Source organism: Acinetobacter sp. ANC_7553 (assembly GCF_056779895.1).
This window is the reverse complement of the sequence record NZ_JBWYIV010000001.1, coordinates 1-57,265: the sequence shown is the minus strand read 5'-3', so window position 1 is coordinate 57,265 and position 57,265 is coordinate 1. Positions and strand designations below refer to the sequence as shown.

61 protein-coding genes, 1 tRNA gene and 1 pseudogene (1 of these 63 cut by a window edge) are annotated in these 57,265 nt (G+C 39.2%); 24 read left to right on the top strand and 39 right to left on the bottom strand.

The features are described 5' to 3' along the window. Positions 1–507, top strand: the end of a protein-coding gene (locus AC1M9I_RS00315) for an AAA family ATPase (protein WP_481610519.1). It extends 1,326 nt beyond the left edge of the window; the window shows 507 of its 1,833 coding nt (coding positions 1,327–1,833); its start codon lies beyond the left edge, outside the window; its stop codon occupies positions 505–507. 127 nt (positions 508–634) lie between these two features. Here the strand turns inward: AC1M9I_RS00315 and AC1M9I_RS00310 are convergent. Then, positions 635–711 (bottom strand) — tRNA-Ile (locus AC1M9I_RS00310). Between the two features lie 328 nt (positions 712–1,039). On the opposite strand from AC1M9I_RS00310, the gene AC1M9I_RS00305 reads away from it, so the two are divergent. After that, positions 1,040–1,606: a 1-acyl-sn-glycerol-3-phosphate acyltransferase gene (locus AC1M9I_RS00305; protein WP_481594339.1), complete on the top strand. Its 567-nt coding sequence runs from the start codon at positions 1,040–1,042 to the stop codon at positions 1,604–1,606. A 107-nt stretch (positions 1,607–1,713) separates the two neighbouring features. Continuing rightward, positions 1,714–2,463: a YebC/PmpR family DNA-binding transcriptional regulator gene (locus AC1M9I_RS00300; protein ID WP_035264495.1), complete on the top strand. Its 750-nt coding sequence runs from the start codon at positions 1,714–1,716 to the stop codon at positions 2,461–2,463. A 75-nt stretch (positions 2,464–2,538) separates the two neighbouring features. On the opposite strand, the gene AC1M9I_RS00295 is transcribed toward AC1M9I_RS00300, so the two are convergent. Next, the gene (locus tag AC1M9I_RS00295) at positions 2,539–3,009 is read right to left on the bottom strand and encodes an Lrp/AsnC family transcriptional regulator (RefSeq protein ID WP_035264497.1); all 471 of its coding nucleotides are present in this window, start codon (positions 3,007–3,009) and stop codon (positions 2,539–2,541) included. 112 nt (positions 3,010–3,121) lie between these two features. Next, complete coding sequence (locus AC1M9I_RS00290; RefSeq protein WP_481594338.1) at positions 3,122–3,886, bottom strand: glutathione S-transferase family protein; 765 nt, start codon at positions 3,884–3,886, stop codon at positions 3,122–3,124. A 373-nt stretch (positions 3,887–4,259) separates the two neighbouring features. Between AC1M9I_RS00290 and AC1M9I_RS00285 the strand changes: the two genes are divergently transcribed. The 8 genes from AC1M9I_RS00285 to ychF all read left to right on the top strand — a co-directional run bounded on the left by AC1M9I_RS00285 (position 4,260) and on the right by ychF (position 12,773). Continuing rightward, positions 4,260–5,462, top strand: coding sequence for an SfnB family sulfur acquisition oxidoreductase (locus AC1M9I_RS00285; RefSeq protein WP_481594337.1), 1,203 nt, complete (start codon positions 4,260–4,262; stop codon positions 5,460–5,462). Positions 5,463–5,471: 9 nt separating this feature from the next. Then, positions 5,472–6,695 (top strand): SfnB family sulfur acquisition oxidoreductase, encoded by a 1,224-nt coding sequence (locus AC1M9I_RS00280; protein ID WP_481594336.1) that lies wholly within the window; start codon positions 5,472–5,474, stop codon positions 6,693–6,695. Further along, positions 6,695–8,125 (top strand): LLM class flavin-dependent oxidoreductase, encoded by a 1,431-nt coding sequence (locus tag AC1M9I_RS00275; RefSeq protein WP_481610518.1) that lies wholly within the window; start codon positions 6,695–6,697, stop codon positions 8,123–8,125. The genes AC1M9I_RS00280 and AC1M9I_RS00275 overlap by 1 nt, the downstream gene beginning before the upstream one ends. Positions 8,126–8,150: 25 nt before the next feature. Continuing rightward, positions 8,151–8,993 (top strand): MetQ/NlpA family ABC transporter substrate-binding protein, encoded by an 843-nt coding sequence (locus AC1M9I_RS00270; protein WP_481594058.1) that lies wholly within the window; start codon positions 8,151–8,153, stop codon positions 8,991–8,993. A gap of 9 nt (positions 8,994–9,002) precedes the next feature. Next, positions 9,003–9,836, top strand: a complete 834-nt coding sequence (locus AC1M9I_RS00265; protein ID WP_481610517.1) for a MetQ/NlpA family ABC transporter substrate-binding protein — start codon at positions 9,003–9,005, stop codon at positions 9,834–9,836. Between the two features lie 11 nt (positions 9,837–9,847). Continuing rightward, positions 9,848–10,918 (top strand): methionine ABC transporter ATP-binding protein, encoded by a 1,071-nt coding sequence (locus tag AC1M9I_RS00260; protein WP_481610516.1) that lies wholly within the window; start codon positions 9,848–9,850, stop codon positions 10,916–10,918. Then, positions 10,899–11,558, top strand: a complete 660-nt coding sequence (locus AC1M9I_RS00255) for a methionine ABC transporter permease (RefSeq protein ID WP_481610515.1) — start codon at positions 10,899–10,901, stop codon at positions 11,556–11,558. The genes AC1M9I_RS00260 and AC1M9I_RS00255 overlap by 20 nt, the downstream gene beginning before the upstream one ends. A 123-nt stretch (positions 11,559–11,681) precedes the next feature. After that, positions 11,682–12,773, top strand: a complete 1,092-nt coding sequence (gene ychF, locus AC1M9I_RS00250; RefSeq protein WP_035264512.1) for a redox-regulated ATPase YchF — start codon at positions 11,682–11,684, stop codon at positions 12,771–12,773. A 60-nt stretch (positions 12,774–12,833) separates the two neighbouring features. On the opposite strand, the gene AC1M9I_RS00245 is transcribed toward ychF, so the two are convergent. After that, positions 12,834–13,388, bottom strand: coding sequence for an Mpo1 family 2-hydroxy fatty acid dioxygenase (locus AC1M9I_RS00245; protein WP_481588338.1), 555 nt, complete (start codon positions 13,386–13,388; stop codon positions 12,834–12,836). 99 nt (positions 13,389–13,487) lie between these two features. On the opposite strand from AC1M9I_RS00245, the gene AC1M9I_RS00240 reads away from it, so the two are divergent. Beyond that, positions 13,488–14,180, top strand: a complete 693-nt coding sequence (locus tag AC1M9I_RS00240; protein ID WP_481588339.1) for a Crp/Fnr family transcriptional regulator — start codon at positions 13,488–13,490, stop codon at positions 14,178–14,180. A 66-nt stretch (positions 14,181–14,246) separates the two neighbouring features. On the opposite strand, the gene AC1M9I_RS00235 is transcribed toward AC1M9I_RS00240, so the two are convergent. Continuing rightward, positions 14,247–14,729 carry a hypothetical protein gene (locus tag AC1M9I_RS00235; protein ID WP_481588340.1) on the bottom strand — a complete coding sequence of 161 codons (483 nt, stop codon included), beginning with the start codon at positions 14,727–14,729 and terminating at the stop codon, positions 14,247–14,249. Between the two features lie 125 nt (positions 14,730–14,854). Here AC1M9I_RS00235 and AC1M9I_RS00230 point away from each other — a divergent pair, with 125 nt between their 5' ends. The 5 genes from AC1M9I_RS00230 to dapC all read left to right on the top strand — a co-directional run bounded on the left by AC1M9I_RS00230 (position 14,855) and on the right by dapC (position 21,215). After that, positions 14,855–15,583 carry an AzlC family ABC transporter permease gene (locus tag AC1M9I_RS00230; protein WP_092766232.1) on the top strand — a complete coding sequence of 243 codons (729 nt, stop codon included), beginning with the start codon at positions 14,855–14,857 and terminating at the stop codon, positions 15,581–15,583. Then, positions 15,580–15,921, top strand: a complete 342-nt coding sequence (gene ygaH / locus AC1M9I_RS00225) for an L-valine transporter subunit YgaH (protein WP_179998205.1) — start codon at positions 15,580–15,582, stop codon at positions 15,919–15,921. Before AC1M9I_RS00230 ends, ygaH begins: the two co-directional genes overlap by 4 nt. Positions 15,922–16,106: 185 nt before the next feature. Further along, complete coding sequence (gene purT / locus AC1M9I_RS00220) at positions 16,107–17,324, top strand: formate-dependent phosphoribosylglycinamide formyltransferase (protein WP_481588341.1); 1,218 nt, start codon at positions 16,107–16,109, stop codon at positions 17,322–17,324. Between the two features lie 23 nt (positions 17,325–17,347). Next, positions 17,348–20,014: a [protein-PII] uridylyltransferase gene (glnD, locus tag AC1M9I_RS00215; RefSeq protein WP_481588342.1), complete on the top strand. Its 2,667-nt coding sequence runs from the start codon at positions 17,348–17,350 to the stop codon at positions 20,012–20,014. 31 nt (positions 20,015–20,045) lie between these two features. After that, the gene (gene dapC / locus AC1M9I_RS00210; protein WP_481588343.1) at positions 20,046–21,215 is read left to right on the top strand and encodes a succinyldiaminopimelate transaminase; all 1,170 of its coding nucleotides are present in this window, start codon (positions 20,046–20,048) and stop codon (positions 21,213–21,215) included. Between the two features lie 304 nt (positions 21,216–21,519). On the opposite strand, the gene AC1M9I_RS00205 is transcribed toward dapC, so the two are convergent. The 28 genes and pseudogenes from AC1M9I_RS00205 to AC1M9I_RS00070 all read right to left on the bottom strand — a co-directional run bounded on the left by AC1M9I_RS00205 (position 21,520) and on the right by AC1M9I_RS00070 (position 43,408). Then, the gene (locus tag AC1M9I_RS00205) at positions 21,520–21,990 is read right to left on the bottom strand and encodes a hypothetical protein (RefSeq protein ID WP_481593014.1); all 471 of its coding nucleotides are present in this window, start codon (positions 21,988–21,990) and stop codon (positions 21,520–21,522) included. Positions 21,991–22,034: 44 nt separating this feature from the next. Continuing rightward, positions 22,035–22,103 (bottom strand): annotated as a pseudogene (locus AC1M9I_RS00200) (recombinase family protein); the annotation flags it as partial. 231 nt (positions 22,104–22,334) lie between these two features. Next, positions 22,335–23,033: an orotidine-5'-phosphate decarboxylase gene (gene pyrF / locus AC1M9I_RS00195; RefSeq protein ID WP_171076736.1), complete on the bottom strand. Its 699-nt coding sequence runs from the start codon at positions 23,031–23,033 to the stop codon at positions 22,335–22,337. Between the two features lie 138 nt (positions 23,034–23,171). Next, entirely contained in the window at positions 23,172–23,537 is a 366-nt protein-coding gene (locus AC1M9I_RS00190) for a lipopolysaccharide assembly protein LapA domain-containing protein (protein ID WP_035264552.1), read from the bottom strand. 20 nt (positions 23,538–23,557) lie between these two features. Next, a complete protein-coding gene (locus AC1M9I_RS00185; protein ID WP_035264555.1) occupies positions 23,558–23,863 on the bottom strand; it encodes an integration host factor subunit beta in 306 nt (101 codons plus the stop codon). Positions 23,864–24,025: 162 nt separating this feature from the next. After that, positions 24,026–25,702, bottom strand: a complete 1,677-nt coding sequence (rpsA, locus tag AC1M9I_RS00180) for a 30S ribosomal protein S1 (protein WP_035264556.1) — start codon at positions 25,700–25,702, stop codon at positions 24,026–24,028. 116 nt (positions 25,703–25,818) lie between these two features. Continuing rightward, a complete protein-coding gene (gene cmk / locus AC1M9I_RS00175; protein ID WP_035264559.1) occupies positions 25,819–26,499 on the bottom strand; it encodes a (d)CMP kinase in 681 nt (226 codons plus the stop codon). An 18-nt stretch (positions 26,500–26,517) separates the two neighbouring features. Continuing rightward, entirely contained in the window at positions 26,518–26,949 is a 432-nt protein-coding gene (locus tag AC1M9I_RS00170) for an SRPBCC family protein (RefSeq protein WP_481594329.1), read from the bottom strand. A 76-nt stretch (positions 26,950–27,025) separates the two neighbouring features. Next, the gene (tadA, locus tag AC1M9I_RS00165) at positions 27,026–27,550 is read right to left on the bottom strand and encodes a tRNA adenosine(34) deaminase TadA (RefSeq protein WP_481588346.1); all 525 of its coding nucleotides are present in this window, start codon (positions 27,548–27,550) and stop codon (positions 27,026–27,028) included. A gap of 2 nt (positions 27,551–27,552) precedes the next feature. Further along, on the bottom strand, positions 27,553–28,674 hold the full coding sequence (locus tag AC1M9I_RS00160; protein WP_179998211.1) for an enoyl-CoA hydratase/isomerase family protein: 1,122 nt from the start codon (positions 28,672–28,674) through the stop codon (positions 27,553–27,555). Further along, positions 28,671–29,384 (bottom strand): uracil-DNA glycosylase, encoded by a 714-nt coding sequence (ung, locus tag AC1M9I_RS00155; RefSeq protein ID WP_179998212.1) that lies wholly within the window; start codon positions 29,382–29,384, stop codon positions 28,671–28,673. Before ung ends, AC1M9I_RS00160 begins: the two co-directional genes overlap by 4 nt. Positions 29,385–29,412: 28 nt before the next feature. After that, positions 29,413–30,009, bottom strand: coding sequence for a 6-pyruvoyl trahydropterin synthase family protein (locus AC1M9I_RS00150; protein ID WP_179998213.1), 597 nt, complete (start codon positions 30,007–30,009; stop codon positions 29,413–29,415). A 161-nt stretch (positions 30,010–30,170) separates the two neighbouring features. Then, complete coding sequence (gspK, locus tag AC1M9I_RS00145) at positions 30,171–31,127, bottom strand: type II secretion system minor pseudopilin GspK (protein WP_481610514.1); 957 nt, start codon at positions 31,125–31,127, stop codon at positions 30,171–30,173. A 15-nt stretch (positions 31,128–31,142) separates the two neighbouring features. Next, positions 31,143–31,790, bottom strand: a complete 648-nt coding sequence (gene gspJ / locus AC1M9I_RS00140; RefSeq protein WP_481593008.1) for a type II secretion system minor pseudopilin GspJ — start codon at positions 31,788–31,790, stop codon at positions 31,143–31,145. Next, the gene (gspI, locus tag AC1M9I_RS00135) at positions 31,787–32,179 is read right to left on the bottom strand and encodes a type II secretion system minor pseudopilin GspI (protein WP_481588351.1); all 393 of its coding nucleotides are present in this window, start codon (positions 32,177–32,179) and stop codon (positions 31,787–31,789) included. The genes gspJ and gspI overlap by 4 nt, the downstream gene beginning before the upstream one ends. After that, on the bottom strand, positions 32,166–32,726 hold the full coding sequence (locus tag AC1M9I_RS00130) for a pilus assembly FimT family protein (RefSeq protein WP_481594328.1): 561 nt from the start codon (positions 32,724–32,726) through the stop codon (positions 32,166–32,168). The genes gspI and AC1M9I_RS00130 overlap by 14 nt, the downstream gene beginning before the upstream one ends. Before the next feature lies 1 nt (position 32,727). Then, complete coding sequence (locus AC1M9I_RS00125) at positions 32,728–33,342, bottom strand: TetR/AcrR family transcriptional regulator (RefSeq protein WP_481594327.1); 615 nt, start codon at positions 33,340–33,342, stop codon at positions 32,728–32,730. 49 nt (positions 33,343–33,391) lie between these two features. Continuing rightward, complete coding sequence (locus AC1M9I_RS00120) at positions 33,392–34,162, bottom strand: TatD family hydrolase (RefSeq protein WP_481594326.1); 771 nt, start codon at positions 34,160–34,162, stop codon at positions 33,392–33,394. Between the two features lie 31 nt (positions 34,163–34,193). Beyond that, complete coding sequence (locus tag AC1M9I_RS00115; protein WP_481587020.1) at positions 34,194–34,535, bottom strand: PilZ domain-containing protein; 342 nt, start codon at positions 34,533–34,535, stop codon at positions 34,194–34,196. A gap of 25 nt (positions 34,536–34,560) precedes the next feature. Continuing rightward, on the bottom strand, positions 34,561–35,538 hold the full coding sequence (locus tag AC1M9I_RS00110) for a DNA polymerase III subunit delta' (protein ID WP_481610513.1): 978 nt from the start codon (positions 35,536–35,538) through the stop codon (positions 34,561–34,563). 13 nt (positions 35,539–35,551) lie between these two features. Then, complete coding sequence (gene kdsB, locus AC1M9I_RS00105) at positions 35,552–36,313, bottom strand: 3-deoxy-manno-octulosonate cytidylyltransferase (protein WP_481610512.1); 762 nt, start codon at positions 36,311–36,313, stop codon at positions 35,552–35,554. A 9-nt stretch (positions 36,314–36,322) separates the two neighbouring features. After that, positions 36,323–37,333: a tetraacyldisaccharide 4'-kinase gene (gene lpxK, locus AC1M9I_RS00100; protein ID WP_481610511.1), complete on the bottom strand. Its 1,011-nt coding sequence runs from the start codon at positions 37,331–37,333 to the stop codon at positions 36,323–36,325. 3 nt (positions 37,334–37,336) lie between these two features. Continuing rightward, positions 37,337–39,061 carry a lipid A export permease/ATP-binding protein MsbA gene (msbA, locus tag AC1M9I_RS00095; protein WP_481610510.1) on the bottom strand — a complete coding sequence of 575 codons (1,725 nt, stop codon included), beginning with the start codon at positions 39,059–39,061 and terminating at the stop codon, positions 37,337–37,339. Between the two features lie 233 nt (positions 39,062–39,294). Beyond that, positions 39,295–40,185, bottom strand: a complete 891-nt coding sequence (locus AC1M9I_RS00090) for a ParB/RepB/Spo0J family partition protein (RefSeq protein ID WP_035264597.1) — start codon at positions 40,183–40,185, stop codon at positions 39,295–39,297. Beyond that, entirely contained in the window at positions 40,182–40,964 is a 783-nt protein-coding gene (locus AC1M9I_RS00085; RefSeq protein WP_092766214.1) for a ParA family protein, read from the bottom strand. Before AC1M9I_RS00085 ends, AC1M9I_RS00090 begins: the two co-directional genes overlap by 4 nt. A 23-nt stretch (positions 40,965–40,987) precedes the next feature. Next, positions 40,988–41,620, bottom strand: coding sequence for a 16S rRNA (guanine(527)-N(7))-methyltransferase RsmG (gene rsmG / locus AC1M9I_RS00080; RefSeq protein ID WP_481610509.1), 633 nt, complete (start codon positions 41,618–41,620; stop codon positions 40,988–40,990). Between the two features lie 85 nt (positions 41,621–41,705). Next, on the bottom strand, positions 41,706–42,395 hold the full coding sequence (gene murU, locus AC1M9I_RS00075; RefSeq protein ID WP_481593001.1) for an N-acetylmuramate alpha-1-phosphate uridylyltransferase MurU: 690 nt from the start codon (positions 42,393–42,395) through the stop codon (positions 41,706–41,708). Next, the gene (locus AC1M9I_RS00070) at positions 42,392–43,408 is read right to left on the bottom strand and encodes an aminoglycoside phosphotransferase family protein (protein WP_481593000.1); all 1,017 of its coding nucleotides are present in this window, start codon (positions 43,406–43,408) and stop codon (positions 42,392–42,394) included. Before AC1M9I_RS00070 ends, murU begins: the two co-directional genes overlap by 4 nt. Before the next feature lie 119 nt (positions 43,409–43,527). Between AC1M9I_RS00070 and AC1M9I_RS00065 the strand changes: the two genes are divergently transcribed. Both AC1M9I_RS00065 and AC1M9I_RS00060 read left to right on the top strand, forming a co-directional pair. After that, complete coding sequence (locus AC1M9I_RS00065; protein WP_092766270.1) at positions 43,528–46,002, top strand: LPS-assembly protein LptD; 2,475 nt, start codon at positions 43,528–43,530, stop codon at positions 46,000–46,002. Then, a complete protein-coding gene (locus AC1M9I_RS00060; RefSeq protein ID WP_481591162.1) occupies positions 46,002–47,300 on the top strand; it encodes a peptidylprolyl isomerase in 1,299 nt (432 codons plus the stop codon). Before AC1M9I_RS00065 ends, AC1M9I_RS00060 begins: the two co-directional genes overlap by 1 nt. A 106-nt stretch (positions 47,301–47,406) precedes the next feature. Here the strand turns inward: AC1M9I_RS00060 and hfq are convergent, their stop codons facing one another. The 4 genes from hfq to tsaE all read right to left on the bottom strand — a co-directional run bounded on the left by hfq (position 47,407) and on the right by tsaE (position 51,262). After that, positions 47,407–47,793, bottom strand: a complete 387-nt coding sequence (gene hfq / locus AC1M9I_RS00055) for an RNA chaperone Hfq (protein ID WP_481610508.1) — start codon at positions 47,791–47,793, stop codon at positions 47,407–47,409. 89 nt (positions 47,794–47,882) lie between these two features. Further along, positions 47,883–48,827: a tRNA (adenosine(37)-N6)-dimethylallyltransferase MiaA gene (gene miaA / locus AC1M9I_RS00050; protein ID WP_481610507.1), complete on the bottom strand. Its 945-nt coding sequence runs from the start codon at positions 48,825–48,827 to the stop codon at positions 47,883–47,885. Positions 48,828–48,833: 6 nt separating this feature from the next. Then, complete coding sequence (mutL, locus tag AC1M9I_RS00045; RefSeq protein ID WP_481610506.1) at positions 48,834–50,786, bottom strand: DNA mismatch repair endonuclease MutL; 1,953 nt, start codon at positions 50,784–50,786, stop codon at positions 48,834–48,836. An 8-nt stretch (positions 50,787–50,794) separates the two neighbouring features. Next, positions 50,795–51,262, bottom strand: a complete 468-nt coding sequence (gene tsaE, locus AC1M9I_RS00040; protein WP_481592995.1) for a tRNA (adenosine(37)-N6)-threonylcarbamoyltransferase complex ATPase subunit type 1 TsaE — start codon at positions 51,260–51,262, stop codon at positions 50,795–50,797. 116 nt (positions 51,263–51,378) lie between these two features. Here tsaE and AC1M9I_RS00035 point away from each other — a divergent pair, with 116 nt between their 5' ends. From AC1M9I_RS00035 to AC1M9I_RS00025, 3 genes are all read left to right on the top strand, one after another. Beyond that, a complete protein-coding gene (locus tag AC1M9I_RS00035; protein WP_481592994.1) occupies positions 51,379–52,302 on the top strand; it encodes an RluA family pseudouridine synthase in 924 nt (307 codons plus the stop codon). A 106-nt stretch (positions 52,303–52,408) separates the two neighbouring features. Next, positions 52,409–52,711, top strand: coding sequence for a type II toxin-antitoxin system RelB/DinJ family antitoxin (locus AC1M9I_RS00030; protein WP_092766206.1), 303 nt, complete (start codon positions 52,409–52,411; stop codon positions 52,709–52,711). Positions 52,712–52,832: 121 nt separating this feature from the next. Further along, positions 52,833–53,276, top strand: a complete 444-nt coding sequence (locus AC1M9I_RS00025; RefSeq protein ID WP_035264628.1) for a GNAT family N-acetyltransferase — start codon at positions 52,833–52,835, stop codon at positions 53,274–53,276. 50 nt (positions 53,277–53,326) lie between these two features. On the opposite strand, the gene AC1M9I_RS00020 is transcribed toward AC1M9I_RS00025, so the two are convergent. Then, positions 53,327–54,055 (bottom strand): pseudouridine synthase, encoded by a 729-nt coding sequence (locus AC1M9I_RS00020; RefSeq protein WP_481594319.1) that lies wholly within the window; start codon positions 54,053–54,055, stop codon positions 53,327–53,329. Positions 54,056–54,178: 123 nt separating this feature from the next. Here AC1M9I_RS00020 and AC1M9I_RS00015 point away from each other — a divergent pair, with 123 nt between their 5' ends. Both AC1M9I_RS00015 and AC1M9I_RS00010 read left to right on the top strand, forming a co-directional pair. Beyond that, entirely contained in the window at positions 54,179–54,631 is a 453-nt protein-coding gene (locus AC1M9I_RS00015) for a DUF441 domain-containing protein (RefSeq protein WP_481594318.1), read from the top strand. A gap of 120 nt (positions 54,632–54,751) precedes the next feature. Then, positions 54,752–55,603 (top strand): alpha/beta hydrolase family protein, encoded by an 852-nt coding sequence (locus tag AC1M9I_RS00010; RefSeq protein WP_481610505.1) that lies wholly within the window; start codon positions 54,752–54,754, stop codon positions 55,601–55,603. A 48-nt stretch (positions 55,604–55,651) separates the two neighbouring features. On the opposite strand, the gene gltS is transcribed toward AC1M9I_RS00010, so the two are convergent. Beyond that, positions 55,652–56,875, bottom strand: coding sequence for a sodium/glutamate symporter (gene gltS, locus AC1M9I_RS00005; RefSeq protein ID WP_035264641.1), 1,224 nt, complete (start codon positions 56,873–56,875; stop codon positions 55,652–55,654). Positions 56,876–57,265 lie beyond the last annotated feature (390 nt).

The window sequence follows — 57,265 nt, the reverse complement described above, 5'->3', positions numbered from 1 at the left end:
AGTACAGTCTTAAGAAATGCTGGGCATTTTCCTTTAAGTCTAGAAGAAGCAAAGATTGTCCCGATTGTAGTAGGCGGATGTGGAACGATAAAACACTGGGTTACTCTAAATTTAGCCAAAGACTTAGGTTTACCTTGGTGTGTAGTACTCGATTCAGATATAGGTGCAGATCAGGGGCAAGTGAAATCGATTCTTAAAAGAAAAAAAGAGGTCGAGCAATCTGGTAGGCCTTGTTACCTCACACAAAAAAGAGAAATTGAAAATTATTTATGCCCAGATCTTATTAAGGCCCAAACAGGTCATGAGGTTTCTTATTCGTCTACATGTGATGCAAAAAAGATTATAGGGAAAGCAATTGGAATCAAGCCTGATGATGTAATTGAAAAATTTTGGCCATTGATGACAGAAGATAAGATCATTAAGAGTTCCCTATATCTCTGCCCGACTACTCAGGTAGAAAAATCTGAACTTAAAGAATTAATAGGAAATGTACTTACTCTAATCTAAATAATTGAAGTAAGACCATAGGATTATCAAGTTGATGGACCACATAAGGTCCATCCGAATAAGATATTATCCCTGAACTATACATGTGAAAAACTCCATAAACCAAAGGTTTACGGGGTTTAATAACTGGTGGGCCCAGACAGACTTGAACTGTCGACCAACGGATTATGAGTCCGCTGCTCTAACCAACTGAGCTATAGGCCCTATAAATACTGATTTCTCAAGTATTTTCGAATCAGAATACTAGCCAATATCAAATTCAAAAACAAGGTTTTTCATTTTTTTATCTTCAGCTTGACCAAAATTTATTCATCGCAGTTTACAAATCACGTACGATCTTGATCATCTATAGAATTTCAGTCACAAATATGTGAAAAATTATGAATTTTCGGTAAGCGTCGAGGATGTAAAGTTTGCAAATAAAATCTAAATTTAGTAGTCAATTTTTCTATAATTTATTACTAAAGGGATTGAATTTTTTAAAATGAAGTAAGAAACTCTGCCATATAAAATTCAAATATCTCTGTGAATCATGAAAAAACACATTGCCGAAATGGCATTTAAACTTGCTGGTGTCAAATATCATGTTGAACCGAATGTTCTTGGTGATAAACAAGTCATTATCGGTTTTGAACATACCACGATGATGGATGCTGTACTCTCAATCGCACTGTTTCAAATCTATGATATCCCGATTCACACACTAATTAAAAAAGAACTATTCAAAGGACCTTTTAAGCCAATTCTAGAAGGGGTTGGCGGTATTCCAGTTGACCGTCACTCAAATAAAGATATCGTGGCGCAAATGGTTGAACTCTTCAACTCCAATGACAAATTTAATCTCGTGATTGCGCCTGAAGCGACTCGTGCGAAAAATGGTGAACAACGTAAACCGATCCGCACCGGTTTTTGGCATATCGCAAAAGCGGCAAACGTCCCTATCGTTTTCTTGTTTGTGAACCAAAAAACCAAACAAGGCGGAATTTTTGGCAAAATCATGCCATCAGAGTTGGATCATGATTTGAAATTGATTCAGGAACTTTATAAGGAACATACAGGTTTAGACATTATTATTCCTGAACCGAAGAATAAAGCCTGATCTTGATCAATTGCTAAAATAAGGGTCTTTATTAAAAAAAAGCCCTTATGGTAGAATTTCGCAGATTTGATTAGGCATAAGGCCAATCTACAAGGAGCATATTTCGCATGGCGGGTCATTCCAAGTGGGCCAATATTAAGCATCGTAAAGCTAAACAAGATGCTAGTCGTGGTAAAGTTTTCACAAAATATATTCGTGAAATTGTTACAGCTGCAAAACTCGGTGGTCCTGATGCAGCAAGCAACCCACGTCTTCGTGCAGTTGTTGAAAAAGCATTGTCCGTTAACATGACTCGTGATGTCATCAACCGTGCCATTCAGCGTGGTGCTGGTGGTGAAGACAATGATGATTTAAAAGAAGTCACATACGAAGGTTATGGTGTTGGTGGTGTAGCCGTTATTGTGGAGACAATGACTGATAACTTAAACCGTACCGTACCAGATGTTCGTCACTGCTTCTCTAAAACAGATGGTAACTTAGGTACTAACGGCTCTGTTGCTTTCCTTTTCACTAAACGTGGCGAAATTACTTTTGAAGATGTTTCTTTAGAAGACCAAATTATGGACGTTGCGTTGGAAGCTGGTGCAGAAGACATTGAAGTGACAGAAGATGAAATTCTTGTGATCACCACACCAGAGTCTTTTGGTACAGTGCAAGATGCTTTAGCGGCTGCAGGTTTAAAATCTGACAATGCAGAAGTGGTGATGAACCCTTCAACTAAAGCAGAAATCACAGATATCGATCAAGCGAAAAAAATCATGAAAATGATTGATATGCTTGAAGATTTAGATGATGTACAAAACGTATATACCAACGTTGAGTTCTCTGAAGAAGTTTTAGCACAATTGGATGCTTAATCCATATTCAGAATTAGAAAACGCACCTTCTGGTGCGTTTTTTTAATTAAAAGGCGTCTTTTTTGCTAGCTTGAATTATGCTTTACTCAACAAACCATGACAGTTAAATACATCATATTCTTTAATGACAAAGCTTGAATGCAATGCCACGACATGATCAATTTTACCAATGCGCTGTAACAAAATCTGGCTATAATTTTCCATATCACGAGCAACAACTTCTATAATAAAATCAGCAGATTGCCCTGTGACTAAAAAAGCATTGATCACTTCAGGAATACTTTTAAGTTCATCTAAAAATTTTGCAAAAGTATCTGAGTCATGCTTACTCAATGATACTTGTAACAACACATGTAAATTAAACCCCAATTTTTGATAGTTAATATCACGCTTTAAATTCGTCATGATATTGGTTTCGATGAGATGTTTAATACGACGGTGCACTGAACTTACAGACAGGTTAATACGCTCCGAAAGCTCGTTCAGATTCAAATCTTCATGCGTAAGAATTTCTAAAATTTGTTTATCGTAACGATCTAATTCCATCTTCTTCACAATATTTTCATGGCACACAATAATTATGCGTTATTTTTTCGAAAATATCGATTCAAATGAAAATAAATTAACTAATCAGACAACATAACAGAAAATATGTTTGTTATATCCCGCGCCAATCTACCCGCGCATTTCGTTCATTGGCATAAATACGTTTAACATATTGTCCTATCGGCAAATCAAGCAATTGATTTTGATAATCCACAAATTCAGATGAAACTGGCTGATGATATTCTCTTTCCCAAGGTGTACCAGAGATCTCAAGTAGTGGAGCAAGCATTGAACAAACGGCGATATCTGCCAAACCTAAACGATCTCCTACCAAATATCGAGCTTGATTCTGAATCAATTGGTCGTTTAACTGCAAAATAATTTCATGCATATTTTCTTTAGCAAGCGCAACTTGTTCATCATCAAGTTGGTAGCTAGTTGAAACTAAAGTTTTGATAAGTGGCTTACTGATCTTTTGAAATTTTCTCAGATATCCTTTTTCACCAATCATGATTTCTAGCGGCTCATCGCTCTCAGATAAAGCTTGAGCAAGCCCCCACCGCCTCACTGATACACCCAATTGATTACTCAGGTCATTAATTTCAATTGCTTTTTTTCTTAACTTTAAATCTGATCTGAGCAATGAATGCTCTGGATAGACATCATCCAAATACAGGGCAATTTGGGTTGAATCTGCAATCCACTTTTCTTTATCACGTAATATCGGCAGAGAGTTTTGACCTGTTTTTAATTTTGCGAATGCACGATGTACGCCCGGAATCATATTTTGAGCAACATAATCCAATTCCTTATGATCAAGTAACCAGCGAGCTTTTTCACAAAAGTGAGATAAAGGAAACTGGTAAAGGATGCGCATAAAATCTCCGAAGTCTTGATCAATCATAGGATTTATTGTTTTGCTTACTTTATGCAACCCTATGCCAAAACACAATGTGATAATGCATCAATTGCAACTTAAATTGTTATTTTTGGAAATATGAATCCGTTAAATTATAAATGTTTAGCAAATCTTTATCTCTTTTATTGCAAAGTCTAAATGAATTTAACGTGTTTAGAGCACTGAAATTTATTAAAATTTATTATTAATCAAAATTTTAAGTTTTCTAATATTTTTCAATCGATATCTATATTTGTCTTAAGCATTTTTTTTGCATAGTTCAACGAAAACCAGCATTTAAAAAAAATATTCTATGGGCGTAGCGTATATCTCCTCAAAGAGGAATTGATCTATGTCTCGTTTAATTACTGAAAATGTTCATGTTATTGAAAATGATCAAGACGCCATTCATGCAGCCTATCATGTTGCCGACTATGCGCTCGAAGGTCGCAATCAGCGTGACCAACAACGAGCTTTACCATTTGCAGAAATTGAATTATTCAGCCAAAAAGGTTTAGGAGGCTTACGCATCCCCCACGTCTATGGCGGTGCTGAAGTCTCTCATCGTACCCTTGCCCAAGTATTTCGTATTCTAAATAAAGCGGATTCAAGTTTAGGGCAAATTCCACAAAATCAAATTGCATTGCTCAATATGATCAACATCATGGGAAGCCATGAACAAAAGCAATTTATTTTTAATGAAATTTTAAAAGGTAAGCGTCTTGCCAATGGGGGGCCAGAACGTCATACCAAAGATACCAAGACCTTAGACACACACCTTGTTGTGGAGGATGGGAAATATCGAGTTTCAGGAAAAAAATTCTATTCTACAGGCAGTTCATTTGCACATTGGTTAGCCATCAAAGCCATACACCCTGAAGGTCACGTAGTTTTAGTTTTAGTGAACCGTGAATCCACTGGTGTCGAAGTGATCAATGACTGGGATGGATTTGGTCAACGTACCACTTCAAGTGGCACAGTGATTTTAGACCATGTTGAAGTTGATCCATTACTGATTTTTGATGAAAGAAAATTATTGGACGTCCCTAATTTTAGAGGCGGCTTTTCACAGCTGATGCAAGTGGCTATCGATGTTGGTATTGCTGAAGCAGCGTTTGAGGACATGTTGTTTGCGATCCGTAAAGCACGCCCAATTGTGGATGCACAAGTTGAACGTGCCAGTGATGAGCATTTCACCTTACAAGAAGCTGGCAAAGCTAATGTTTTGTTAGATGCCGCCATTCTTTTGCTTGATGAAGCAGCTGATTATTTAGATTCACTCAGTGTAGTTGAACAACTCACTGATGAACAGATTGCTGAAGCTTCGATCAAAGTTGCTGAAGCTAAAGTCTATGCCAATGATGCCGCACTGCATATCTCAGAAAAGTTGATTGAGCTCGGAGGAAGTCGCGCCAGCCTCAATGTTCATAACTTTGATCAACACTGGCGAAATGCACGTGTACATACCCTTCATGATCCCATTCGCTGGAAACTTCACGCGCTGGGTTCGTATTACTTGAACCATACTTTTCCTGCACGTCATGCCTGGATTTAAGGAGTCATCATGTCATCTTTACAAGCTTTAGAGATCCAAGAATCAGGCAGTTATAGACCAGCTCATATTATTCGCTCTGATGAAGAAGCATTAAAAGTCGCACACGAACTCGCTGAAAAGTTTAAACACCGTGCATCTGAGCGAGATTTAAATCGTGAACTTCCTCATGAAGAAATCGAAGCTTACAGTCAATCTGGCTTATGGGCCATTACAGTACCTCAACAATATGGCGGTGCCGATGTTTCTATTCATACACTGACAAAAATCATCGCATTAATGAGTGGTGTGGATGGCTCTATCGGACAAATTCCACAAAATCATTTCTATGCACTTGAAATTTTGAGGAATACTGGGTCTGATGCTCAAAAAAGACGTTTATTTACTGAAGTTTTACAAGGTGCTCGCTTTGGAAATGCCTTGGCTGAGTTTAAAACTAAGAATGCAGCACAACGCCATACCTCTTTAAGACAAGTCGAAAATGGATATGTCCTCAATGGAGAAAAATTTTATTGCACTGGCAGTCTATTCGCTCACCGTATTCCAACCCTTGCTAGTGATGAACAAGAGCGCCAGTTTCTGGTCTTTGTTCCACGTCATAGCGAGGGCTTAAGCCTAATAGATGACTGGAGTGGATTTGGACAACGCACCACTGGCAGTGGGACTGTTAAATTTGAAAATGTACAGATTGACCCAGAGGATGTAGTCCCTTTTGATTCAGCTTATTCAACCGCCACCATTTCAGGTCCATTTGCACAAATTATTCATGCCTCAATTGAAACAGGCATTGCTCGAGCTGCTTTTGAAGAAACATTAATACGCGTTCGTCAAGCACGCCCTTGGATAGATGCAAAAGTTGAACATGCCACTCAAGACCCTTTGACACTGTACGAAATTGGTCGAATTGCAACAGACGTCAAGGCCACTGAGTTACTACTTAAACAAGCAGCGCAAGCGGTTCAAGACGCCAAGGTCGCCCCTTCAGAACATTCAGTTGCACATGCTTCTATTCAAGTGGCTAAAGCACGTGCACACAGTACCGAAACTGCACTAAAAGTCTCGTCAAAACTAATTGAACTGGCTGGTAGCCGTGGAAGTCAACGAAAAGATAATCTTGATCGATACTGGAGAAACGCACGTGTTCATACCTTACATGATCCAGCGCGTTGGAAATATTTTTTTATTGCCAATTATGTTTTAAACGGCGTATTCCCCCCAAGACGAGGTACGCTGTAATGACAAAAAATAAATCGAATCCTCAAAAACAGATCCTGCTCAATGCATTTGATATGAGTTGTGTGGGTCATATTAATCATGGGCTTTGGACACATCCACGTGATCAATCCTACCGTTTTAATCAATTAAGTTATTGGACAGAACTCGCTCAAACTTTAGAGAAAGGTCTTTTCGATGGATTATTCATTGCCGATATTACTGGCGTTTACGATGTCTATCAAAATAGCATTGATCTAACCTTAAAAGAATCGATTCAACTGCCGAGCCATGATCCAAGCACACTGGTGTCTGCAATGGCAGCCGTCACACAGCATTTGGGTTTCGGTATCACAGTGAACTTAAGTTATGAATCTCCTTATCAATTTGCTCGTCGCTTCGCGAGTCTGGATCATCTGACCCAAGGACGTTTGGGATGGAATATCGTCACAGGCTATTTGGATAGCGCAGCACGATTAGTCGGTCAGCAAGGGCTGAAAGATCACGACTTACGTTATGAACAAGCCGAAGAATTTTTAGAACTCTGCTACAAATTTTGGGAAGGCTCTTGGGAAAATGATGCTGTCATCCAAGATAAGCTCAATCGCATTTTTACCGATCCGAGTAAAGTACATGCGATCCACCATCAAGGAGAGTTCTATAACAGTCACGGCGTCTTCCAAGTCTCGCCTTCAGTGCAACGTACACCTGTGCTATATCAAGCGGGAGCATCACCTAAAGGACTACAGTTTGCCACTCGGCATGCAGAAGCCATGTTTATTGGTGGAGATACCGCTGAAAAAATTGCGTCTCAAACACAAAAGATTCGCCAATTAGCCCATTCACACGGTCGTGATGGTACAGCAATTAAATTATTTGCAGGCATCACTGTCGTCACTGCTGAAACAGATCAACAAGCGCAAGAAAAACTACAGGAATATATTCGATATGCAAGTCCTGAAGCTGGCATTGCGCATTTCTCAAGCTCAATCGGAACAGACTTAGGTCATCTAAAAGATGAGGATGCTATTCTATATAAAAAAACCAATAGCATCGTTTCTGTAAATGAGCGCTTTAAGGAAAACAAAGTCACTTTGGCAGATTTAAAAGCTCAGCATGTACTCGGTGGACGTTATCCCTTATTTGTTGGCAGTGGAGCAACAGTTGCTCAACAGCTAATCGAATTCATTGATATTTCTGGATTAGATGGTTTTAACCTTGCCCGTACAGTCGCTCCAGAGTCACATCAAGATTTTATTCGTTATGTCATTCCTGAACTGCAACAACGTGGTCGCTATAAGATCGCCTATGCTGAGGGTAGCTTAAGGCACAAGCTATTCAATGCGGGAGATCATTTACCACATTCACATCCTGCACATCATTTCCGATGTCCAAGCTCAAAACAAGATATACAACAATCAAATTTAAATCCTATACACCAACATTCAGCTTAAGTTTTTAATATTTAGGGGTCTTTCTATGGCACAAGCTCAGTCTTCTCGACTTAAATGGATCGGCGTTGCAATCGGCATTATTGTGATTGCAGCGTTTGCATGGTCCTTTTTGAAAAAAAATGATCAACAAGAAATTGTAATTGGTATTAGCCCACCTTTTGCAAAACCACTTCAAGCCGCAATTGAAGAAGCAAAGGCTCAAGGCATTCATGTACGTTTGGTAGAATTTTCAGATTGGAATACACCCAACATCACCCTAAATCACGGGGATATTGATGCAAATTATTTTCAGCATCAACCTTTCTTGAATAATGCGTTAAAAGAAACCAACTTTAAGCTCAAACCCTTGGGCATCGGCTCAGGCACACATGTCGGTTTATATTCAAAAAAATATAAAGCGATTAGTGAAATTGAAAATGGCGCTCGAGTTGTACTCCCAAATGATCCTGTGAATCAGGGTCGCGCCCTACTCCTCTTACAACACGCTGGATTAATACAACTTAAGGATTCCAACAACCACTTATCCAACTTAAAAGACATTCAAACCAATCCGAAAAAATTAAACTTTATTGAAGTCGAAGGTCCGCAAACTGCGCGTGCCGTAGATGATGCAGACCTCGTATTTAGCTATCCAATGTACCTACGCTTAGCACAAACGATTGATCCAAATGATGCCTTAATTTTGGATGAAATTAATAACACGCTTTATGCCATCTTATTTGTTGTTCGCGATGACTTTGAACAAACTCAGCCTGAAAAAGCAGCTCAACTGAAAAAATTTATCCAAATTTATCAAAGCTCAGACAAAGTTAAACAAGCATTGAATGAGGATATTGGTGAAAAACTATGGTTCAAAGGCTGGAAATAAGGAGCGTTCATGTCTACTTCAACACAATCATCTAAATTCATCAAAATTGCAGTCGTCATCGTCGCAGTACTGGCGGCCTTAGTGGGATATCGTTATGTCAGTCAAAACTCAAATGATAAAGTGATTAAAATCGGTATTAGCCCACCCTATGCTGAATTACTGCAAAGTGTCGCTGAGGATGTAAAAGCACAAGGAATCCATCTCGAATTGATTGAGTTTTCAGACTGGCAAGCACCCAATGTCGCTGTACAAAATGGTGATATTGACGCTAATTTCTTTCAACAAAGTGTTTTTCTAGCGAATGCAGTGCGTGAAACAGGCTATGACCTTGTGCCTTTTGCGAAAGGTTCAGGCAGTCATGTCGGACTTTATTCAAAAAAATATCAATCCCTACAGGAAATACCTGATCAAGCGAAAGTAGTCGTACCGAATGATCCAGTTAACATGGCACGTGGTTTAAATTTGCTGGCTCGTGCAGGCTTAATTCAAGTCAAAGATATTAATAATGAGCTCACCAGCACCCGAGACATTATCAGTAATCCTAAAAAACTCAAGATTATTGAAGTTGAAGGCCCGCAAACCGCGCATGCTTACAATGAAGCTGACTTAATTATGGGTTTTCCTCATTATTTGAAAATGGCAAAAGTTGCTGATCCTACGTCTGCACTGTTATTAGATCCGATTAATAAAAAATTTGCGATTTTGTTTGTAACGCGTCGAGATTATCAAGATCAGGATGACAAATTAAAAACTGTGGTTGAAACCTTCCAAAACTCTGCAAAAGTCCGTCAGATTCTAGACAAAGACTTTGGACAAGGTTTGTGGTTTGAAGGCTGGAAATAAGGAGAATGATCATGGTGAGTTTTGGTTCACACATTGAATTTGCAGTACCCCATATTACAATTCGTCATTTAAATAAGTATTACGATGTACAAGGAAAACTAGTTCACGCACTCAAAAACATTAATTTGGATATTCCCGAAGGAAAAATTTTCGGCATTATCGGCAAAAGTGGTGCGGGCAAATCTTCATTGATTCGCACCTTAAATGGGTTAGAAACTATTTCTGATGGTAGTATTCATATACATCAACATGATCTAGGGCAGCTTAATCACAATGAGTTAATCGCCCTACGCCAGCGTATTGGCATGATTTTTCAACATTTTAATTTACTATCTGCCAAAACAGTTTGGGAAAATGTCGCGCTTCCATTGAAAATCGCAAAAGTGCCTGCTACTGAGATTCAAACTCGTGTGGATGAGGTTTTAAATCTAGTCGGTTTAGCTGAAAAGCATCATCACTATCCATCACAATTATCGGGTGGGCAAAAACAACGAGTTGGGATTGCCCGCGCATTGGTCAGTAAACCTGAAATACTATTGTGCGATGAGGCAACATCGGCACTTGATCCAGAAAGCACATCTGTTGTTCTATCTTTACTGAAGGAAATTAATCAAAAATTAGGACTCACCATCGTTCTCATTACACATGAAATGCAGGTAATTCGTGAAATTTGCGATCAAGTGGTGGTTATTGATCAAGGTGAAATCGTTGAATCAGGGCAAGTTTGGTCAGTCTTCTCTCGTCCCCAGCAGAAAATCACGCAAGAACTCCTCAATTTGGAACAGCTTGATTTGCCATTCCAGTTACATCAAGAGCGAGCTACACATTTAACGCATACCATTTTGAAAATCAGCTATGCAACTGATTTGAAAAATCCTCCCAACTTAAATGATGTACTTTCTAAAATTACACTGCCTGTGCATTTATATCAAAGCCATGTAGACACTATTCAACATCATCTGGTTGGCTCACTCATCGTAGGTATTCCTCAATTGGATGTTGATGTGCATACGCTCCATCAGCAATTCCCCCATAAAACATCACAAATCGAGGTGCTTGGCTATGCACAACCAGCTCATTGATCTTTTAATTACGGGTACCATTGATACTTTGTTAATGGTCGGTATTTCTGCATTTTTAGCGCTTCTCATTGGCTTGCCTATGGCTGTAATCCTCGTCAACACCTCAGAAAATGGGATTTATCCATCAAAAAAAATCAATCATGCCTTGGGTTGGGTGGTGAATATTACGCGCTCTATTCCCTTCTTAATTTTAATGGTGGCGCTCATTCCCTTCACTCGACTGATTGTGGGGACAAGCTATGGGGTATGGGCTGCGGTTGTACCTTTAACTATTGCGGCTACACCTTTTTTCGCACGTATTGCGGAAGTAAGTCTACGAGAAGTTGATCATGGACTCATAGAGGCTGCACAAGCCATGGGCTGTAATCGCAAACAAATTATTTGGCATGTGCTTTTACCAGAAGCACTGCCTGGTATTGTTGCAGGTTTTACTGTCACGCTTGTAACCATGATCAATTCCTCTGCGATCGCGGGTGCTATTGGAGCAGGTGGTTTAGGTGATATCGCCTACCGATATGGCTACCAACGCTTCGATATGCAAATTATGTTGGCGGTCATCGTCGTATTAGTCGTATTAGTGATGCTGATTCAAGCTTTAGGCGATCAATTGGCATATAGTTTGGACAAACGTAAAATCTAATTCACACCATTGAATTGAGTCTCATCTGTCTTTTCGAGAAACATCAAAGCCATGACCTGACTTTGTCATGGCTTTGATGTAAAATCACCGACAATTTTTAAATAACACTTTGTGAGTCTTTTCATGGGTTTTAATTGCGGTATTGTCGGCTTGCCGAACGTTGGTAAATCTACACTTTTCAATGCATTGACGAAAGCTGCTATTGCTGCAGAAAACTTCCCATTCTGTACCATTGAACCAAACACCGGCATCGTTCCTGTTCCAGATCCACGTTTAGATAAATTAACTGCTATTGTTAAACCTCAACGTGTTATTCCAACCACAATGGAATTTGTAGACATCGCAGGTTTAGTTGCTGGTGCTTCTAAAGGTGAAGGTTTAGGGAACCAATTCTTAGCCAACATTCGTGAAACTGATGCAATTGCACACGTAGTACGTTGTTTTGAAGACGAAAATGTTATTCACGTGAACGGCAAAATTGACCCACTTGATGACATTGCAACTATTAACACTGAGCTTGCTTTAGCAGATTTAGAAACAGTATCAAAAGCGGTTACACGTTTAGCAAAGTCTGCGAAAGGTGGTGATAAAGAAGCTGTTGCAACAAAAGCTGTACTAGAAAAAATTCAGCCATTACTTGATGAAGGTCGCCCTGCTCGCGCAGCTGATCTTGATGACGACGAGCGCAAATTAGTTCGTGGCTTTGGTTTATTAACCCTTAAACCAACAATGTATATTGCTAACGTTGCTGAAGACGGTTTTGAAAACAATCCACACCTTGATGCTGTTAAAAAATTAGCAGCAGAAGAAAATGCCATTGTTGTCCCACTTTGCAACCAAATCGAAGCTGAAATTTCTTTGCTTGAAGATGATGAGCGTGCTGAATTCTTAGAAGCGATGGGCATGGAAGAACCAGGTCTTAACGTGGTTATTCGTGCAGGTTATGGCTTACTTGGCCTACAGACTTATTTCACTGCAGGCGTTCAAGAAGTCCGTGCTTGGACTGTAAAAATTGGTGCGACCGCTCCTCAAGCTGCTGGTGTGATTCACACTGATTTTGAGAAAGGCTTTATTCGTGCAGAATGCATTGCCTATGACGATTTTGTTCAATACAACGGCGAAGCTGGCGCTAAAGAAGCTGGAAAATGGCGTCTTGAAGGTAAAACTTATGTCGTTCAAGATGGTGATGTTTTACATTTCCGTTTCAACGTTTAAGTTATTAAAAAACAGCCGAAAGGCTGTTTTTTTTTGCAAAGATTATTTAAAAGAATGAGATCATGGATTTTGAGTTGAAGTACTCGAGTGATTTACGTGTTTATGGTCCATGTCATAGCGTAATTGTTTAGCTCGAACCAATACTTTCTCTTCCAGTTTCTTACGTAAACCAATAAGAAATATAAATTCTGCTACCACAAATAAAGGACCTATAGCGAGTCCAACAAGATCATCCACAAAAGCTGGTTTTTTCTTTTCATAATAGTGCCCAATAAATTGAATAATCCATCCCACAATAAAAAATCCAGCACTTACCAATACCCAAGAGGATGTCGCTAAAGCTGCTACTTGTGTGGCTGGTTGATAAATTAAAGCAAATAGCACTGCCATTACCACACCAAAAATGAGATCCAAACTCAAGTAATAAATCACTGATGCGACGATCAATAACATTGCAAGATCAATGGAATATCCAGCAACTGTAAATTGCGCTTTGGCTGCAAAACACAAGATCGAAAATACAATCAAGGGAATTCCAATAAAATGCGAAAATACGTTTTTACGATCTAGGTGATAAGCTGCATATTGTCCAAGCAAGCTCTCTAAACGAGTCATGTTATCATTCCTTTTTCTGACTATTTCCTTCAATATATATAAATGTAAACCAATAAGTTGTCGACTAGACGACAAATAAACAGCATAAAAGGGATAATTTTGCTTTTAAATCAATACGTTTATCTTTTAAAAAATAATTGGTGGTTTAGCCAGTTTGATCATGAACTACAACAGCTGATGCTCGAACATGCTCAGCTCATTGAATATGGCAAAGAGCAACTGATATTTTCTAAAGCTGATCAATTTGATGGCATTTATGCCGTGATTGATGGTGCTGTTCGTTTAGCACATATTGACGTAGAAGGTCGTGAGGCGGTGACAGTTATCGCAGATCCCATTATGTGGTTTGGTGAAATTTCGTTGATTGATCAACAACCCCGCTCTCATCATGCGATTACCAGTAAAAAATCCAAAATCCTCAAAATAAGCCGTGTAGGACTTGATCTAATTTTAGAACAATATCCAAAATTTTGGTTTTATCTGGCCCAATTGGTCAGTCATAAACTTCGTTATGCTTTCATGGAGTTAGTCTCTATTCAAACACAACCCCTTATTCAACGCTTAGCCCAGAGATTAATCTTTATCTTAAATGGATACGGTAATCTCAAAGAAATTGAAAAAAACACCATCAACCTATCTCAAGAACAATTGGCACAAATGTTGGTCTGCTCAAGACAGACCATTAATCAAGAACTACAACATTTAGAAAAAATTGGCGCAATTAAAATTGCATTTAAAAAAATTGAGGTGATTAATCTCAATCAACTTAAAGCTTTAGCCGATCAAACTTAACCGACTAAAGATGAAGAGCTTTAGTAAAATCTGGATTAATCATTGTATTGGGGTTGCTAGGGTCACTTAAAATAATTTTGTATACGCCTTGGTGTTTCCTAATTCTGGTTGCTCAATTGCAGTTTTGCACTGGGCTTTATCGCGTTCATAATTGGCTTGACGCTGTGCGAGCTGCCCCTCACTTTCCACGATTGCACGCGCCCAAGCATCTATGGTTGTTAGCGCTTTTCGACAAAGCGCATATTTCCCTTCAGTCACTGAGTCGGTCATTTTGACATTAATACGCCAATCCAACACCAATTGACGCACAGGCTCGCGTACTTGTGATGGTATAAGCGCTTTATTGGCTTGATACAGAATAGGATCAACCTGATTAATCAATTGCCAAGCATGATTTGCATATTCAGTTGCATCATTGGTCAACTTCGGTGCTTCTTTAATTTCAACCTTTTGATCGGCAGTTTCTGCCTGACCACCACAACCGGATAAAGTGAAGATGAGGAATGTAGTCAATGCAGCTAATTTAAAGGGAGATTGAATCGCAAACATGACATCGCTCTAATAAACTATTCGGCACTATGCTAGTAAATTCGGGTAGAATACTCAATCTCGTTTTATACCTTTTGTTCCAATCTCCAATTAGGTTTATCGTGACCCAATCAAGCTCCCCACACATGACACCGGCAGGTTTTTGGCAAGGTGCCAAAGACAGTCAAGCCATCATTTTCACCTATTTGCCTGTTTCATTCGCGTTTGGTGTATCGGCAACTCAATTTGGATTTACGGCGTGGGAAGCATTATTTTTATCCTGTTCGATGTATGCAGGTGCCAGTCAATTTTTGGTGGTTGCCTTACTCGGCAGTGGCACTTCCATCTGGATGACAGCCTTAACTGTAATAGCGCTTGATATTCGACATTTGTTATATGGTCCTGCTTTACAAAACTTAATTCAAGATAAACTCAATCTGAAAAAAACTGCAATTTGGTCATGGGGCTTGACCGACGAAGTCTTTGCATCAGGCATGATTAAACTGTCGCAACGCCGTCAAGAATGGTCTGAATCTTGGATGTTAGGTCTCAGTCTGTTTAGCTGGTTGTCTTGGGCACTCGGATCTTTTCTCGGGGGCTTATTTGCAGATCAAGTCAGTCATCTCCCCCAATTTTTGCAGGCAGCGCTCGACTTTCTATTACCTGCACTTTTCTTGAGCTTCTTACTAGCTGCATTTGAGAAAAAACATACCTTTGTCGTGACCATCACCATTATTGTTTCTGCTATTGCCTGTTACTTTATCGATTTATCTGCAGCGATATTCATTGGCATAAGCTCTGGTATTTTGGCTGGTTTGTTTAAACATTATGTACTGAAGCAACATGATCCTTTGCACACAGGTGAACAATCATGAATCTAGAAATTATTTGTGTCGGTATTCTGGTCGGCATCGCGAATTTCGCCTCACGCTTTGGTCCTTTTTTTGTGATTCAGAAACTACAACAAGGTCGCCAGAAACGCGGTGCTCTTTGGCTTAAAATCGCCCTTGGATCTATCGGTATTGCAGCAATCAGTTCAATGCTCGTGGTCGCGACTTTACCGCCGCTCTTAGAAACACCCAATAAGAGCGTTGCCATGTTAATTGGTTTTATTGTGCTCTCGGGTTTGTATTTCAAATTTAAACAGATTGTACCTGCAACACTCACAGCGGCACTCACATACGGTTTGGTGTATACCTATTTCCCACTTTAAAACATTTCTCGCGTATTATTCATTCAGATTCTAAATTTATAAGCCTGATCCTCGGATAAGGCTTATAAATTTTTATCAATAAAAAAATTAAACGATATCAAAATAATTTCTTGCTTTTTCTTGTATTCATCGCTCTCAAGAGGTTTTAGTTCTGATATGCTAAAAGTCCATAATATCAAGCACGGATGAATCAAATGCTTATTACACTCGGTACTCCACTTCAATCTTCGGCGTTTAAAGTTCTATTATTGGGTTCAGGTGAGTTGGGTAAAGAGGTGGTAATATCATTACAACGATTAGGTGTAGAAGTACATGCGGCAGATCGCTATGACAATGCACCTGCCATGCAAGTTGCTCATCACTCCTACACATTGAATATGGCGGATCCAAAAGAATTAAAAAAACTGATTGAACAAGTTCAACCTCATTTAATTGTTCCCGAGATTGAAGCCATTGCCACTGAAGTCTTAGTGGAAATCGAAGATTCTAAAACTGCCGTAGTTATTCCCTCTGCGAAAGCCGTCAATCTCACCATGAATCGTGAAGGAATTCGTCGCCTCGCAGCTGAGGAACTAGGGCTACCAACCTCGGCTTATCGTTTTGCCAATAGTTTGGAATCATTCCGTGCAGCATGTGATGATATTGGCTATCCAAATTTTGTAAAACCTGTGATGTCATCATCAGGTAAAGGACAGTCACGCGTAAAATCTTTTGATGAAGTCGACGCGGCTTGGGAATATGCTCAAACAGGTGGTCGTGTCAATCAAGGCACTGTCATCGTAGAATCGCAAATTGATTTTGATTTCGAAATTACATTACTCACAGTACGGGCAAAAAATCCTGAAACAGGAGAAATCGAAACGCACTTCTGCGATCCTATTGGACACCGTCAAGATGCAGGTGACTATGTAGAAAGCTGGCAACCTCAACCTATGAGCACAGCTGCCCTTGGTGAAGCAAAACGTATTGCCAATAAAGTCACAGTAGCACTAGGCGGTTGCGGTATTTTTGGTGTGGAATTATTTATTAAAGGTGATCAAGTTTGGTTCAGTGAAGTTTCTCCTCGTCCACATGACACTGGATTAGTCACACTTGCATCTCAATATCAAAGTGAATTTGAACTTCATGCCCGTGCGATTTTAGGTCTTCCAGTAAATACGCAACGTCACAGTGTTGCTGCAAGCGCTGTGATCTATGCAGGTGTTGATGATACGAATTTGTCATTTTCTGGCTTAAATCTTGCTATGCAAAACCCTAATGTCGATTTACGACTTTTTGGTAAACCTGAAGGCTTTAAACGTCGCCGTATGGGGGTTGCAACTGCACGTGCTGAAACAACTGACTTAGCACGCGAATTAGCGTCTGAAGCCGCTTCAAAAGTAATTGTAAATCAAAACAAATAATTCATTAGGTAGGCCATCATTTCATGATCAATACGTCTCCATTAGCAAACTATGTTTCGAGTAATCACGACATCAAGGCAATTAATCAATGGCGCTCAGATGTTGAAAATCAATTACAACATGAGTTTGAAAATGGTAAGGCGATACGTGAGATTATTCTCACTCGATCAAATCTGATTGATGAGGCGCTTAAATTCCTTTGGCAACATGCTGAGTTAGATCAAACCGATCTGGGTTTGTTCGCTGTAGGAGGTTATGGTCGTCGTGAAATGATGCCCTACTCTGATGTCGACATTCTGATCCTTTCAGAAGATGATCTTACACAAGAACAAGAAAATGCCATTACCATTTTTATTTCCTCTCTATGGGATGTTGGAAATTTTAAACCTGGCGTAAGTGTAAGAACCATTCAACAGTGCTTTGAACAGGCCATGAATGACTTAACGGTAGCTACATCTCTCATTGAGTCTCGTTTAATTATTGGCAATGAACACTTAGCGAAATGGCCTCGTCGTGTTGTTTCACAAACTTGGACGGATAAAACCTTCTTTGATGCCAAGATGGAAGAACAAGCCAAACGCTACGCTCAGCACAACAACACTGAAAGTAATTTAGAACCTGATATCAAAAATGCACCGGGCGGCATTCGAGACATTAACCAAATTGGTTGGATTGCAAAACGGCATTTCCGAGTAAATCGTATATACGATCTTGTACATTTAGGTTTCATTTCTGAGTTTGAACTTGGGGTTCTCGAAGATGCTGAGAATTTTCTCTGGGAAATTCGTCATCATTTACACCGCTTAACTAAGCGTGATGAAAACCGACTATTGTTTGATTACCAACGCGATATCGCAGCAAAATTTGGTTACCACAAAGTCGAAGGTGAACATATCAATTATCCAATTGAACAGTTCATGAAACGCTACTATCGAGCAGCTCAGCAGGTTTCAACCCTGAATGAAATGCTACTCGCCTATTTTAATGAGTCTGTCATCACGCCTCGCTTACCCAACTATGAGCGTAAAATTGAAGAAGTGAATGAAAACTTCAAATTGGTGGATGGTAAACTCGCAGTTCAACACCATAAAATTTTTGCAGAGAAGCCTACAGCCATCCTTGAGATTTTCTATATCCTAGCAAATCGCCCTGATATTGATGGTATTCGAGCTCGTACACTTCGATTGCTTACTTTAGCTGCAAAACGCATTGATCAAGCGTATAGAGACAATCCAGTTAATCAAGCCTTGTTTATGGCGATCATCCGGTCACCAAATAACTTATATGAAACATTGCTTGCGATGAAACGTTATAGTGTACTCGGCAACTATATTCCTGCATTTGGGCAAATCATGGGCCTTATGCAATACGATTTATTCCATATCTATACTGTAGATGCACATACGCTCCTACTCTTACGTAATTTAAATCGTTTTAAAGCACCCGAATTTGCTAAAGATTTTCCTGTCGTAAGTTCGGTATTCCAGCGTCTGGTGCGCCGAGACATCGTATTCCTCGCTGCTTTGTTCCATGATATCGCCAAAGGCCGTGGTGGAGACCATAGTGAATTGGGCGCGGTTGATGCCATTGAGTTCTGTAGCAAGCACGGTTTTACTGAGCGTGAGTGTAATCTTGTTGCGTGGTTGATCCAAAATCATCTATTGATGTCGATGACTGCGCAGAAAAAAGATATTTCTGATCCAGATGTTGTAAAAGATTTTGCCGAGAAGCTCGGTGATATGGAACACTTAGACTATCTGTATACGCTTACAGTGGCTGACATTAACGCAACCAATCCTAAGCTTTGGAACACATGGCGCGCATCGCTCATGCGTCAGTTATATACCAATGCTCGTGACGTTATTCGTAGTGGTTTGGGTCGTCCTGTCGATTACCAAATGCTGATCGAAGATACCAAATTTGCTGCAAGTGAATTACTTGTCAATGATTATGCTTTAGAAGCCGTTGAAAAAGTTTGGCAAGAACTTGGTGACGAATACTTCCTCAAAGAAACTGCAGATGAAGTCGCATGGCATACACGTGCAATCCTAGATCATGGTGATAATTCAGCACCATTGGTGATGATGCGCGCGCACCGTAAATCAGCGCAAGATGCTGTGCAGATTTTTATTTACACTCAAGATCAACCTAATCTTTTTGCAACCACTGTTGCAGTTCTAGATCGTATGAATCTAGATGTACAAGATGCACGCATTATTACAGCAACTAAATCCTTTAGCTTAGACACCTACGTGGTGCTTGATCGTTTTGGCACATTAGTGACAGATCCAGAACGTGAAAATACGGTAAAAGAATCATTGGTGCACGCATTAACAGATTCACAAAATTATCCAGGTTTAATGCAACGCCGTATTCCACGCCAACTTCGTCATTTTGATATCGAAAACACAATTGATATTACTTTGAACGAGGCGCTACAGCAAAATATGGTCGAGATCTCTACCCTCGATCAGCCTGGATTACTTGCCCGTATCGGTGGCTTATTTATGATGCAAGGTCTCGATATCCATTCCGCGAAAATCGCCACCTTGGGTGAGCGCGCAGAAGATATTTTCTTTGTAACCAAAAAGAATGGCGAACCTATGAATTTAACTGAAGCTCAGGCTTTTGCTGAACAATTAAAAGCAGCATTAGATGAGGCTTCAAATCAGGTCTGTAATCATCATTAAAATTTAGATTTAACCCGACGGTAACTGTTTCATGAACTCTAGTTTAAACCTATTACATCCTTATCCATTTGAAAAGTTGAATAAACTTTTTCAGGATGTAAAACCTGCAAATCTTCCGTTAATTCCATTGTCAATTGGTGAGCCAAAACATCCTGCACCTGAATTCGTAAAACAAGCTATTGTCGATAACTTCAATCATCTTTCGACATACCCAAACAGTAAAGGCTTACCAGAATTACGTGAAAGTATTTCGCAATGGCTCACACGCCGTTTCAAATTAAATGCTATTAGCGCAGAAGATCATATTTTACCTGTGACTGGCACACGTGAAGGAATTTTCTCATTCGTACAAGCGCTGATCAATCGTGATGAAGCGCCTTATGTAGTTATGCCGAATCCCTTTTATCAAATTTACGAAGGTGCAGCTTTACTCGCTGGCGCTCAACCCTATTTCATCAACTGTACTGAAGAAAATGGTTACCTTGGCGACTTCGATGCTGTCCCTGCGGAAGTATGGGAGAAGACAGTTTTGCTCTTTGTCTGCACCCCCGGAAATCCGACAGGTGCTGTGCTTTCAAAAGAACAGTTCAAAAAATTAATTGCGCTCTCTGATCAATACAATTTTGTCATCGCATCTGATGAATGTTATTCAGAACTATGGTTTGATGAAGCACCAGTTGGCTTATTAGACGTTTGTGCAGAATTAGGTCGTGATGACTATAAAAACTGTATCGTATTTCACTCTCTGTCTAAACGTTCTAATTTACCAGGTATGCGATCTGGCTTTGTTGCAGGTGATGCTAGTCTATTAAAACCTTATTTAAAATTCCGCACTTACCACGGTGCTGCAATGCCAGTACAGCATCAATTGGCATCGATTGCTGCATGGAATGATGAAGCACATGTTGAAGAAAACCGTAAACAATACCGTGCTAAATTTGATTTATTCCAACAAGAATTAGGTCATTTGCTACCACTGAAAAAGCCTGATGCGGGTTTCTATTATTGGTTAAAGGTCGATAATGATGAAACTTTTGCCAAAATGCTGATGGAAAAAGCACATATCAAAGTTTTACCGGGTCGTTATTTATCTCGTGATACTGAACAAGGCAACCCAGGTAAAAACCATGTTCGTCTTGCTCTCGTAGCAGATTTAGACCAATGTAAAGAAGTTGTTAAACGCTTAAAATCAATTCTCTAATCGTGCATGATCTTTAATTTTAAGCCCTCTTTTTAGAGGGCTTATTTTTTTTATTGATGATTCTAGGCATAGTTTGAGCGGAAATTGATATTTTCTAACAAACCTCTCTCTAACACTATCCCAGAGGAGGATAGAATTTAAAAGAATGGTTGTTCACGATAGCGTCTAGGATTGGTTGTAAAGCTATTATTATAGTTTGAGGAGTTAGAGCTATGACAATCTTATTCTGCTTTATCGCTGTGGCTTCAATTATTTATCAGATTATAAATTTGTAAATCCGAGTCCAAGATTCACCCCGTTACTCTTACATATGAGATACGATGCGCCTAAAGGTTGTTATAAAAAATCTATATTTTATGTATGGAAATAAGCTATCTTTAATTTCTGCAATAGTACTTAACACATGATTATAACCAACACTTTCGTGTCTAGATTCATCACCACCAAATCGTTGAAGTTTGTTATGTACAAAATTATCTGATTTAAACTTTTCAATTAATTTCTCTGTGCTTTCCACAACTTTACTATCATTATTTGTAAGTTTTCTTACCAAGTTAGTTCTAGATAAATTTACCTCTTGCCATTTTTTTCGTTTCCCATAAAATTCTTTATAATTATCGCTTTTAAAGTCTGCATTCTTTTCTAAGTTTTTATAAATTCTTTCTAGATCGTCAAGCCTTTCCCAATATGCTTTACATTCACTGGCTGTAACCTCAAGCCCTTTCTGTAGATGCCAAACTAAAAAATACTTAAAGCGACTATATATGGTGTCCATCCTTTAAATGTTACCCAGCCATCTGTAACACAATTATCCATACCTTATCCTTTTAATACTCTATGAACAGTAACAACGTGACAACCAGCAGTTTTAGCAATTTCTTCTTTTGTTAAAACTTTTTAACTCTCTGATTTTACCATATTTTTAGTAGCAACTTTTTCTATTTGGATTGTATCTGCTTCTTACTAAACCTTGTTTAAAACTTTCTTGAGTCTAACAATAATGGTCAGTAGTTCCCTTTAGAGATAATATAACTTTAACTATTGATACATCATAAAATTAAAAAAAACGCCATGAATTTTCATGGCGTTTTAAAACACTTAAAGACTGTAATTTAAAAATTACAAAGTAGCCAGAATGTCTCTTAAAGTTTGATTTGGATTTTCTGATTTAGTAATCGGACGGCCAATCACCAAGTGTGTAGAACCATCTAACATTGCTTGCTTAGGTGTAACAATACGTTTTTGATCATCCGCTGCAGAACCTTCCGGACGAATTCCTGGAGTGACGAGAGCAAAGTTCTGACCTAAAGTTTCACGTAACATTTTTGCTTCTTGCGCAGAACATACAACACCATCCAAGCCACTTTCTTGAGTTAAAGTCGCTAGACGTTTTACATGTTCAAAAGGCTCAATATCCAAACCTAGATCACGTAGATCTTCTCGCCCCATTGAAGTTAATACGGTTACTGCAATCAACTGTGTTTGATAGTTACCTGCTTTTAATCTTTCTACACAAGTTTCCATCATTTTTCGTCCACCAGATGCGTGAACATTAACCATCCATACCCCTTGATCTGCAGCAGCGCAAACGGCTTGTGCTGTCGTATTTGGAATATCATGAAATTTTAAATCTAAAAATACTTCAAAACCCTGATCATGCAATGCTTTTACAACAGTCGGACCTTCATGTGTAAAAAGTTCTTTACCCACTTTTACACGACAAAGTTTAGGATCCAAATTTTCAGCCATTTTCAATGCGTCGTATTGGCTTTTTGCATCTAAAGCAACAATGATACTCAAGGTTGTTCTTCCGTCCATCTAAAGTTGCGTCATTATAAAGATGTTCAACTTAAGCTGCAAAATTAACTTTAAAAAACGCAGCTTAAAATTCAACAGTTTATTTTCAATAAAAAAACCTCTAAAATAAATTTTAGAGGTTTTTTAAATATTTATAAATTACAGCGGATTTGAGTTACGCGGATCTGAATGCACATCTAGTACTGTCTTTTCATGACGTACATTTGCAGCAGCTTCAGCAGCAGCTAACTGAGCATTTTGGATTTGTTCTTTACGAAGATATTCAATATCTTTGCGAAGACGCTTAATTTCCCAACTATTTTGGAATACACGGAAAACTTGAACTCCAAGTAATAATCCAACGATGATCCCAAGTGCCAAAGTCAACAAAAGCAATAAACCTAATCTCATTGCCGGTACTTGAGTGAAGAGAAGATCAACAGTCAGTTCTGTACCATTTTGCAGAACCAATGCCAATGCATATCCGAAGATTACAACTAACAGTGCAACTAATACGTAACGCATAACCACCCCTGAGTAATTTATTATTTTCCTGCTGATTCGTTTACAGCATCTCTTAGTGCTTTACCTGGTTTGAAATGAGGTACAGCTTTAGCAGCCACTTCAACTGACTTACCTGTTTTAGGATTACGTCCAACTCGCGGTTCACGATGATGTAAAGCAAAACTTCCAAACCCACGAATTTCAATACGATTATCAGCTGATAATGACTCAATCATTTGATCGATCATAATTTTAACAGCTTCTTCGACCAATGGCTCAGCCAAATGAGGATTTTTGATAGAAATACGTTCTATTAAGTCAGACTTATTAAGTGCTTCAGTAGTCATCTGCGACCTCTTTAATTATCAAGCTACTCTGTGCATAGCGAGATAATAACCTGTTTAAATACAAAACGGTAGCGCAGTAAGTCAATACTACGCTACCGTTTACAGTATTTGTGTAAAAAGTATTAGTTAAATTACATTAACAATACATTGAACACGAAAGACTTAGTGGTTCATTTGAGCTTTGATCAAATCACCAATTGTCTTAGGACCGTTGTCTTGACCTGCAGAAGCAGTTTTCAAGTTAGCAACAGCTTCTTTCTCTTCAGCTTCGTCTTTCGCTTTGATAGACAAGTTGATTGCGCGTGATTTGCGATCAACATTGATGATCTTAGCTTCAACTTCTTGACCAACTTCTAAGAATTTAGTTGCATCTTCAACGCGGTCACGGTTGATTTCTGAAGCTTTAAGAGAAGCTTCAACTTCGTCAGCCAACTTAATTGTTGCGCCACGAGCATCAACTGCAACTACAGTACCTTTAACAAGAGCACCACGTTCGTTAGCAGCTAAGAAATCGTTGAACGGATCGCTGTTCATTTGCTTGATACCAAGGCTGATACGGTTGCCTTCAGCGTCTACAGAAAGGATAACCGCTTCAACAGTGTCACCTTTCTTGTAACGACGAATCGCTTCTTCGCCTTGTTCATTCCAAGAAATGTCAGATAAGTGAACTAGACCATCGATACCGCCTGGTAAACCGATGAAGATACCGAAGTCAGTGATAGACTTGATTGTACCTGAAACTTTTTCACCTTTGTCGTGAGCCTTAGCAAACTCTTCCCATGGGTTAGCACGAGTTTGTTTGATACCAAGAGAAATACGACGACGCTCTTCATCAACTTCAAGAACCATAACATCAACTTCATCACCAATCTGAACAACTTTAGATGGGTGGATGTTCTTGTTTGTGTGGTCCATTTCTGAAACGTGTACTAAGCCTTCAACGCCTTCAGCGATTTCAGCGAAGCAACCGTAATCAGTTAAGTTAGTTACACGCGCTTTAACGATAGAACCTTTAGGGTAACGGTTCATGATCGCTAACCATGGATCTTCACCAAGTTGTTTAAGACCTAATGATACACGGTTACGCTCTTTGTCAAACTTAAGTACTTTAACAGTAACTTCTTGACCAACTTCAACAACTTCTGATGGATGCTTGATACGTTTCCAAGCCATGTCAGTGATGTGAAGAAGACCATCAATACCGCCAAGGTCAACGAAAGCACCGTAGTCAGTAAGGTTTTTGATTGTACCAGTAACTGTTTGACCTTCTTCAAGTTGAGAAAGAAGAGCTTCACGGTCAGCTGAAGATTCAGCTTCCATAACAGCACGACGTGATACAACAACGTTATTACGTTTAGCGTCAAGTTTGATAACTTTGAACTCTAACTCTTTACCTTCAAGGTGAGTCGTGTCACGGATAGGACGAGTGTCTACCAAAGAACCTGGTAAGAACGCACGTACTGGACCGATGTCAACAGTGAAACCGCCTTTAACCTTACCAGAGATAACACCAGTAACGATCTCGCCGTCTTCAAAGATTTTTTCAAGTTTAGTCCAAGTTTCAGCACGCTTAGCTTTTTCACGTGATAAAACTGTTTGACCCATACCGTTGTCAAGCGCTTCAACAACTACGTCAACTGTGTCACCAACGTTAACTTCAAGTTCACGTTGTTCGTTTAAGAATTCAGAGCGAGCTACTACGCCTTCAGATTTAAGGCCAGTATCTACAGTTACCCAGTCAGAATCGATGCTAACAACGATACCTTGGATGACTGCACCCTTTTCAACGTTGAGGTTTAATTCGCTTGCTTCAAAGAGGGCTGCAAAAGATTCGGTCATGATATACCTAGAAAAGTCAGCGGTCTTGGATCAGACAAGGCCGGTTTAGTTAAGTATCGACATAGTCCATATAGAACTGATCAAGCTATGCTTCCACTAATATTCATTAATTTATCTTATTGCGCATCAATATATGCGGTCATCAGGTTAAATACAGCGTCAATGTCCAGATCTGAACTATCGATAATGTAAGCCCCTTCAGCCGGCTTAAGCGGCGCAACGGTTCTTTCCATATCACGCTTATCACGTGCTTGGATATTAGATAAAATGTCGCTTATTTTAACATTTTGCCCCATGGCCTGCAACTGCTTTACACGTCGCTCAGCACGCGACTCAGCAGAAGCCGTCAAATATATTTTTGCTTGGGCTTCTGGGAAGATTGAAGTCGCCATATCACGGCCATCGGCAACAAGACCTGGTGCTTGAGCAAATGCACGTTGTCTTTCGAATAATGCCTGTCTTAATTCAGGTACAACTGCAACCTTGGATGCAAACTCACCGACTTTTTCAGTGCGAATTTCATCCGTTACATCATGCCCGTTAAGTAAAATTTTTGTTTTTAAATGATCACTAACAAATTGAATATCGAGATGAGTCGCTATTTCTACGCATTTAACCAACACATCTGGATTGTGAATTGAATCAATTAAATTCAGCTGATGTAATGACAATCCCAACAAACGATACAAGGCTCCAGAATCCAATAAATGAAACTGATAATGCTGTGCCAATTTTGCTGCCAAAGTGCCTTTGCCTGAACCGCTTGGTCCATCGATCGTGATAATTTGAATTGTCATTACTTTACCAACTTCGCCTTAAAGGCGTTTTGCTAATTTCTTAAAACCAAGTGTAATAGCAAGTTTGAGTTGTGCAAGAATTAATTTGCTCACAAATGGTGCTCTTGCCTGTAATTCGATCGTGTATGTGACTAAAGTTTTAGCTGATGAAAGCTCTTTAAATTCAATAATTCCAAGATGATGTTTGATTAATGGATTCTTGATAAGTTTGTATTCAATACGCTTATTTGGCTCTAGTACAGTAATTTGTTCTTGAATTGGCTTTATTGGGCCTAATCCCATTTTTCGTACTGACCCAATCCCATCAGGACGGCTCGGATCAGCTGCATCTTTAATGCGTACAACCTGAATCGGTGCAAATACCTCATTATAAGTCGCATGTTTTGATAAAATTTCAAATACACGATCTATAGGCTGGTTAAATTCTTGTTTAACTTGGATTGAATTCATTTTTTATTCCTTTTCATTGAGTCCGCTTCATACTGACAATACATTATGTCAATTTTTCCACAATCAACAATAGCAATCATTCCTGATTATTTTCTATTTTTTGTCGTACACGCTGTTGTTTTTTTTGTTCACGTCTGAATTTAAAAAATTCTGAAAGTTGATGAGCACACGCTGATTGCATGCAGCCCCCTTCAAATTCAAATATATGGTTATAGTAACCTTGATTATTCAATAGCTGTCGCGCACTGACCAGAGAACCCGCCTTCGGCTCTAAAGTACCAAATACAACACGATGAACTCGAGCATGAATTAAAGCCCCCACACACATCGTGCATGGCTCAAGGGTTACATAAAGGGTTGCATCTTCTGGTAGACGATAGTTCTGAATTTGATTACATGCTTGGCGAAGTGCGACCACTTCTGCATGAGCAGTTGGATCATGACTCAGGATGGGCTGATTATATCCTTCACCAATTACTTTTCCTTGACTCACAATGACAGCTCCAACAGGAATTTCTCCCAATTGAGCTGCGAATGCAGCCTGCTCATAGGCACGCTGCATCCATTTTAGATCTTCGGCATCAAATTGGATTTCAGTCAAAATTAAATAATACCGTACTGTTTTAACAAGTTATTCCAGCTCTCGATATTTGTAACTGGTGGGTGCGCACCTAAAATTCCTTTTAAGGACATAGACTCTGCAGGTGTCCATTCAGGAGATAAATCTTTATCCACTAAACGCGCACGCACGCCCTCAACAAAATCAGGATGTCTAATTTTCCAATCAGAAATTTGAGTTTCAAGTTCAAATACTTCTTGCCAAGGATGAACTTGACGCCCCCATTGCCATAACAACCAGGTAATCGCAGCTGTACTTGGTGATCCTTTTGCCAGATTTTCACTCGCTTGTCTTAGCCAGTCACTTCGTGCATCACTTAGACCGATAATTGCTTCGTAGTCATTTTCAAAGTTTGCACCACGACAGACACTGTGAATCACGTCTAACGAGATTTGCAGTGGCCCTGGAGAAACTGGTCGATGCAAACTATTTAAAGTGTCATCTAATGCCCTAAAATCACCAGCAGGATAATGATCCCAATCGATATTAATCAACTTTTGTAAAACAACATCGCGCTGAGCATCACAAATATGAGTCGCCCAACCAATACCATAAGCTCCTGCCGCAGTCATGATCGATCCAGTTAAACCTGTAAATAGACCTATTGGACCACGATCTGCCAAGAAACGACTAGCACCAACATCTGGATATAAACCAATATTTACTTCTGGCATTGCAAGGCGCGAATAAGGTGTAACGAGTCTAAATGGCGCAGCCATAAATAGACCAAGCCCACCGCCCATCACATAACCTTCACCCCAAACGACTATCGGCTTAGCGTAGTCATGCAACAAAAGATCTAGCGCGTATTCTTGTTCAAAAAATTTATTTGCGGCATCAACCTCATTATTGATGACCAACTGACGGAGTTTGCGTACATCCCCACCGGCACAAAAAGCTTTAGGGGTTGTTGAATCAAACCAGATCGCTTTAACCGCATCATCATGATGAAACTTTTCAAAAACAGCCAATAAAGCCGTTACAATAGATTCATCAAGTGCATGTAAAGATTTTGGACGATTTAATCGAACCACTCTCCATCCATTCTGTGCTTCTTCAACAATTAAGTCAGGATGATATTGATTCGTCTCAGGAGATATTGTCATGCTTCCAGCTGCCATTTAATTGGCTCAATGCCATTTTGTTTAAGATAATTATTTGTTTTTGAAAAAACTTTACACCCAAAAAAACCACCTCGGTTTGCTGCCAATGGTGATGGATGTGCTGCTTTTAAGACCAAATGCTTATTTTGGTCAATTCGTTGACCTTTCTTATGCGCGTACGCACCCCAAAGAATGAAAACGATCTTTTCACGTTGCTCATTTAGAACATCTATCGCAGCATCGGTAAAATCTTCCCAACCTTTCTTTTGGTGTGAAGTCGGCTGGCCCGCTTCAACAGTCAATACACTGTTCAGCAACAAGACACCCTCTTCAGCCCATTGGGTTAAATCACCATGCTTGGCAGGCGCTATTCCAAGGTCAGTGCTGAGTTCGTGATAGATATTACGCAAAGACGGCGGTAATGCAACACCCTTTTGCACTGAAAAACTCAATCCATGTGCTTGATTTGGACCGTGATAAGGATCTTGACCGAGAATCACGACCTTTACACGATCTAAAGGTGTAGTGTTGAACGCATTAAATATAAGGGAATTAGGTGGGTATATCACCTTATTCGCCTGTAATTCAGATTTGAGAAAAGCTTTCAGCTGATCCATTTTATCGCTGAGCAGAAAATCTGCTAAAGCATACTTCCAACCATCCTCTAACCGAACTTGATTCAGTTGACTTAATTCTTGTTCGGTGAGTTGCATTGTGTTCATCCCTAAATCAATCACAGCTTTAAAGTTTTACTTGTAAATCTACACTTGGGTTCTTAAAAGTGAATCCTTGTTTCAATTGTTCGTACATTTTAGGATCAGACCATTCATTTTGAATTTGTTCTGAGAATACGATTTGATCAAGCGCCAATAAGCCCATCTGTTCATTTAAGATATCTTCAGCAAAACTTTGCGCATAGCCTGTGTCAGTTTCATGCACGATCACTGAATAGACTTCAACATCACCTTCACCATTTTGCGTGATAGTTGATTTCAGTACTTGTTCTGCCAAATAAAAGAAAATTCGAGAAAATTGTTCAGCAGAAGGTGAAACAGGCAATGAAACCCAACGCGCACTAAAAGTTTTACATGCTTGAATATATTCAGCTGAATCCTCTTGCCAAAAACAAATCGCATGATCAAAACTATCATAAAGTTCTTTGATCACACCTTTCAGCAAACCAAAATCATAGACCATTTGACCATGATCTAGCTTTGAGGCTTTCAATAATAATTCGACTTTATAGCTATGACCATGAATTGAACGCTTACAGCGGTCTGATGTGCAATTTCGCACAATATGCGCGTTTTCAAACTTAAATAATTTTCGAATTAACATATGTCAGAGCAATAAAAAATCATGGATTAAAATGATTATAGTGCATATTCACACAACTCATCATTAATTTTAACGTTTTAAGCAATTGGCAAAACGTATTAAAAACAAAAAAATAAAAAGCTATCATTCAATTTGTTTAAATTAATAGTTTAGCAATTTAATCAATTGGTTTGAAGAGGTGCCAAACTTCTTGAGAAGACATAAACCTTATCTTCATCACGCATCAGATAACTCGAAAAATATCGCTTTCGATCAGATAGCATGATTTCAATATCTGCTCGATAGAATGCGGATTTAACATCAAAATTATTTTTTGCTGTGCTTTTTGCTTCTTCACTTAACTGACTTAGAGTGTTGAGTTCCCAGAGCTGATCTACGGACTCATAAAATTCACCATTGGCTTTTTTCTGATCCAAATCACGCTGTACATTTTGCACATCCAAACTTGGGTCTATAGCAGCAATAATCATCGCTGGTGCTGTATTAATATTAATTTTAATTTCTTTTAAAGGAATCGCTGTAACATAAGGTTTTATCAATAAAAACTTATCACCTTCAAATCCTCGCACTTGCTTCAACTCTTCCACGCTATGAAAAGGACCATTCGCTGGCAAATAAGGACGCGTTAAACTTAAATAATAATTACTCTCTGCACCCATCGCGCCAATCGTCAAATCATCTTGATCTTGCCAATCAATTACCGCTTCACTCAATTCTTCTGGTAAACCAAGCTTTGTTAATAATCCCTTAAAGTAATTCACCGCATTATCATTCGGCACACCATCATCTTTGACCAAACTGTTTAAATTAAACTTACCCGTTTCATCAATAATTCGCCCTGCAACATAACCACCATCAATTGGAAATGGTGGCATCGGTTGAGCCCAAGTTTCTAGAAGATTATCTGATTTTGAATTGGATTTAGCATCTTGAACCAATAATTCTGAGAAAAAAGCTTCAGCACTTTTTGCATAATACAGTGCTTGGTTTTGACGAATCACATAGGCCGTATTTTCACTGGTATTATATTGACGATGGGCAATCGTCGCAGCAATGATAGTTGCCAAAGCGACTAACATTAAAATCGTAATCAGGGCGATTCCTTTTTGCTGCTTCATGCATTTTCCTAATGATTATTGACTAGAGGCCGGTTTTAAATAGTCAGTATTAAGCAAACTGAAAATCCACTCGTATTCAACATCTTGTTGCTTAAATCTAATTCGCATACCTTTAGGCAATAGTCGAGCAACACCATCTTGAGCATCATTACCATTAGAACTTATTGTTGATGCATCCGGCCACGAATTCAATTCATTCGGGTTCAAAATTGTGATTTGAAACTCATCCACATTCTCTAGGATCGTACTGGATAAAGGTTGGGTTGTTTGAAGAACATTCAGATTGGGATACTTTAAACGATAAACTTTTCGATCTTGTGCATTATAACGATATTCTATTCTCTCAAATGGAGACAAACCCTGTTTCAGCGGATCTGTGACCCCTGCCTTACTAAATTGTAAAGACTGATCATCCAGTAAAAATGCAGGTTGGATTTGTCCTGCGATATTTGCAGTCAGCGGTACAATTTGCAAAGCATCTCTTTGCATTTGTAAATAACTATCTTGCAAACTGAGAAGCTGCTGCTCATGCACCGCATTGCGATCTTTGACTTTATTTAAATAATCAAAAATTTTCCATCCCAAAGCAGACAATACTGCAAAGATGGCTATGGCAACCAAAAGCTCTACCAAGGTAAAACCTTGTTGTTTACTCTTGATCATGAGTTGGATTGCTCTCTGATAGGATAGTTATAAAACACCATGGTGGTGACACCAGATTCAACTTTACCTAAATCATTGTTATATAGACTCACTTGCACTTCTATTTTCTGAACATCTGGGCTAATAGTCGCTTCTGATTTTTTATCAATTTGCCAACTTAACCCTTGAGAGGTAATTTGCTTCGATTGAGTTCCCTCTAACCATTCACCACTAATTTGCATTGCAGCGACTTCATTTTGTGCGACGAATTGTGCTTTTGTTCGTAAAATTGCATTCGCAGTCGCCTGTGTGTACTGCATAGCTACCTTCGTCAATGACATTGCTGCTACAGCGAAAATAGCCAAAGCCACCACTACCTCAATCAAGGTAAATCCTTTAAGCGCCCGCATCGATTTTACCCAAGTAATCTATTTGAATAAGATCACCAATTGCTTTTTGTTCATAATACATTTGAATTGTGACAGGTTTAACCTCGCCATTGCCCAACCAAATTAATTTCGGTGCATTATTATTCATCAAGTCTGCATTCGTTGCATTTTCAAAACTATAGTCGCTACTTTCAATTTGAAATGAAACCTTAGCAGGGAGTTCTCTCGCAGAAAACTCGGGCATTTCAACCCAAATGGAAGGTTGACGATTATTGTTCGATACAAGCGTCTGCTCAGGACGAGTTAAATCATTATATTTTTGAAATGTATAGCTAAACTGATCACCATTCCATTGTGGCACCAATGCAACCACTAACGATTGATCAACAGCCTCTCGTTGAATACGTTTTAAATCTAATATTAAAGCTTCTCTAGCTTGCATTGCCTTACGTTGATCAATCCCACCAATATTCATCACCACCAATGCCGCCATGATGCTGATGATCACAATGACCACCATCAATTCGATTAAAGTAAATCCGCCTTGACGGTGATCTAGAGATTGCATATTAGGCCACTGAATCTGTCAAATTAATCTGTTTAGGTATCATCAACGCTTGATCAATTAAAGCAACCCTTAACGTATCTCGACAACCTAAATAGCGTTGATAGAAACTCGAGTTTAATATCGCAGCACCACCATGAGTAATCGACCAAATGGATGCTAGATAATCCCGAGAACTCATCTTACTTTGAATGGATGCTAGATGATTTTCTGTCATACGAATGATAATTCTGAGTCTACTTTTGCGGATCTGATACATTTCATTAAATAAATGATTAATACCCTGACCAGTTGTAGATAATCGTTCTTCAATTTGATGAAAGAGTACAGTACGTTCTGGATGATGCAAATGGTGCAACATAAAAAAAGCTAAATGTTCAGGAAAGCCTTTTTCAGTATCTCGAACCATTTCTAATAACATGCGCTCATTACGAATAATAAGCAACATGTACAATTCATCTTTACTTTGGAAGTGCTTATAGAGTGTTCCTTTTGCTAAATCTAACTCAGCGGCCAATGCATCCAATGTCATGCCCGCTTCGCCGTTTTCCAAAAGAAGTTGTTCTGCGACCTGAAATATTAATGCTTCTCTCGCTCTAAACTGAGCCTGACGATCCATCTTCACTCTATAAACTCTCTTCTTTCTATTTTCCGTATTAAATTTTTTACTACATTCGTAGAAGATTCTCGAAATTTTGCGTTGTAATAAAGGCAATCTCCTCGACTGACTTATCATATACATCACTTAATGCTTTGGCTACATATGGGACATACTTTGGTTCATTAGACTTTCCTCTATATGGCATTGGTGCTAAATAAGGGCTATCAGTCTCAATTAATAGTCGATCTAATGGAACTTGCTTGGCCACATCACGTAAATCCTGAGCATTTTTAAACGATACTATTCCTGAAAATGAAATGTAATAACCGCAATCTAGAACCGCTTTTGCCGTATCCCAATCCTCAGTAAAACAATGCAAAATTCCATGTGTCGACTTTTCAGCTCTTATAATATCTATCGTATCGTTTTTAGATGAACGTGTGTGTACAACCACTGGCTTTTTCACCATCTGTGAAGCTTGAATATGTCGTGCAAAACATTCTTTTTGTTCTTTAACAAATTCAGTACTGTGATAATAATCTAGACCCGTTTCACCAATTGCCCAGGCCTTATCTTTACTCGCCAATTCAACCAAAGTTTCAACAGTAGCACGCTGCATGACTGCTGGATCTTCACATGGATGCACCCCAACACTGTAACCCACTCCTTCGTGTCGAGCTGCAATTTCTGACAGAACAATATGATCATCCAAATCAACGGATATCCCCATCATTTTTGTGACACCAGCATCAATCGCTTGCTGAATTGCTAAATCGATATTTCCCTCGTAAGGTTCAAGATTGAGCATGTTTAAATGACAGTGTGTATCTACAAACACAAGGACACCTTTTAATTTTTTAAGTCAGAGCCTACATTGTAAAGCTTGCGCGTGCTGTTGACATACTTCCAGCGAGTATTTTTTCTGCTTCCATCTTGTAATAGGCTCCTTTATCTCCAGTTAACTGCAATCCAAAACCTTGTGGTTTAATGCCCGATTGCTTATAGGAAATCCAAATCACCTTACCCGTAATTGGTATTTTTTGGGTTTGATTAGGAAGTGTTGCCAAGATAAAAATCTCTTCACCCATTTTGACTGGATGTTTGGTTGGAATAAATAATCCACCACCCTCAACAAAAGGCATATAACTGGATTGCAGAGTTTCGCGATCATTAATATTGACTTGTAATAAACCGCCCGGACGTGGCTGCATCTCTATCCCCTGTATTCAAACATGATTATTGAACATTCATTAATTTTATAAAAAGCTGATCAACAATTAAATTTGATTGAACATTCTGCTCAACCATTTGTTTTGCTTGATGCACATCGTTATAAATATCAAATAATTGCTCTAATTGATATTGCTCAGCCAACAAACTAAAGTCTAAATCGCTATTTTTTACATTTTGTTCCATTTTGTATGCAACAAGATCAGCTAATAAGTACTCAAACATAAAAATCAACTCGGAAAAGTTGAGTTGCTTATTCCATTTAGAAGCGTACTGCATTGGCATATTTTTTTGACTGACTAAATGATACCAATCATTTATAAACTCACTTCGCAGAGTTAACCATTCACTTGAGGCCAACTCAATAGCAGCTAAAGGCATACCATTCGAAAGGTTAAGCAACAGTGTGCTCAAAGTCTGCTGCTCTGCATTCAAATGTTCATTCAAATATGCATTGGCTTGATCATCAGTCAGCCGATCTAAGGCGTAATGTTGTAAGCGACTTCGTATAGTGGCTGGTAATTTTAAATAATGATCCGCCAAAAGAATAATCACAACACGCTCACCTGGTTCTTCAAGTGTTTTCAATAAAGCATTTGACGATGCAATATTGAGCGCTTCCGCCGGTTCAATCACAATAACCCGCCAACCATCGACGGTTTGTTGCACGAATGGCTGTAATTCACGAATTTTCTCAATTTTAATTTTAGCGTTTTGTTTCTTATTGTCCTCATCCGTCGTGACGTAAACATAATTTGGATGAGTATCTGATTTTAGCCACAAACAACTCGAACACTGACCACAAGGTTGATTTGGCTGCTTATCTAAACATAGCAGCCAAGTAACAAATTGCTGGGTAAAAGCTTCTTTACCACAGCCTTTTTTGCCATAAAAAAGTAATCCATGACCAACTTGAGGAAACCGCTGAGTCAGTGTGCTCCATACATTGAGTTGCCAAGGATAAACATGCTGAGTCTGAGTCATTGACTAATCTATACTATTGGAAATGAGAAATAGGCATTGCATTAAGACGGTCTAAATCTTGTTTCGTATCCACACCTGGTGGTAAGCTCACCTCTGCCACATCAATTGCGATTCGATGACCATTTTCTAAAACACGCAGTTGCTCAAGGCTTTCTAAAACCTCGAGATCTCCCTGATCCCATGTCACGTACTCTTGCAGCAACTTCACTCGATAGGCATATAAACCAAGATGTCGGTAGGCTTTAGGATGTAGTAAATGTGGTTGTTGCTTTGATCCATCACGATCATATGGAATGGTTGCACGACTGAAATAAAGCGCTTCATTGAACTTACTCATAACGACTTTCACAATACTATCGCGCTTAAATTCTTCTAATTCTTTGATCACTTCACACAAAGTGGACATTGAACATTCAGGCTTTTGCTCTAACAAAGAAGCAACCTGTTGGACTAAAGATGCAGGCAATAATGGTTCATCACCTTGCACATTTACAATAATATCTTCACTCGCCCAACCTTTGATTCGTGCAACTTCACTCAATCGGTCGGTTCCAGAAGGGTGTTCTGCACTGGTCAACACAACATCAATTTGTTCTGCCTTACAAAGATCAACAATTCTTTGATCATCAGTAGCAACACATAAATCATCAAACCCAGTCACTTTTCGCGCCTGATCTACCACACGTAAAATCATTTCACGCCCGTGTATTTTAAGTAGTGGTTTTCCAGGTAAACGCGAACTTGCAAAGCGAGCAGGTATTACAATATGTTTCATGGATATTCCTTATGTGTTTACGATACCGAGTTTTGCAAGCTGTTGATCCAGCAAATCATAACAAGCTGATGATAAAACTGCTTCAACAGGAACCACCCAAATTTCACGACTAAATTCTGGATGTTGTTTTAACAAAGGGAGGAGTTTTACAGCATCTTTTTCAGTGGTGATGATTGGATTTGAATCTTCAAATTGTAAATCGTCAATCTGATAATCATAATGATCAGGAAATTCATGGCACTGAAAATGCTTTAAGCCCATACTTTCAAGGGTTTTATAAAACCGTTGCGGGAATCCAATACCAACAACCGCATAATAATTCAAATCAGTGGCAAAATATTCAACTTGATCTTCGACTGGATTTAGCAAGTACGGCGCTGCGACTTGTAATTGCATATAAAGATCTGAACTTGGTTGTTCAGCATGTTCAATTACTGTACCACTGCATAACCGTGCTACTGGCTCACGCAAAAAGCCTTCTGGCAACAGTTTCTGATTGCCCAAACCACGATTGTTATCCAGCACAATCCATTCTAATTGACGATCAAGTGCCCAATGTTGCAAACCATCATCACTAATGATCAAATCAAGTTGATGCTGAGAGAGAAGTAACTCTACACTTTTCTGTCGTTGCCCACCTACGACCATCGGCACGCCAGTAGATTGCACAATTAAACAGGGCTCATCACCTACTTCATTTGGCTCAGAATCGAGATTCACGCTTGCAGGAAAAGGACCTTTACCACCATAGCCTCGACTAATTACTCCAACTCGAATATTTTTTTGTTGAAGATATTTAACCAATTGAATTAATAACGGTGTTTTACCACTGCCACCTACCGTTATATTGCCAATGACCATGACAGGAACTGGTGCAGTATAAATAGGTTTTATACCATGTTGATACAAGGCTTTATTCAGGGAAAATCCTAATCGATAAAGCAATGACAGGGGTCGCAATACAATCAACCACTTGGATTGCTTATTCCAAGCGTTTTGAATGACCTGCGCAATAGACATAACTTATTCCTCAAAATTACGTTGATGCAGTTGGAAATATGCACCACGCAAATCGAGTAATTCCTGATGTGTTCCCTGCTCTAATATCCGACCTTTATCCATTACTACGATAAGATCTGCATTCTCAATCGTTGATAATCGATGTGCAATGACAATCGTGGTCCGATCCTGCATAGCTGCATCAAAAGCACGCTGAATAAAGTATTCAGACTCATTGTCTAATGCGCTTGTCGCTTCATCAAGAATTAAAATTGGAGCATTTTTTAAGATTGCGCGAGCAATTGCAATACGCTGTCTTTGTCCGCCAGATAAATTTAAACCTTGAGCACCTAATGGTGTGTCATAGCCTTGAGGCAGTGCCATAATAAAGTCATGGGCATAAGCAGCTTTCGCAGCAGCAATAACCTGCTCTTCCGAAGCATCTTGTAACTGACCATAAGCAATATTCTCACGAACAGTACGGTTAAACAGCACGACTTGCTGATTGACCATAGCCACTTGTGAGCGTAACGCTGTAACTTCAATATCTTGAATATCATGGCCGTCAAATTTGATTGACCCTGAACTTAATTCTTGAAAACGAACCAATAAGTTAACTAAAGAAGACTTACCAGCCCCCGAACGCCCCACCAACGCTACAGTCTGCCCAGCTTTAACATTTAAATTGAAATCATGGATGGCATGGAAACCATCGCTATATGTTAAATTTGCCTGATTAAATTCAATATTGCCTTTGAGTTGTGGTTTTAACTGCCCTTCATTTTTTTCTTCAGGCATATCCAATAACTCAAATACTGAATGTGCTGCAGCCATTCCTCGCTGTAATTTTTCATTGATATCGGTTAAAGCTTTAATCGGCTTACTCAACATACCGGCTGCAGTAATATACGCAACAAACTGACCCGCTGAAGTATCCTGTAATATCTCAGGTCTTAAAGCAATCCAAATCACAATACTTAAAGCGATCGCCATAATAAGTTGTACAACAGGACTATTTAATTGTTGTACTGCAACCATTTTTAAACCACGACGCAAGTTTTCGAGTGAGGTTTCTTTAAAACGAGTTTGCTCGTATGCCTGTCCACCAAACCCTTTAACAACCAGATTACCATTCACGGTTTCTTGCACTACATGGTTTACATCACCCATCGTATCTTGCACTTGAGTAGACAGCTTACGCATACGTTTAGCAGCTTTTCTAATCAACAAACCGATTAATGGCGCAAAAATCAAAATACATAAAGTCAAGCGCCAGTTGGAATAGAACAAATATCCTAACAGCGCAATGGTGATCAAACCTTGTTGTAATAAGGTTCTTAATGACTCCGTTGAGGCAGCAGTCAGCTGTTCAACGTTGTACATAATTTTGGCAGTAATATGACCACTAGTGTTATCTAAATAATATTGCGACGGCAATCGCATTAACTTAGCAAAAACTTCTTGGCGAATATTAAAAATTAGATTTCGAGAAATCACCGAAGTGTAGTATCCACCTAGAAATAGCCCCACTCCTCGTACAAACATCAAAACAACAACCAAAAATGGGAATAAGTTCGTGAAACTTCGATCCTGTTCTTGAATGGCATTGATAATATACTCTAATAATTTCGCAACAGAAACTTCAGTCGCGGCATTCAGCACAAAACCAAATACAACAATCAATGCAATCGTCCAGTACTGTTTTAAGTAACTCAACAAACGCATATACACTTTAAAATCTTGCTTCACTCACAACCTCTAATTGGTACGGTATCCTTAAACACCTAAACAGATTCAGCACGTATGCAATTTAATCATACATAATTCGAACATCGAATGCTAAAGTCTGCCCCACTCTAAAATCAATGACCTGATTGTATGGAATGATCAAAGTAAACCTTAGCTCAATTGGAGTATTGAGACCTAAATGACTTAAATCTCAAACTCATCTAAATAAATCACATTTACTGCTTTTAAATTAATTATTTTTCATCTAAACAGATATTTAGAATACCATCTAACTCATCAAGTGAATGGTAATGAATCACAAGCTTACCTTTACCTTGCTTATTGTGATCAATTTTAACATCTGCACTGAAACGTTCAGAAAGACGCTGAGTCAGTTGCTCTAAATCAGCTGAAATTGATGGTTTTGGCTTATCCTGTTTTGGTGCATTAAAATCACGCACTAACTGTTCTGTTTGACGAACAGAAAGGTTTTTTTCAATGACAATTTTTGCAATTTCAATTTGGTCTTTTGCACGCAAAGTCAATATTGCACGCGCATGCCCCATATCTAATTGACCTTGTTGGATATGGTCTTTAATCGGATCCGCTAAGCTTAATAAGCGCAATAAATTACTTACTGTAGTACGTGCCTTACCCACCGTTTCAGCAATTTCTTGGTGACTTAATCCAAACTCTTCATGAAAACGCTGCAATGCCATAGCTTGATCAATTGGATTTAAATCTTGGCGTTGAATGTTTTCAATTAATGCCAACGCAATTGCAACTTGATCTGACAAATCACGAACAATTGCAGGAACTTCATTTAGTCCAGCGATTTGAGCTGCTCGCCAACGGCGCTCCCCTGCAATAATTTCATATTGATGTACATCATCCTCAATTGGACGAATGACAATCGGCTGCATGATGCCATGCTTTTTAATAGAAGATGCTAATTCCTGAAGGTCTTCTTCATGAATAAAGCGTCGCGGCTGATAATTACCACGTTTAAGAAGTTTGACATCTACTTGTTTGAGCTGACCATGATCTAATGACTGTGCTTCTAATTGTAATTTTTCTTTTTGAATAGAGCCCAATAACGCATCTAAGCCACGACCCTTTGCTAAGCCTCTTTTCTTCACGGTCATGCTTTACTTCCTTTTTTCACTTTGGTTTTTTTTAACATTTCAGCAGCAAGATTCAAATAAGCCACTGCACCCTTAGAACTTTTTTCAAAATAAATAATCGGCAACCCATGTGCTGGCGCTTCCGCTAAACGCACATTTCGAGGAATAACCGTTTCGTATAATTTTTTACCAAAATACTGCTCCAACTCATCCGACACATCACGTGTCAGCGCATTTCGAGCATCGTACATGGTACGCAATACACCAATGATTTCTAAATCAGGATTTAACGCTTGTTGAATACGATCAATCGTTTGTGTTAAATCCGCCAAACCTTCCAAGGCATAATATTCACACTGCATTGGAATGATCACGCTTTTAACAGCAGCCAATGCATTTACCGTGATCAAACTTAAGCTTGGTGCACAATCCACAATGATGTAATCAAACTTATCTTCAATTTGTTGGATCGCATCACGCAGAATAAATTCACGACCGTCTTGCTCAGCAATGGCTAATTCAACACCTGCTAAATCACGATTGGAGCCAATTACGCGATATCCAACTTCAGCTTTAGTGATGGCAGTTTCAATTGGCACTTCACCCAGTAAAACATCAGTTACTGAGTATAAGAGATCATTCTTTTGAATACCTGAACCCATAGTGGCATTGCCTTGAGAGTCCATATCAATCAACAATACTCGCTTTTTAAGCACTGCTAATGATGCAGCCAAATTTACAGCAGTCGTGGTTTTACCTACGCCACCTTTTTGGTTCGCAATAGCAATAATTTGAGCCATGGTAACCCCAATCCCTAGATTTTTTAAATTTGTTTAAGTAGCAATAAATGACGTTGTTCATCTAAACGAGGAACGTGAAGCTCAATAATTTCGCAACTCAACTCATCTTTATGGTTTTCAATTTCCTCAACAGGAATTAAACCTTTCATAGAAGCAATAACACTGTTTTCATGCATAAAAGGACGAGAAGCAGTAATAAAATCTGTCAGTGAGGCGAAAGCACGACTGGTAATTACATCGAATTTACCCAGTTCATTAATACTCTCTTCATTCTCTACTCGAGTTTGAACTGCCACAACATTTTTTAGTTTTAGATCAGCAATAAACTGTTTGAGAAAACGAATTTTTTTTCCATTCGAATCCAGAAGCACACAGCTTCGCTCAGGTTGACATAGCGCGATGATCATCCCCGGCATACCACCACCGGTACCGATATCAAGCAATCGCCCTTGAGGCAAGTCTTTCAAGATGCTGAGGCTATCCAATAAATGCTTAACTAACATTTCTTTAGGATCACGAATCGCGGTCAAGTTGTACGCCTTATTCCACAATACAAGCGCATCTTGATATTTTAATAATAAACTCAACGCCTCACCAGTGAGTGATAAACCTAGTTTTTGACTACCTTGTTGTAACTCATGAAAAAAAGGATGCATAAACAGTAAACATCTCAATAAAATTAATCAAAGTATACCGTTTTATGCATCGTGGAACACTATTTAACGCTTAGTGAATACTCAGTTAGTTAAATTGTCCTTCTCGAATTTGCTGATCCAACTGCATCAACCTTTCTGGAGTACCCACATCCACCCACGTTTCTGCCATTTTTGCAGCAGAAATTCTGTGGTTGTGCATAGCATCTTTAAGCAAAGGTGCTAAAGGACGCTTGCCCCATTCTAGACCTTGAAATAAACGAGGATGAATCACCGCAATACCACTATAAGTCAGATTTTCGCCCTCTTTTTCTTGCTCAAAAGTATAAGCACGACCATCTAATAGTGTGAAATCACCTTGAGGATGTTGTAGCGGATTTGGTACAAGTACCAAGTGTGCTAGATCTTCTTGTAAATCAAGCTCAAGCAACTGAGCAAAATCAAACTGAGTCCACACATCCCCATTGACGAGAATAAATGGTTCTTCACCCAACAACGGCAAAGCATTGATGATTCCACCAGCTGTTTCCAAACCCTCATCTTCACGCGTCCAGCGAATGTTCACACCAAACTGAGAACCATCGCCTAAAGCACCGATCAATTTGTCGGCCAGCCATGCCGAATTAATAATAATTTCACTAACACCAATCGACTTTAGTTTTTCAATATGCCATACAATTAAAGGCTTTCCACCCACTTCCAACAGTGGCTTTGGTTTATAAAGCGTCAAGGGACGCATACGGTTACCCAGACCGGCTGCTAAAATCATGGCTTTCATGCAGCTACTACCTCATAGTGACCATACTTGGCTTCAAATGCATGAAGCACTTTATCTTCAACCCATTGAATAAATGGAGTGAGTTCAGCGTAAGGCTTCGACTCTTCGAGTAAATACCACATGACACGAGGCAGGTCTTTTAAATAGCCCGACTTTCCATCACGTTCAAACAATCGCACAAAAATACCTAAAATCTTTAAATGGCGTTGAATCGCCATGAAGTCAGCATCTTTAATGAAGCGCTCTAAATCACGATCAATTTTTGAATCATCTGGTAATAATTCATAGAAGGTTTTAAACCATTGTTTTACACGTGCTGGAGGCCATTGCACGTATGCATCACGTGTAATTGAAATCAAGTCGTAGGTATCCGCACCGATTACCGCATCTTGAAAATCAATTACGCCTTGTTCTTGTTCATCATTCAACAACATGAGATTACGACTGTGAAAGTCTCGATGAACAATCACTTGTGGTTGAGCTAAAGCCACATTTGCCAATATCGCAAAAGTACGCTTAATCAAACCTTGTTCATCAGCATTTAATCGAATATTTAGTGATGGAAGCAACCAATCTGTGAATAACTCCATTTCACTGATTAATTTTTCGTAACTATATTCTGGAAACTGATCCACACCATGAATAGACTGTAATTGAATGAGTTGTTTAAAACTCTGTAAATAATGCTGATCTACCGTGTCATTGTTTAAATGGTTCGCTAAAAGCTCATCCCCAAAATCTTCAAGAAGCAACAACCCTTGCTCTAAATCCTTTGCAACAATATGTGGAACACGAACACCATGACGATCAAAGAATTCATCAATCGTCACAAAAGGTACACAATCTTCTTTTTCTGGAGGTGCATCCATTAACATAAATGATTTATTATTCAAGGTGATTCGCGCATAGCGACGGAAACTGGCATCGCCTGCTAAATATTTTATTTCGAACTGCTCTGATTGAAGTACAGATTGCACCCACGTATGTATCAATTGTTCACGTTGTGTATTCATTTGCTATAAATTCTAGTACAGGCTGAATATTTAAAGTGCTAAGTGTAGCCACTAATCCGTTTTTTCTCTATGATGCGACAATAATTAATTGCAATTTGCATACTTGGTTAATGATATAAATGAAGCATCAGTTTACTTTCAGCCCTTTGGCGACTGCTATTTTAACCTTATTGTGTGGTAGCACAGTCTCAAGTTATGCCGACTCTAAAGACAGTACAACTGAGGTGGACAATCAAGCACTTCAAACTGCAATTAAAGAAAGCTACCCTGGTCAGCGCTTCTTTGATCAATATTATGTCAATAAAAATTCAGCCGAAGCGCAACAACGTAGCACGTTCTCCCCAAGCTCGAAATTTTGTGCTCAAACTTGGTTGACACCTATCAGCCCTGATACTAAAGCAGTTGATCCTGAGCAAGCAACATCGATCATCACCGCTGATCGTGCATATTACAATCCAAATGGTGATTCAGAATTAGAAGGCAATGTCATCATCGATCAGCAAGGTCGTATGGTTCGTGCAGATAAGATTAAAATTGACAACACTCAAACCCATGCCAAAGCTTCTGGCAATGTACAGTTGGCACAAGCGGGTTTATTGGCTCAAAGTGATCAAATTGACTACAATTTAAAAACCCAAACGGGACGCCTCAATAACAGCTTTTATATTTCAGAAGCGACACATGGGCATGGTCGTGCAGAAAATATTGAGCGCACCTCACCCAATATTTTACTCCTTCAGAATGCAACTTATAGCACGTGTCCACCTGAGCAAAGCCCAACATGGAAGATTCAAGCCAATTCGATTGAGTTAAATCAAGACACTGGGCGTGGCGTGACCAAAGGCACTAAACTATATATTAAAAACACACCAGTGCTGGCTGTGCCATATTTCAATTTCCCTATTGATGATCGTCGTACCACTGGCTTATTAAACCCAGGTTTTGGTTATACCAACGATGGTGGTTTAGAACTTGAGGCGCCAATTTATCTCAATTTAGCACCCAATTATGATGCGACTATAACTCCACGTTTCATTGGCGGCCGTGGATTGATGGCTGAGGGTGAGTTCAGATATCTGACTGAACAATATGGTGGAGGTCGTATTTGGGGTGGTTATTTAGCACAAGATCGTAAATATGATGATGAAGATCGTAAAGATTTACACCTCTTGCATAATTGGAAAATCAATGACCAATGGATGACCAATTTAGAATACAACTATGTTTCTGATAAAGACTTCTTTGCCGATCTAGACAGCAATCCGAATACAAGAACGGAGTTAAACCAACGCCGCGCTTGGGATCTTAATTACGCGAATGGAATTCCAGGGTTACGCGCGCAACTCAAAGTTGAAGACTTCCAGACGCTAGACCCTGATGTTGATGATGTTGATCGCCCCTATGCACGACTACCGCAATTGCTCGTCAATTATATCACTGGTAATCCGCAAGGACTGGAATATGAATTTAATAACGATACAGCATATTTCCAAAAAGATATTAATGACTTAAATGCTTCAGACAACTCAAATATGGACACCATTTATCAACCAAGTGGTACACGTCTTTATAATGAGTTTTCTGCTCGATATAATTTCCGCAATCAATGGTCATTCTTTATACCTCAAGCATCAGTTCGCTCTATAAATACCTTCTTTGATCAAAATACGATTGATCGTATCACCGAAGAACAAAGAAAAAATACCAAAGACAATGCAGTTATAGTTCCAGAGTTTACTTTAGATGCTGGTCTTATCTTTGAAAAAGATGGAAAATTCTTACAAACCATCACACCACGTGCATTCTATGCTTATGCACCACATAGAAATCAAAACAGTTCACCAAACTTTGACTCAACCGCAGCGTCCCTGAATTACGATCAACTCTTTAATCCACGTCGCTTTTACGGTCATGACCGCCTAGAAGATAATAACTTCTTATCACTCGGGGTAAGTTACAGCCTCTTTGATACTATCGGATTAGAACGTTTACGTGCCAGCATCGGACAAAGTTACTATTTTGAAGACCGTAAGGTGACTTTGAATAATAGTCAAAATGACCCATTTAATACTGAGCGTCAAACTGGTCCTGTGATCAGCATTGCCAGCCAGCTTTCTCAGAACTTTACTGTGAATGCAAACTCAATGTGGATGTCTAACGGAGATAATGCTCAACGTGATCTACAAGTGTATTACACAGGTGATCAAGGTAACCTATACAACTTTGGTTATTTTAATCGTAAGCGACTTGAAGATCGTCAAGACCACTATGACCAAGTTACAGCATCCTTTATACAACCTGTGAAAGGTAATTGGAATTTGATGGGTCATATGCAATATGATCTAGACAACAGTGTTGCACGCGAGTACCTTTTAGGTATTAATTATGAGTCGTGCTGCTGGGGTGTTTCGGTCTATGGTCGCTCTTATTACAATGACTTAGATGATGTTAATGCACCAGACACCAAACAAAAACGTGCTGTAATGGCAGAGTTTACACTTAAAGGACTTGGTGGCTTAAACAGTAAGTTAAGCTCTTTACTGGAAAATCGAATCTTGGGTTTCGATAAAGTTAAACAAAATTGGACGAATTAATGAAGATGCAAAATTTAAAACAACTCTTTAAAGCTTCAGCGTTAGCACTTGTTATTTCTGCATCAGTGTCAAGTTATGCAAACCCATCAGATCAAATCGTTGCTATTGTTGGCAAAAGCGCCATTTTAAAAAGTGACATTGCACAAGGTGTCGCTGAGCTACAACATCAGCTTAAAGCTCAAAAACAGGATGTACCACCACTTCAGGTACTTGAAAATCAAGCTCTGAATAAACTTATCATCCAAAATGCGCAACTTGAACAAGTAAAACGCTATGGCATTCAAGTTGATGAAAAAACTTTAAATGATGCTGTACTTAATGTTGCTCGCCAGTCGAACAGTAATAGCCTAGAAGACTTCCAGCAAAAGCTTGACCGTATGGCTCCAGGCACTTATGAAAACCTACGTGCTAAAGTCGCTGATGATCTTGCTATTCAGCGCTTACGTCAACAACAAGTGATGTCACGCATCAAAATCAGCGACCAAGATGTTGAAAACTTCCTCAAATCACCGGAAGGTCAAGCTGCTGTGGGTACTCAAGCTCACGTGATTCACTTCAGAATTTCTGGTGAAGCCTCTCAACAAGAACTCACTCAAGTCGCGCAACAAGTTCAAGATGCACTTCAAGCTTCGAATGATGTAGATGCGATACAGAAACAATTTTCTACATCTACAATTAAAGTTGAAGGTGCAGATATGGGCTCGCGCTCAATCGCAGATATTCCAGAAGAACTTGCATCGAGTATCGCTTTAGTTTCACCAGGCAATACTACTGATTTAATTCAGGCTCGAGATGGCATCCACTTGTTGAAACTCTTAGAGCGCAAGTCAAATCAGAAAAAGACAATTGTGCCACAATACCAAACTCGCCATATTCTGATTAAGACTTCTGAAGTGGTGAGTCCTGAAAATGCCAAACACACTATTGACAGTATCTATAGCCGTGTAAAGGCAGGTGATGATTTTGCAGTCCTTGCTGCAACTTATTCTAATGATCCAGGTTCTGCACGTGATGGTGGTAGCTTAGGTTGGGTTTCACCAGGTATGATGGTGCCAGAGTTTGATCAAAAAATGCAGACTGCGAAAATTGGCGAAGTCAGTGAACCTTTTGAAACACAGTTTGGTTGGCATATTTTGCAAGTTACTGATGCACGTCAGCAAGACATGACTCAGGAACAGCAAAAACGCATAGCGCGCCAAATTCTTGGTGACCGTCAATTTGATGCAGAGTTAGATGGCTGGTTAAGAGAGCTTCGCGCAAGTACATACGTTGAAATTAAACAACCCAACCAAAACTAATTTTTCTTAATTGAGAGCCTCCACTATGGGGGCTTTAATTTTAATTTTTAGGCTGTTCATATAAAAAAAGGCACCTTCATCAGGTGCCTTTTTGATTACTCAAAAATTAACGATTGTTATCGTCTTCTTGAGCATCATCAAATTTTGTTTCGCCATCAAAGTTTGGTGTAGAAGTCGCACCAAAGCCACCTTGACCACCGAAGCCACCTTGACCACCGAAGCCGCCTTGTTGACCACCGAAGCCACCTTGAACACCAGCAGGAGCGCCAGCAGGAGCACCAGCAGGACGTGGATTACGTGCAGGTACAACTGTTGAAATAGCGTGTTTGTAAACCATTTGGCTTACCGTGTTTTTTAATAATACAACGTATTGGTCAAATGATTCGATATGACCTTGTAATTTAATACCGTTGACTAAAAAGATTGAAACTGGAATACGTTCCTTACGGAGAGAGTTTAAGAACGGATCTTGTAAAGTTTGACCTTTAGACATGTTATACTCCAAAAAATAAAATCAGCGCAAAAAAACTATCTTTATTTTTCAATTAAAATTTATAAAAAAGATAGTGAGTAAATTTTGCTTTATCCATATAAGTTTCGCAAGTCTTCTTGAGCTTGCTTTATCGTCAAAAAAGTTTGAAAACTGTGCGCTTCTTGCAAAGAACGTAACCAAGTGTATTGACGTTTAGCCAGTTGTCGTGTTGCAAACAAACACTTGTCTTCCATATTTTGCTTAGATTTGAGACTTCTATCACTATTTTTAAGAAAATCTAAAGCTTGGCGATATCCAACAGATCTCGCCGATGGCAAATTATCGTTTAAATCGTATTTTTCAATCAGGTACTCTACCTCATTTAAAAAACCGATATCCCACATTATTTTTAGGCGCAGTTCAATTCTTTTGTGTAATTCTACACGATCAGGTAACAGCGCATAATTATGAAAATTGTAACGATATGGCTGTTTTTTGGGCTGTTCTGCTTGAAGCTCAGTGATAGGTCGACCTGTCAGACGATAGACTTCTAGCGCGCGTATAATGCGCTGACGATCACTCACTTTAAACTTCTCACCTGCCATAGGATCGACACATTTTAACTCTTCGTAGACGCTCTCCCAACCCAATGCCATGGCTTCATTTTCAATTTGTTGACGTACCTTTTCATCAGCATTAGGGAGATTCGTTGCCAAGCCTTCCAACAGTGCTTTGTAGTACAACATCGTCCCACCCACCAAGATTGGGGTCTTACCGCGTGAATGTATTTCATCAATCAGCAGCGATGCATCTTCAACGAATTGAGCTGCCGAATAAACCTCGAGCGGTGTAATAATATCAATCAAGTGATGTGGATATCGCTCCTGCTCTTCTTTTGATGGCTTTGCCGAACCGATATCCATGTCCTTATAGATTAACGCAGAATCCACTGAAACAATTTCAAAATTACCGCGCTCATATAGCTCACATGCCAAAGCAGTTTTCCCACTCGCAGTCGGCCCCATTAAGTTGATGACTGGCATTTGATTTGACATGTGCAATTACTCTCCTCGAGCAAATAATTTATCTAATTGACTAAGTGGAAAAGCTCTCCAAGTTGGTCGTCCATGATTACATTGACTTGCAAACTCAGTTTGTTCCATCTGCCTCAACAGTGCATTCATTTCAGAAATACTTAACATGCGATGCGCACGCACTGCGCCATGACATGCCATTCCTGCCAAGATATGGTCTCTTTTTTGTTGTAAAGCACTGGCCTCATCATTGGGATCAAGATCATTCAAAAGTTCTGGGATTAATGCATTAAAATCGGCCTTGTGCAAAATAGCAGGCACACCTCGCACTATCACTTGCTCATCGCCATATTGATCAATTTCTAAACCAAGCCGCGCCAACTGAGGCTTAAGGTCCTCTATACGCGTGGCTTGCATGCGTGTAATTGAAATCACTTTTGGAATAAGCAACTGCTGTGATGTCCAAAATTCAGGTTTATCCCAAGCAGATTTCATTTGCTGTAATAAGATCCGCTCGTGCGCGGCATGCATATCTACAATGATCAAACCTTCAGAATTTTGCGCCAGAATATAAATTCCATGAAGTTGTGCAATTGCAATCCCCAAGGGGAACTCATCAACTCTAGACGATGTTGATTCCATCTCAGCATCATGAGGAACTTCAAAATTAGATGACGTTTCTTTCAAAGGTGCCAAATAAGACTTGAGTGCATTACTGATATTAGAATTTGAATAAGGCTGGCTCGGCGCACTATATTGAACTGATTGAGGCTGTTTAACACTAAAATCTGTTAAATACCCCTCATGACTCGATTCCTGCAACGTCTGGGACATAGGGGGCGATGCTTGAGCATTTTGATGCAAATTAAATTGCTCTTGATAACGTGGTAGCTGAACTGATGGTGCGATGACATCTTGATCAAGCTTTAAAGCTTGGGCTAAATCCGCAGTCGCAGTCTGAAATTGCGACAATGTTTCTTTGGCAAAATGACGTACAAATTCGTGTACTTCACGTTGATTCAAAAAACGAATTTCATGCTTAGTCGGATGCACATTCACATCAATAAATTCAGGATCAACTTCTAAGAACAACAAATAAGCTGCATGTTGATGCCCATGTAAGATGCCATCATAGGCCATTCGCAAAGCATGAGAGATTGTTTTATCTTTTACGATACGACCATTGACGTACACATACTGCAAATCACTTTGTGCTCGAGCATCAGAAGGATGACCTAACCATCCTGATAAGCGCATATTGACACTATCAGCATCGATCCAATACGCATTTTCCGTAAATTGTCGGCCTAAAAGCTGCTGTACACGTTGAAATCTGAGTTGACCACTGTCTGCGACAGGCAAATTTAAACGGATAGTACCATTATGTTCCAGCACAATCCGAATATCGAAATGCGTTAAGGCTAAGCGCCGTACGATTTCTTCAATGTGACCAAATTCCGTATTTGGCTTTTTTAAAAACTTTCGTCTTGCTGGCACATTAAAAAATAAATCTTGTACACGTATGTGTGTGCCTTGCTGAGTAGCAACAGCTTGAATCTCTTGATGATCAAAGGCCGTGCCGTTTACTTCGACCTGATAACCAATTCCTGAATCATCACGACTACTGGTCAAGGTCAAGCGCGAAACAGCAGCAATGGAAGCCAAGGCTTCTCCGCGAAAACCTAAGCTCACAATTGCATGTAAATCTTCAGCAGTTTGAATTTTACTGGTCGCATGACGCATGACCGCAAGCGGAAGATCCTCAGGATGAATTCCTTTGCCATTATCGATAATCTCAATCAGCGTACTACCGCCTTGTTCGACTCGAATGATTAATTCAGTCGCACCTGCATCAATGGAGTTTTCTAGAAGTTCCTTCACCACTGATGCAGGACGTTCAATTACCTCTCCCGCAGCAATTTGGTTTGCTAATGCAGGAGATAAGGTTTGAATTCGATTCAAGCTAAGATCATGCGCCATAGATTTATTTAAAACTGTGTCTTTAATTTTGCGAGTAAAGCTTCATCATTTGAAGAAATCGTGACATGACGCACTGACTCATCATCAGATTTCTCAATATTCAAGATAACATCTGCTTCTGGAATTTCGTCACCACCTTTAGAGGGCCATTCAAACAAGAATAGCGCATCAGCAATATCCAGATAATCACGAAGACCCATCAACTCAAGTTCATAAGGATCATTCAAACGATACAAATCAAAATGAAAGACATCCTGCTGATTGATTTTATAGGGTTCAACCAGTGTATAAGTCGGGCTTTTAACCGCACCACGATGACCTAAATTTTGCAGCCAATAACGCGTCAGGGTGGTTTTACCCGCACCCAAATCTCCAATGAGGTATATGACACCCTTTTCAATACACTGCCCTAAACATGCAGCTAATTTTTGAGTATCTGCTTCATCATTTAAGTTGAGTTGAAAAGAATATTGCATCTGGATCACATTAGACATCTGTTGAAGAGGTATAATAGCATGCTCCTGAACAGTGCCTATCTAGACTTGTTCAAAAACTCATTCATCTGATCATTTTTTTATTCTGTTGTCTTGTTATGTCAAAATCAAATTCAGAAAGTGCCCCAAGTTTTACGCCACCGATGATCAATGGTGTAACAGCCAGCAAAGTATTTCTTCCAAATCTACAAATCTCCCCGATCACGATTTATGATTTTCTCATTCAAGCCTTTTCTCATATAGACGCACTGGAATGGCAACAACGCTTTCAAGATGGTCTTATTTATAATACAGATGGCAACAAACTTTCCATCAACTCGGCGTATCAACCCAATTCTCATATATTTTATTATCGTTTTTTAGCAGACGAAATTCATGTTCCATTTAAGGAAAAGATTTTATACGAAAACGATGATCTGCTCGTGGTGGATAAACCTCATTTTTTAACCATGAGTCCGACAGGTCAATATGTTCAAGAAACCTTATTGGTGAGATTAAAGCAGTTCACTGATAATCCTCATCTCACTCCGATTCATCGTTTAGACCGCGAAACAGCAGGTGTTGTTTTATTTTCAAAAAAAGTTGAAAGTCGCGGAGTATATCAACAACTTTTTGCAGATCGTAAAGTATCCAAAACATATCAAGCCATCGCACCTTACTCAAAAGACTTAGTCTTTCCACGAACAGTTGAATTGCGCATAGAAAAGGGAAATCCATTTTATATAATGAAAGTATGTGAAGGCGTTACCAATTCTGTCACTCAAATTGACCTGATAGAACACAACTCACAGTGGGGACGATATATTTTGAAACCGCTGACTGGTAAGCAACATCAACTTCGCGTTCACCTCAATGCACTCAATATTCCAATCAAAAATGATCCTTTTTATCCGGTAATCGCGCATAAAGCTGAGGATGATTTCAGTGCTCCGTTGCAATTACTTGCTGATGAGCTTCAATTTATTGATCCGATATTAAATATTGAAATGCACTTTAAAAGCACGCAAACACTGACATTGTAGATTCATTGTAATGACAAATTTATATAATTTTCACGTTCAGACATTGAAATTACATTTACTTAGATTAAAATAAGCACTTAAATTTAGAGTCGTTTGGTTTTAATTCATGAGAAAAACAGAAGTTTATCAAGTTCGACTTGACTCACAAGAAAAAAAACAAGCCTTTGCAGTTTTTAAGCAATTGGGGATTACACCAGCGCAAGCAGTGCGTTTATTTTTCAAACAAGTTGTACTGACAAAGTCCATTCCTTTTGCAATCGAAAATCAAACGATCAACATGGATCAATTGTTGAAACTCAAAAAGCTTAAGCAAGAACAACAAGATTCCAACACTACAACTTCGAGTTTAGATGACGACGATTTTTTTGCAGAATTGAATGCACTTTTGGGTGAAAGCGATAAAGATTAATTTTTGACATAAGTTAACTTTGTCGTATTTTTAAACAATTTAATTTACAGCGCCCTGCGCAAATATGTTTAGCTCTTCATCATAACAACATTAAAAATAATGATCTGAGGAGAGCTCAACAGTGATAGTACGGAAAGCCACAACAGAAGATCTCAATCAACTCGCTGTACTTTTTGATGAATACCGACAGTTTTATGGTGCATCATCCAATATTCAACAATCCTATGATTTTCTAAAACAGCGATTCGAAAACCAACAAAGTGTTATTTTTATTCACATCAAAAATGATGTAATCACTGGGTTCGTGATTCTTTATTTAGGTTTTTCGTCCCATGCTTGTTCAAGCTACTACATTTTAGATGATGTATATGTCACTCCAATTTATAGAAGACAAGGTTCAGCTAAACAACTCATTGACACTGCAATTTTGTTTGCACAATCCGAAAAAGCCAGTCGAATTTCATTAGAGACGCAACGAAGTAACTTTCAATCTCACCAACTTTACGAAAAGATGGGCTTCGTCAAAGACAATGAATTCCAAACCTATCATTGCTTTCTATCTTAAGGCATTACATAACATATCGTCTTGAGAATAGAGTCTTTAGCATTGATGATTTAAATCTCAAGGAGTTGAGCATCAGGACTTTGATTTTTTGCGGCGAGTATTTGCTGTTCAGTGAGATAGCAATATTCACCTTCAGCAAGCTGATCTAATTTTAATTGTCCAATTTGCAGTCGATGCAATGATTCAACACGATTTCCCACAGCAGCAACCATACGCTTTACTTGATGATAAACGCCTTGATGCACTGTAAATTGTAGGTGTTGATTGCTTATGAGTTGAATATCTGTTGCTTGAAACAATCCTGTTTCATTGCGAAGCTCTACACCTTGACCCAATTGAATGATTTGCTGCTCAGTGACTGGATCTGCTGTATGCATTTGATAAACTTTAGGAACATGTTTTTTAGGATGAGTCAGCGCTTGCAGAAATTGTCCATCATCTGTAAGTAACAATATACCAGTCGTGTCTTGATCTAAACGTCCGACTGTTTGCACTCCCCTTTGCAACAATATGTCATCGATTAATTCAAACACGCTGAAGTGATGCGTCGCTTGATGCGAGCATTCATAGCCTACAGGTTTATTGAGTGCTATATAAACTTTTTCACGATAAGTATATTCATCGTTATACACGTGGAAGCTAAGACCTTGAAGCTTCAGTTTATATTTCGGGTCCGTGATCACAGTACCATCAATGACCACTGCACCAGCTTTAATTAATTGTTGACAATATTTTCGTGATCCAAAGCCTTGAGACTGTAACATTTTTTCCAGAACCATGAATCACTTCCATTACTTACAATATTCGTTGAAATTTAAAGGATGCCATCTGAATGCAGACTTTAAATCAGTTAAACTATTATAACTTTCAAGTACTGTCCTGATAAGCACTGGATCTTCTTTATGTCTCAATTAGACCTCAATTTAATCGTTCTAATCATTTTATTGGCATGTGGAATATTCAGTCAAAATACAGCTGTCACAATTGCAGTCGCAGTACTTATTGTTTTTCGTATCACCCCTTTAAACGTGTATTTTCCATTGCTTCAACAGCATGGTTTAAATATCGGCATTATTATCCTCACCATTGGCGTACTCACGCCAATTGCCAGTGGCACCATTCCGGGTAAAGATATCCTCAAGTCATTCTTGAGCTTAAACTCAATTTTAGCCATTGGAATCGGTTTATTGGTGGCATGGCTAGGTGGTCGTGGCGTAACGCTTATGGCGAATCAGCCAAATATTGTCGCTGGACTTCTGATTGGTACTGTAGCAGGTGTGGCTATTTTACGTGGTGTCCCTGTTGGACCTTTAATTGCAGCAGGAATACTTTCCATTATCATCGGCACTTCTTGAAACAGGTTGCTTTCACGACTGAACAGTCATTTCACAAACGCAACAGTCATCATTTGTTGGTTTGATCTTTTAGAACTGCGGTAAAGTATTTTGATTACGGATACTTGCACAGTTTAAATTATGCAAAAAATTAAAATTATTCGTCAGGATCAATACGAACTTGCTGCTACCTTTTTTCCTGCCGAGCATTCAAAGCGTCTTCCTGTCTTGGTGTGCCCTGCCACTGGAATTACTCAAAAGTTTTATCATCGATTTTGCGAATGGCTTAACCAACAAGGCTATGCCGTAATGGTGTTTGATTTTAGTGGTATTGGTGCTTCTCTTTATGGCCCATTGAAGCAATCCAAAGCAAGTATTGTGCAATGGGGGCAGTTGGATATTCCCGCTGCAATTGATCAACTCTTACAACTCACCCATGCCAAGCAAGTTATTCTTGTCGGTCACAGCGCTGGCGGACAACTCATTGGGATTACCCCCAACCATGATAAAGTTGCAAAAGTCGTTGCAATTGCAGGTTCGACTGGGCATGTAAAAGGGCTCAAAGGTCGTACGAAACTACTTGCCCCTGTGATGTTTAAAGGTATTTTTCCTCTCGCACGTATGACGCTCGGTTACGGCCCTACCCAAGCCATTGGTATGGGGGAAAATCTACCGAAAGATGTTGCACGTGACTGGGCTCAATTTTGTAGTCAACCTGGCTATGTTATTAATGCGATTGGGAAAACGGTTACCCTAGATCAAGACTATCACAAAGAGATACGAATTCCTGTCACAGCCATTTGGGCAAGTGATGATGAGATTGCAACTGAAGCAAATGTTCAGGATTTACTTCGTTTATACCCTAATGCACCTACCGAAGCGATCGAACTCAAACCTAAAGAGCTGGGACATAAAGCAATCGGACACATGATGATGTTCAAACAGTCACATCAAAATATTTGGCCGATGATCGAATCTCAACTGCATATATAAATCTCCATAAGTAAAAAACCGCCTTAAAGGCGGTTTTTTAAACTTGCTCTATCCCAATATTCCAATCGAAAGCTGGATCACTATCGCATTTACAATATCAATGAAAAAAGCACCTGTCAGTGGAATGAGTAAGAATGCTTTGTGTGAAGGACCATAGGTATTGGTTACTGCTTGAATATTGGCAATAGCCGTTGGCGTCGCACCCATACCAAAACCACAGTGACCTGCTGATAAAACTGCAGCATCGTAGTTGCTCCCCATCACTTTAAATGTCACAAAAGCAGTGTATAAAATCAATACCAGCATTTGCACAATCAGAATCGTGACTAACGGACCTGCTAAATCTGCTAATAACCACAGTTGTAATGATAACAATGCCATAGATAAATAGAGCGATAACGATGCATTTCCAAACACATCAATCGCACGATCAAAAATATTCACTTTGAATACATGCTCAAGCAGATTTCTCAAAATCACACCTGAACCTAACGCCCAAACAAAGGTTGGAAGCTCAAACCATTTACCCTGACTAAAATCTGTCATTAAGTTTGCTGTGAATATACAAAGTGCAAACATACCAAGGGTCGAAACCGCATTACTTGCAGTAATTAATCGTGTCTTTTTTGGATATTCAAATGGTGCAGATTTTAACTGATCATCCAATTGTGATTCGTTTTGATCATTGTCAATTTTGTCAGCCAGTTGATGACGTTTAATTAAAAATTTAGCAACTGGACCACCAACGATACCACCAATGATCAGACCAAAGGTCGCACTTGCCATACCCAATACAATAGCACCTTGAATGCCATGCTGGGTTTCAAGCACTTGGCCCCATGCACCTGCCGTGCCATGACCACCCGTTAAGGTGATTGAACCTACAATTAAACCGATGAGCGGATCTAAACCTAATACCGTCGCTAAACTCACCCCAACAATATTTTGAACGATCACAAATCCGATCACACAGAACAAAAATATAAATAGGGCTTTACCACCATCTTTTAATTTAACAAAATCTGCACCTAAGCCCACAGAGGTAAAGAACATCAGCATTAAAATGCTTTGAATTTGCGCATCAAAGGTGGCACTAATATTAAAGAATTTAAATAAGATGAATGCTGTAATTGCTGCGACTAAACCGCCAATCACAGGTTCAGGTAAATTGTAGTTTTTAAAGAATTGGACTCGGTTGACAAGGTATCGCCCAATAAATAGAAAAAATACGGCAATCACGATGGTGCCAAAGGCATCAACTTCAAAATTCATTGTATTTCCCTAATGTTTTAATTTTAATCAATTTTCACAAAGAATTATGCTTTATTCAGCTATTGAAATGTAATTTTCCAGTGATTTATAGGCAGTACATTTATTTGTACTGCCCTGTTGGTTTATTGCGCCTGTTTTCTTCTTTGTTCTCGAATTGATTCGCGAACTCGATTTGGCTCGACTACACCTAAGTGATGCTGATTGTAATAGCGCTGTTTATCGTATTCAGACATGTTTACTGTTTCATCTTTATATTTCTGATAACGTGCGTCTTCTTCTGAATCAGAATTTTTAATCTCTGTAGTGGTTTAATAAAGTTGGACACTAAATTAGGTGATAATGTATTCACCAAAGAGGTGCTCAATGAAAACAAGACGAACATTCACTCCA

Excerpts from the sequence above, each read along its gene's own strand:
- AC1M9I_RS00035 (WP_481592994.1), top strand. The coding sequence starts at position 51,379 with ATGTCAAAATCAAATTCAGAAAGTGCCCCAAGTTTTACGCCACCGATG.
- AC1M9I_RS00170 (WP_481594329.1), bottom strand. The coding sequence starts at position 26,949 with ATGAATTCAATCCAAGTTAAACAAGAATTTAACCAGCCTATAGATCGT.
- AC1M9I_RS00130 (WP_481594328.1), bottom strand. The coding sequence starts at position 32,726 with ATGCAATCTCTAGATCACCGTCAAGGCGGATTTACTTTAATCGAATTG.
- AC1M9I_RS00090 (WP_035264597.1), bottom strand. The coding sequence starts at position 40,185 with ATGACCGTGAAGAAAAGAGGCTTAGCAAAGGGTCGTGGCTTAGATGCG.
- AC1M9I_RS00265 (WP_481610517.1), top strand. The coding sequence starts at position 9,003 with ATGTCTACTTCAACACAATCATCTAAATTCATCAAAATTGCAGTCGTC.
- lpxK (WP_481610511.1), bottom strand. The coding sequence starts at position 37,333 with ATGTCTATTGCGCAGGTCATTCAAAACGCTTGGAATAAGCAATCCAAG.
- kdsB (WP_481610512.1), bottom strand. The coding sequence starts at position 36,313 with ATGAAACATATTGTAATACCTGCTCGCTTTGCAAGTTCGCGTTTACCT.
- AC1M9I_RS00085 (WP_092766214.1), bottom strand. The coding sequence starts at position 40,964 with ATGGCTCAAATTATTGCTATTGCGAACCAAAAAGGTGGCGTAGGTAAA.
- AC1M9I_RS00160 (WP_179998211.1), bottom strand. The coding sequence starts at position 28,674 with ATGACAATATCTCCTGAGACGAATCAATATCATCCTGACTTAATTGTT.
- AC1M9I_RS00110 (WP_481610513.1), bottom strand. The coding sequence starts at position 35,538 with ATGACTCAGACTCAGCATGTTTATCCTTGGCAACTCAATGTATGGAGC.
- purT (WP_481588341.1), top strand. The coding sequence starts at position 16,107 with ATGAATCAAATGCTTATTACACTCGGTACTCCACTTCAATCTTCGGCG.
- AC1M9I_RS00290 (WP_481594338.1), bottom strand. The coding sequence starts at position 3,886 with ATGCGCATCCTTTACCAGTTTCCTTTATCTCACTTTTGTGAAAAAGCT.
- AC1M9I_RS00125 (WP_481594327.1), bottom strand. The coding sequence starts at position 33,342 with ATGGATCGTCAGGCTCAGTTTAGAGCGAGAGAAGCATTAATATTTCAG.
- gltS (WP_035264641.1), bottom strand. The coding sequence starts at position 56,875 with ATGAATTTTGAAGTTGATGCCTTTGGCACCATCGTGATTGCCGTATTT.
- pyrF (WP_171076736.1), bottom strand. The coding sequence starts at position 23,033 with ATGGACGGAAGAACAACCTTGAGTATCATTGTTGCTTTAGATGCAAAA.
- AC1M9I_RS00235 (WP_481588340.1), bottom strand. The coding sequence starts at position 14,729 with ATGTTTGCGATTCAATCTCCCTTTAAATTAGCTGCATTGACTACATTC.
- gspI (WP_481588351.1), bottom strand. The coding sequence starts at position 32,179 with ATGCGGGCGCTTAAAGGATTTACCTTGATTGAGGTAGTGGTGGCTTTG.
- AC1M9I_RS00260 (WP_481610516.1), top strand. The coding sequence starts at position 9,848 with ATGGTGAGTTTTGGTTCACACATTGAATTTGCAGTACCCCATATTACA.
- AC1M9I_RS00230 (WP_092766232.1), top strand. The coding sequence starts at position 14,855 with ATGACACCGGCAGGTTTTTGGCAAGGTGCCAAAGACAGTCAAGCCATC.
- AC1M9I_RS00070 (WP_481593000.1), bottom strand. The coding sequence starts at position 43,408 with ATGAATACACAACGTGAACAATTGATACATACGTGGGTGCAATCTGTA.
- miaA (WP_481610507.1), bottom strand. The coding sequence starts at position 48,827 with ATGTCAAATCAAATGCCAGTCATCAACTTAATGGGGCCGACTGCGAGT.
- dapC (WP_481588343.1), top strand. The coding sequence starts at position 20,046 with ATGAACTCTAGTTTAAACCTATTACATCCTTATCCATTTGAAAAGTTG.
- ung (WP_179998212.1), bottom strand. The coding sequence starts at position 29,384 with ATGCAACTCACCGAACAAGAATTAAGTCAACTGAATCAAGTTCGGTTA.
- mutL (WP_481610506.1), bottom strand. The coding sequence starts at position 50,786 with ATGGCGCATGATCTTAGCTTGAATCGAATTCAAACCTTATCTCCTGCA.
- cmk (WP_035264559.1), bottom strand. The coding sequence starts at position 26,499 with ATGACAATTCAAATTATCACGATCGATGGACCAAGCGGTTCAGGCAAA.
- AC1M9I_RS00015 (WP_481594318.1), top strand. The coding sequence starts at position 54,179 with ATGTCTCAATTAGACCTCAATTTAATCGTTCTAATCATTTTATTGGCA.
- AC1M9I_RS00190 (WP_035264552.1), bottom strand. The coding sequence starts at position 23,537 with ATGCGTTACGTATTAGTTGCACTGTTAGTTGTAATCTTCGGATATGCA.
- gspJ (WP_481593008.1), bottom strand. The coding sequence starts at position 31,790 with ATGATCAAGAGTAAACAACAAGGTTTTACCTTGGTAGAGCTTTTGGTT.
- AC1M9I_RS00115 (WP_481587020.1), bottom strand. The coding sequence starts at position 34,535 with ATGCAGCCACGTCCGGGCGGTTTATTACAAGTCAATATTAATGATCGC.
- AC1M9I_RS00205 (WP_481593014.1), bottom strand. The coding sequence starts at position 21,990 with ATGGACACCATATATAGTCGCTTTAAGTATTTTTTAGTTTGGCATCTA.
- hfq (WP_481610508.1), bottom strand. The coding sequence starts at position 47,793 with ATGTCTAAAGGTCAAACTTTACAAGATCCGTTCTTAAACTCTCTCCGT.
- AC1M9I_RS00280 (WP_481594336.1), top strand. The coding sequence starts at position 5,472 with ATGTCATCTTTACAAGCTTTAGAGATCCAAGAATCAGGCAGTTATAGA.
- glnD (WP_481588342.1), top strand. The coding sequence starts at position 17,348 with ATGATCAATACGTCTCCATTAGCAAACTATGTTTCGAGTAATCACGAC.
- AC1M9I_RS00185 (WP_035264555.1), bottom strand. The coding sequence starts at position 23,863 with ATGACTACTGAAGCACTTAATAAGTCTGACTTAATAGAACGTATTTCT.
- AC1M9I_RS00275 (WP_481610518.1), top strand. The coding sequence starts at position 6,695 with ATGACAAAAAATAAATCGAATCCTCAAAAACAGATCCTGCTCAATGCA.
- AC1M9I_RS00020 (WP_481594319.1), bottom strand. The coding sequence starts at position 54,055 with ATGGTTCTGGAAAAAATGTTACAGTCTCAAGGCTTTGGATCACGAAAA.
- rpsA (WP_035264556.1), bottom strand. The coding sequence starts at position 25,702 with ATGACCGAATCTTTTGCAGCCCTCTTTGAAGCAAGCGAATTAAACCTC.
- AC1M9I_RS00010 (WP_481610505.1), top strand. The coding sequence starts at position 54,752 with ATGCAAAAAATTAAAATTATTCGTCAGGATCAATACGAACTTGCTGCT.
- ychF (WP_035264512.1), top strand. The coding sequence starts at position 11,682 with ATGGGTTTTAATTGCGGTATTGTCGGCTTGCCGAACGTTGGTAAATCT.
- AC1M9I_RS00245 (WP_481588338.1), bottom strand. The coding sequence starts at position 13,388 with ATGACTCGTTTAGAGAGCTTGCTTGGACAATATGCAGCTTATCACCTA.
- rsmG (WP_481610509.1), bottom strand. The coding sequence starts at position 41,620 with ATGCATCCTTTTTTTCATGAGTTACAACAAGGTAGTCAAAAACTAGGT.
- ygaH (WP_179998205.1), top strand. The coding sequence starts at position 15,580 with ATGAATCTAGAAATTATTTGTGTCGGTATTCTGGTCGGCATCGCGAAT.
- AC1M9I_RS00300 (WP_035264495.1), top strand. The coding sequence starts at position 1,714 with ATGGCGGGTCATTCCAAGTGGGCCAATATTAAGCATCGTAAAGCTAAA.
- AC1M9I_RS00255 (WP_481610515.1), top strand. The coding sequence starts at position 10,899 with ATGCACAACCAGCTCATTGATCTTTTAATTACGGGTACCATTGATACT.
- AC1M9I_RS00285 (WP_481594337.1), top strand. The coding sequence starts at position 4,260 with ATGTCTCGTTTAATTACTGAAAATGTTCATGTTATTGAAAATGATCAA.
- AC1M9I_RS00270 (WP_481594058.1), top strand. The coding sequence starts at position 8,151 with ATGGCACAAGCTCAGTCTTCTCGACTTAAATGGATCGGCGTTGCAATC.
- murU (WP_481593001.1), bottom strand. The coding sequence starts at position 42,395 with ATGAAAGCCATGATTTTAGCAGCCGGTCTGGGTAACCGTATGCGTCCC.
- gspK (WP_481610514.1), bottom strand. The coding sequence starts at position 31,127 with ATGAAGCAGCAAAAAGGAATCGCCCTGATTACGATTTTAATGTTAGTC.
- AC1M9I_RS00295 (WP_035264497.1), bottom strand. The coding sequence starts at position 3,009 with ATGGAATTAGATCGTTACGATAAACAAATTTTAGAAATTCTTACGCAT.
- AC1M9I_RS00060 (WP_481591162.1), top strand. The coding sequence starts at position 46,002 with ATGAAGATGCAAAATTTAAAACAACTCTTTAAAGCTTCAGCGTTAGCA.
- AC1M9I_RS00065 (WP_092766270.1), top strand. The coding sequence starts at position 43,528 with ATGAAGCATCAGTTTACTTTCAGCCCTTTGGCGACTGCTATTTTAACC.
- AC1M9I_RS00150 (WP_179998213.1), bottom strand. The coding sequence starts at position 30,009 with ATGTTAATTCGAAAATTATTTAAGTTTGAAAACGCGCATATTGTGCGA.
- AC1M9I_RS00030 (WP_092766206.1), top strand. The coding sequence starts at position 52,409 with ATGAGAAAAACAGAAGTTTATCAAGTTCGACTTGACTCACAAGAAAAA.
- AC1M9I_RS00305 (WP_481594339.1), top strand. The coding sequence starts at position 1,040 with ATGAAAAAACACATTGCCGAAATGGCATTTAAACTTGCTGGTGTCAAA.
- tsaE (WP_481592995.1), bottom strand. The coding sequence starts at position 51,262 with ATGCAATATTCTTTTCAACTCAACTTAAATGATGAAGCAGATACTCAA.